This is a genomic window from Peribacillus sp. NPDC096622 (genome assembly GCF_044762665.1).
GTDB classification, from domain to species: Bacteria; Bacillota; Bacilli; order Bacillales; family DSM-1321; genus Peribacillus; species Peribacillus frigoritolerans_B.
Map to the genome: position 1 here is coordinate 230,686 of NZ_JBIWES010000002.1, position 57,671 is coordinate 288,356.

40 protein-coding genes and 1 pseudogene (2 of these 41 only partly in view) are annotated in these 57,671 nt (G+C 40.8%); 25 read left to right on the forward strand and 16 right to left on the reverse strand.

What is annotated here, in order from left to right:
• From ssb to ACIQYG_RS04575, 7 genes are all read left to right on the forward strand, one after another.
• A protein-coding gene (gene ssb / locus ACIQYG_RS04545; protein ID WP_402835759.1) for a single-stranded DNA-binding protein crosses the window boundary here: on the forward strand, positions 1-338 show its 3' portion. The gene continues 25 nt to the left of window position 1, outside the view; the window shows 338 of its 363 coding nt (coding positions 26-363); its start codon lies off the left edge, out of view; the stop codon is at positions 336-338.
• A 435-nt stretch (positions 339-773) separates the two neighbouring features.
• A complete protein-coding gene (locus ACIQYG_RS04550) occupies positions 774-1,778 on the forward strand; it encodes an ABC transporter ATP-binding protein (RefSeq protein WP_402835761.1) in 1,005 nt (334 codons plus the stop codon).
• Positions 1,759-2,727, forward strand: coding sequence for an ABC transporter ATP-binding protein (locus ACIQYG_RS04555; protein ID WP_402835762.1), 969 nt, complete (start codon positions 1,759-1,761; stop codon positions 2,725-2,727). The genes ACIQYG_RS04550 and ACIQYG_RS04555 overlap by 20 nt, the downstream gene beginning before the upstream one ends.
• A 42-nt stretch (positions 2,728-2,769) precedes the next feature.
• Entirely contained in the window at positions 2,770-4,386 is a 1,617-nt protein-coding gene (locus ACIQYG_RS04560) for an ABC transporter substrate-binding protein (protein WP_402835764.1), read from the forward strand.
• A 115-nt stretch (positions 4,387-4,501) separates the two neighbouring features.
• Positions 4,502-5,506, forward strand: coding sequence for an ABC transporter permease (locus ACIQYG_RS04565; RefSeq protein WP_402835766.1), 1,005 nt, complete (start codon positions 4,502-4,504; stop codon positions 5,504-5,506).
• A gap of 12 nt (positions 5,507-5,518) precedes the next feature.
• Complete coding sequence (locus tag ACIQYG_RS04570; RefSeq protein WP_402835768.1) at positions 5,519-6,421, forward strand: ABC transporter permease; 903 nt, start codon at positions 5,519-5,521, stop codon at positions 6,419-6,421.
• A gap of 207 nt (positions 6,422-6,628) precedes the next feature.
• Positions 6,629-10,366 carry a S8 family serine peptidase gene (locus tag ACIQYG_RS04575; RefSeq protein ID WP_402835770.1) on the forward strand — a complete coding sequence of 1,246 codons (3,738 nt, stop codon included), beginning with the start codon at positions 6,629-6,631 and terminating at the stop codon, positions 10,364-10,366.
• 441 nt (positions 10,367-10,807) lie between these two features.
• Here the strand turns inward: ACIQYG_RS04575 and ACIQYG_RS04580 are convergent, their stop codons facing one another.
• The gene (locus ACIQYG_RS04580; protein ID WP_402835772.1) at positions 10,808-11,059 is read right to left on the reverse strand and encodes a hypothetical protein; all 252 of its coding nucleotides are present in this window, start codon (positions 11,057-11,059) and stop codon (positions 10,808-10,810) included.
• A gap of 147 nt (positions 11,060-11,206) precedes the next feature.
• Complete coding sequence (locus ACIQYG_RS04585; protein WP_402835774.1) at positions 11,207-12,460, reverse strand: aminotransferase-like domain-containing protein; 1,254 nt, start codon at positions 12,458-12,460, stop codon at positions 11,207-11,209.
• A gap of 124 nt (positions 12,461-12,584) precedes the next feature.
• Between ACIQYG_RS04585 and ACIQYG_RS04590 the strand changes: the two genes are divergently transcribed.
• Positions 12,585-13,193 carry a LysE/ArgO family amino acid transporter gene (locus ACIQYG_RS04590; protein WP_402835776.1) on the forward strand — a complete coding sequence of 203 codons (609 nt, stop codon included), beginning with the start codon at positions 12,585-12,587 and terminating at the stop codon, positions 13,191-13,193.
• 160 nt (positions 13,194-13,353) lie between these two features.
• Here ACIQYG_RS04590 and ACIQYG_RS04595 read toward each other — a convergent pair whose 3' ends face one another.
• The 3 genes from ACIQYG_RS04595 to ACIQYG_RS04605 form a co-directional block, all read right to left on the reverse strand.
• Entirely contained in the window at positions 13,354-16,326 is a 2,973-nt protein-coding gene (locus ACIQYG_RS04595) for a DEAD/DEAH box helicase (protein WP_402835778.1), read from the reverse strand.
• Positions 16,319-17,944 carry a hypothetical protein gene (locus ACIQYG_RS04600; protein ID WP_402835780.1) on the reverse strand — a complete coding sequence of 542 codons (1,626 nt, stop codon included), beginning with the start codon at positions 17,942-17,944 and terminating at the stop codon, positions 16,319-16,321. The genes ACIQYG_RS04595 and ACIQYG_RS04600 overlap by 8 nt, the downstream gene beginning before the upstream one ends.
• 512 nt (positions 17,945-18,456) lie before the next feature.
• A complete protein-coding gene (locus tag ACIQYG_RS04605) occupies positions 18,457-19,350 on the reverse strand; it encodes a tetratricopeptide repeat protein (RefSeq protein ID WP_402835782.1) in 894 nt (297 codons plus the stop codon).
• Positions 19,351-19,898: 548 nt separating this feature from the next.
• On the opposite strand from ACIQYG_RS04605, the gene ACIQYG_RS04610 reads away from it, so the two are divergent.
• Positions 19,899-20,216, forward strand: coding sequence for a hypothetical protein (locus tag ACIQYG_RS04610; RefSeq protein WP_402835784.1), 318 nt, complete (start codon positions 19,899-19,901; stop codon positions 20,214-20,216).
• A 28-nt stretch (positions 20,217-20,244) separates the two neighbouring features.
• On the opposite strand, the gene ACIQYG_RS04615 is transcribed toward ACIQYG_RS04610, so the two are convergent.
• Positions 20,245-20,388, reverse strand: a complete 144-nt coding sequence (locus ACIQYG_RS04615; protein ID WP_402835785.1) for a hypothetical protein — start codon at positions 20,386-20,388, stop codon at positions 20,245-20,247.
• A gap of 471 nt (positions 20,389-20,859) precedes the next feature.
• Here ACIQYG_RS04615 and ACIQYG_RS04620 point away from each other — a divergent pair, with 471 nt between their 5' ends.
• From ACIQYG_RS04620 to ACIQYG_RS04630, 3 genes are all read left to right on the forward strand, one after another.
• The gene (locus tag ACIQYG_RS04620) at positions 20,860-22,296 is read left to right on the forward strand and encodes a hypothetical protein (protein WP_402835787.1); all 1,437 of its coding nucleotides are present in this window, start codon (positions 20,860-20,862) and stop codon (positions 22,294-22,296) included.
• Between the two features lie 149 nt (positions 22,297-22,445).
• Positions 22,446-24,452, forward strand: coding sequence for a penicillin-binding transpeptidase domain-containing protein (locus ACIQYG_RS04625; protein ID WP_402835789.1), 2,007 nt, complete (start codon positions 22,446-22,448; stop codon positions 24,450-24,452).
• Between the two features lie 324 nt (positions 24,453-24,776).
• Positions 24,777-26,846 (forward strand): SpoIID/LytB domain-containing protein, encoded by a 2,070-nt coding sequence (locus tag ACIQYG_RS04630; RefSeq protein WP_402835790.1) that lies wholly within the window; start codon positions 24,777-24,779, stop codon positions 26,844-26,846.
• A gap of 275 nt (positions 26,847-27,121) precedes the next feature.
• Here the strand turns inward: ACIQYG_RS04630 and ACIQYG_RS04635 are convergent, their stop codons facing one another.
• Complete coding sequence (locus tag ACIQYG_RS04635; RefSeq protein ID WP_402835791.1) at positions 27,122-28,546, reverse strand: alkaline phosphatase; 1,425 nt, start codon at positions 28,544-28,546, stop codon at positions 27,122-27,124.
• Positions 28,547-28,799: 253 nt separating this feature from the next.
• Between ACIQYG_RS04635 and secA the strand changes: the two genes are divergently transcribed.
• The 3 genes from secA (at position 28,800) to ACIQYG_RS04650 (ending at position 33,657) form a co-directional block, all read left to right on the forward strand.
• On the forward strand, positions 28,800-31,169 hold the full coding sequence (secA, locus tag ACIQYG_RS04640; RefSeq protein ID WP_402835793.1) for a preprotein translocase subunit SecA: 2,370 nt from the start codon (positions 28,800-28,802) through the stop codon (positions 31,167-31,169).
• Positions 31,166-31,627, forward strand: a complete 462-nt coding sequence (locus tag ACIQYG_RS04645) for an SLAP domain-containing protein (RefSeq protein ID WP_402835795.1) — start codon at positions 31,166-31,168, stop codon at positions 31,625-31,627. Before secA ends, ACIQYG_RS04645 begins: the two co-directional genes overlap by 4 nt.
• 242 nt (positions 31,628-31,869) lie before the next feature.
• Entirely contained in the window at positions 31,870-33,657 is a 1,788-nt protein-coding gene (locus ACIQYG_RS04650; protein WP_402835796.1) for an LTA synthase family protein, read from the forward strand.
• 20 nt (positions 33,658-33,677) lie between these two features.
• Here ACIQYG_RS04650 and ACIQYG_RS04655 read toward each other — a convergent pair whose 3' ends face one another.
• From ACIQYG_RS04655 to tagD, 4 genes are all read right to left on the reverse strand, one after another.
• The gene (locus ACIQYG_RS04655; RefSeq protein WP_402835798.1) at positions 33,678-34,604 is read right to left on the reverse strand and encodes an LCP family glycopolymer transferase; all 927 of its coding nucleotides are present in this window, start codon (positions 34,602-34,604) and stop codon (positions 33,678-33,680) included.
• Positions 34,605-34,883: 279 nt separating this feature from the next.
• Positions 34,884-35,924, reverse strand: coding sequence for a C40 family peptidase (locus ACIQYG_RS04660; protein WP_402835801.1), 1,041 nt, complete (start codon positions 35,922-35,924; stop codon positions 34,884-34,886).
• A 279-nt stretch (positions 35,925-36,203) separates the two neighbouring features.
• On the reverse strand, positions 36,204-37,367 hold the full coding sequence (locus ACIQYG_RS04665; RefSeq protein ID WP_402835804.1) for a CDP-glycerol glycerophosphotransferase family protein: 1,164 nt from the start codon (positions 37,365-37,367) through the stop codon (positions 36,204-36,206).
• On the reverse strand, positions 37,360-37,758 hold the full coding sequence (tagD, locus tag ACIQYG_RS04670) for a glycerol-3-phosphate cytidylyltransferase (RefSeq protein WP_057278149.1): 399 nt from the start codon (positions 37,756-37,758) through the stop codon (positions 37,360-37,362). Before tagD ends, ACIQYG_RS04665 begins: the two co-directional genes overlap by 8 nt.
• Before the next feature lie 916 nt (positions 37,759-38,674).
• On the opposite strand from tagD, the gene ACIQYG_RS04675 reads away from it, so the two are divergent.
• The 6 genes and pseudogenes from ACIQYG_RS04675 to tagH all read left to right on the forward strand — a co-directional run bounded on the left by ACIQYG_RS04675 (position 38,675) and on the right by tagH (position 46,592).
• The gene (locus ACIQYG_RS04675) at positions 38,675-42,004 is read left to right on the forward strand and encodes a CDP-glycerol glycerophosphotransferase family protein (RefSeq protein ID WP_402835807.1); all 3,330 of its coding nucleotides are present in this window, start codon (positions 38,675-38,677) and stop codon (positions 42,002-42,004) included.
• Positions 42,005-42,099: 95 nt separating this feature from the next.
• The gene (locus tag ACIQYG_RS04680; protein ID WP_402835809.1) at positions 42,100-43,179 is read left to right on the forward strand and encodes a glycosyltransferase family 2 protein; all 1,080 of its coding nucleotides are present in this window, start codon (positions 42,100-42,102) and stop codon (positions 43,177-43,179) included.
• 37 nt (positions 43,180-43,216) lie between these two features.
• On the forward strand, positions 43,217-43,633 hold the full coding sequence (locus ACIQYG_RS04685; protein WP_402835811.1) for a hypothetical protein: 417 nt from the start codon (positions 43,217-43,219) through the stop codon (positions 43,631-43,633).
• 137 nt (positions 43,634-43,770) lie between these two features.
• A pseudogene (locus ACIQYG_RS04690) lies at positions 43,771-44,976 on the forward strand (CDP-glycerol glycerophosphotransferase family protein); the annotation flags it as partial.
• Positions 44,977-44,979: 3 nt separating this feature from the next.
• The gene (locus tag ACIQYG_RS04695; protein WP_402835813.1) at positions 44,980-45,777 is read left to right on the forward strand and encodes an ABC transporter permease; all 798 of its coding nucleotides are present in this window, start codon (positions 44,980-44,982) and stop codon (positions 45,775-45,777) included.
• A gap of 17 nt (positions 45,778-45,794) precedes the next feature.
• Positions 45,795-46,592, forward strand: a complete 798-nt coding sequence (tagH, locus tag ACIQYG_RS04700; protein WP_034315705.1) for a teichoic acids export ABC transporter ATP-binding subunit TagH — start codon at positions 45,795-45,797, stop codon at positions 46,590-46,592.
• 37 nt (positions 46,593-46,629) lie between these two features.
• On the opposite strand, the gene ACIQYG_RS04705 is transcribed toward tagH, so the two are convergent.
• Genes ACIQYG_RS04705 through ACIQYG_RS04715 form a run of 3 tightly spaced genes read right to left on the reverse strand, consistent with a single transcriptional unit; the run spans position 46,630 to position 50,788 of the window.
• Positions 46,630-47,796 (reverse strand): glycosyltransferase family 4 protein, encoded by a 1,167-nt coding sequence (locus ACIQYG_RS04705; protein ID WP_402835816.1) that lies wholly within the window; start codon positions 47,794-47,796, stop codon positions 46,630-46,632.
• A gap of 30 nt (positions 47,797-47,826) precedes the next feature.
• The gene (murJ, locus tag ACIQYG_RS04710) at positions 47,827-49,353 is read right to left on the reverse strand and encodes a murein biosynthesis integral membrane protein MurJ (protein ID WP_402835818.1); all 1,527 of its coding nucleotides are present in this window, start codon (positions 49,351-49,353) and stop codon (positions 47,827-47,829) included.
• A gap of 4 nt (positions 49,354-49,357) precedes the next feature.
• Complete coding sequence (locus ACIQYG_RS04715; protein WP_402835820.1) at positions 49,358-50,788, reverse strand: O-antigen ligase family protein; 1,431 nt, start codon at positions 50,786-50,788, stop codon at positions 49,358-49,360.
• Between the two features lie 112 nt (positions 50,789-50,900).
• Between ACIQYG_RS04715 and ACIQYG_RS04720 the strand changes: the two genes are divergently transcribed.
• The 3 genes from ACIQYG_RS04720 (at position 50,901) to ACIQYG_RS04730 (ending at position 53,889) form a co-directional block, all read left to right on the forward strand.
• The gene (locus ACIQYG_RS04720; protein WP_402835822.1) at positions 50,901-51,644 is read left to right on the forward strand and encodes a WecB/TagA/CpsF family glycosyltransferase; all 744 of its coding nucleotides are present in this window, start codon (positions 50,901-50,903) and stop codon (positions 51,642-51,644) included.
• An 18-nt stretch (positions 51,645-51,662) separates the two neighbouring features.
• Positions 51,663-52,766: a glycosyltransferase family 4 protein gene (locus ACIQYG_RS04725; RefSeq protein ID WP_402835824.1), complete on the forward strand. Its 1,104-nt coding sequence runs from the start codon at positions 51,663-51,665 to the stop codon at positions 52,764-52,766.
• Between the two features lie 73 nt (positions 52,767-52,839).
• Entirely contained in the window at positions 52,840-53,889 is a 1,050-nt protein-coding gene (locus ACIQYG_RS04730) for a glycosyltransferase family 4 protein (protein WP_402835826.1), read from the forward strand.
• Positions 53,890-54,095: 206 nt separating this feature from the next.
• On the opposite strand, the gene ACIQYG_RS04735 is transcribed toward ACIQYG_RS04730, so the two are convergent.
• Positions 54,096-55,118 (reverse strand): LCP family protein, encoded by a 1,023-nt coding sequence (locus ACIQYG_RS04735; protein ID WP_402835828.1) that lies wholly within the window; start codon positions 55,116-55,118, stop codon positions 54,096-54,098.
• A 178-nt stretch (positions 55,119-55,296) separates the two neighbouring features.
• Positions 55,297-55,932, reverse strand: a complete 636-nt coding sequence (locus ACIQYG_RS04740) for a YigZ family protein (RefSeq protein ID WP_402835830.1) — start codon at positions 55,930-55,932, stop codon at positions 55,297-55,299.
• A gap of 616 nt (positions 55,933-56,548) precedes the next feature.
• On the opposite strand from ACIQYG_RS04740, the gene ACIQYG_RS04745 reads away from it, so the two are divergent.
• On the forward strand, positions 56,549-57,671 hold the 5' portion of the coding sequence (locus ACIQYG_RS04745; RefSeq protein WP_251426777.1) for a sensor histidine kinase. Its footprint extends 20 nt past the window's final position; the window shows 1,123 of its 1,143 coding nt (coding positions 1-1,123); its start codon is at positions 56,549-56,551; the stop codon falls past the right edge of the window.

Consider the following 57,671-nt stretch of genomic DNA (forward strand, 5'->3'; position numbering starts at 1 on the left):
GCAGGCTTACGAAGGATCCAGAATTAAGATACACACCCGATGGCAAGGCTGTTTCTAATATCACGTTGGCAGTCAATCGGAACTTCCGTAATACTGTCGGTAACTATGAGGCAGACTTTGTACAGTGTATCATATGGAAAAAGTCGGCTGAAAATACTGCTCAATATTGTAAAAAAGGTGCCATAATCGGCATAACTGGCAGAATACAAACAAGGAGATACGAAAATCAGGAGGCTAAATATGTATATGTAACTGAAGTGGTCGCCGAGAGGGTTCAATTCATCGGATCTAAACAAAATGATGTTAAGCCCAAGGATTTTGAACATATTGGTTTATAGTGTTACTCTAGCTTGCTTTAAGAAAGAATTGTTTTTAAGAAAATGTAAGATCTCAATTCGAAACACAAAAAAAGTATTTATATGACCATAATGAATAACCAATGCATAGAATTTCAGAAATTTTTAGTGAAACTTGGCAGTAGTATATAGAATTATTTTTCAGCCATTCATTCCCCAAAGCTAATATAGCTTTTTCTCCGCTTGAAACCCCGATTTACCCTCAAAAAAATCGAGTTATTTGATTTCCCCCTTGTAATGACTGCAAACAGATAAGCAGTCTTTTTTTTGTGCCAAAATGTGTGTAAATAGGGAAAAATAAAAAATAATTCTGTTAAATTAGAATTTTTAGAAAATATATTGTAATATTTTAATTTTGATGCAATAATAAACCCAATAATATAATTGGAAAAAAAGTTATATATAGGAAGTGATTTGATGGACGAACCAATTATTAAGGTTAATGGGCTTCGAACCAGTTTTCGTACGGACGATGGGGTGATCCCTGTCGTGAATTCAATCGATTTTCATGTCAATCCTGGTGAGGTTTTAGGGATTGTAGGAGAATCGGGATGCGGAAAAAGCGTAACTTCTCTGTCCATCATGGGTCTGGTTTCTTCACCGGCTGGTAAGGTGGAGGGGGAAATCCTTTTTAAAGGAGAAAACATCGCAAATGCCTCTGAAGCGAAAATGAGAAAAATTCGCGGGAACGATATAGCGATGATATTCCAGGAACCGATGACAAGCTTGAATCCCGTGTTCACTATTGGCGAGCAGTTGGTCGAGACGCTTCGGATACATAAAAAATGGAATAAAAAGCAGGCACGAAATAGAGCGGTGGAAATGTTGAAGCTGGTTGGGCTTGGCCGTGCCGAGGAATTGCTCAAAGAGTATCCGCATCAGCTTTCTGGCGGAATGAGGCAAAGGGTCATGATAGCAATGGCCATGATTTGCGAGCCGAAACTCCTTATAGCCGATGAACCGACAACGGCTTTGGATGTGACGATCCAGGCACAAATCCTGGAGTTAATGAAGAATTTAAATAAAGAAACAGACACGGCAATCATGATGATTACCCATGATCTGGGGGTAGTGGCCCAAATGTGTGAACGTGTCATTGTCATGTATGCCGGAAAGGTGATAGAGGAAGGAAATGTGCAAACGATTTTCCAAAACCCTAAGCATCCTTATACGGTCGGTTTACTTCAGTCGATTCCCGATATGCGAATAAAGAAAGAGCGCCTCTACTCGATACCGGGCAATGTGCCAAAACCTGGGACAAGCAACCTCGGGTGCCAGTTTGCTCCCCGGTGCTCCCATGCGATGGAGCAATGTATAAATGAGACCCCGTCTCTATTGGAATTCAATGAGGGTCAGCATGTTCGCTGCTGGCTGTATGAAGATGGGAAAGGAGCTGCCTTGCATGAATCAAACATTGGTTAAGGTAGAAAACCTAAAGAAGCATTTTCCGATTAAAGGAGGGGTTCTAGGAAAGACCATTGGAGAGGTCAAGGCAGTTGATGGTTTGTCTTTTTCCATTTATAAAGGGGAAACCTTGGGGCTTGTTGGTGAAAGCGGTTGCGGAAAGTCTACGACGGGAAGATTATTGCTTCGATTGCTTGAGCCGAGCGAGGGCAATGTTTATTTCGAAGGAAAGGACCTGACAGCTTTATCTTCAAGTGAAATGAGAAAGATGCGCCGTGAAATGCAGATGGTCTTCCAGGACCCATTCGCTTCCCTCAATCCCAGGCATACTATTGAAAAAATATTGGAAGAACCGCTCATCGTTCACGGGGTTAAAGATAAAAAGGCGCGAAAGGCCCGTGTACAGGAACTTCTTAAGGTTGTTGGCTTAAGCAGTTACCATGCTAAAAGGTATCCGCATCAATTCAGTGGGGGCCAGCGGCAGCGTATTGGCATTGCGAGGGCACTTGCAGTCAACCCTAAACTGATCATTGCCGATGAGCCGGTATCTGCACTGGATGTCTCGATTCAGGCACAGGTCTTGAATCTGTTGCAGGATTTGCAGGAAGATTTTGATTTGACCTACTTGTTCATTGCTCATGATCTTGGGGTGGTAAGGCATATCTCCGACCGTGTCGGTGTCATGTATCTTGGACATATAGTTGAATTGACGGAAAGTGAAGGACTTTATGAAAATCCGCTTCACCCATATACGCAGGCTTTATTATCAGCCGTGCCCATCCCTGATGTGGAATATAAGGGGGATAGGGTAATCCTGCAGGGGGATGTTCCAAGCCCATCAAACCCGCCCAGTGGCTGTCCATTCCATACGAGGTGTCCGAAGGCGATGGCAGAATGCAATACGGAAAAACCAATCCTGAGTGAACATAAACCTGGTCACTACGTTGCTTGTCATTTATACAATTGACACGACGTATACATAAATTCGCAAATAATAAGGGGGAAGAATATGAAGAAGACATTGGCATTATTGCTGACTGGTATCCTGGCTCTTTCGCTAGCGCTTGCGGGATGCTCCTCGTCCACATCAAAAGAGAAAGAAGATGGTAAAGGGGGATCGAGTGAAGCGAAGGGCGGCGTATTGATATACGGTAAAGGCGGAGACGCTGTCGGTCTTGACCCAGCTATCGTGACCGATGGGGAATCATTCATCGTCACACAGCAGATTTTTGAAACGCTTGTGAAATATGGGGAAGATGATACGGAAATCAAACCGGGTCTTGCAGAGTCATGGGAAGTGTCCGATGACGCAAAAACATATACATTCAAATTGAAAACCGGAATCAAGTTCCATGATGGTACGGATTTCAATGCAGATGCGGTAGTAAAAAACTTTCAACGTTGGGCACAAAGTAAGGATGAAGGTAAATTTGCGTACTATGCCTCCATGTTCGGAGGATTTGAAGGTGATGAAAGTCATGTTATCAAAGAAGTAAAAGCGGTTGATGCCAGCACGGTGGAATTCACTTTGAACCGTCCGCAGGCGCCGTTCCTGAAAAACCTTGCCATGCCTACATTTGCAATAGCCAGTCCTGATGGAATTGAAAAAGAGGGTGACGACTTCACTAAAAATCCATCTGGTACAGGTCCTTTCAAATTCAAATCATGGAAACCTGGCGATACGATTGAAGTGGTGAAAAACGATGACTATTGGCAAGATGGACTGCCGAAACTTGATGGAATCACGTTTAAGGTCATTAAAGATAACTCTGCGCGTCTAAATGCTGCAATCAAGGGGGAAATCGACCTGATGGACGGGTTGAACCCAAGTGATATCAGTAAGGTTACAGGAGATGAAAAACTGCAAATATTCGAACGTGCATCCATGAACGTCGGGTACTTTGCTTTCAATGTTGAGAAAGCTCCATTCGACAAGAAAGAAGTGCGTCAAGCCATCTCGCATTTGATCAACAAAAAGGAAATCATTGATAATTTTTATGAAGGCACGGCAGAGCCTGCCAAGAATCCTATGCCTCCATCCGTTTCTGGCTACAATGACAAAGTCGAAGACTATGATTATGATGTAGAAAAAGCGAAAGAATTGCTGAAAAAAGCTGGACTTGAAGACGGATTTAAAATGGATCTATGGGCAATGCCGGTACCGCGCCCATATATGCCGGATGGTCAGAAAGTGGCTGAAGCCATTCAAGCAAGCCTAAAACAAGTCGGCATCGAAGCGAATATCGTTTCGTACGAATGGGCTGCATATTTAGAAAAATTGCAGGCTGGTGAAGCCCAATCCTTCATGATGGGTTGGACAGGCGATAATGGAGATGCGGATAACTTCCTTTATACATTATTGGATAAAGATAATATCGGCTCCAACAACTATGCCCGTTACGCAAACGATGAAGTCCATAAACTGCTGATCGAAGCCCAGTCCACGGCAGATGAAGCCAAGCGTAATGAGTTGTATGGAAAAGCCCAGGAAATCATCCATGATGAAGCTCCATGGGTTCCGCTTGTACACTCTTTACCGCAGTTAGCCGGATCTAAGACGGTCAAAGGGTTTGTTCCACATCCAACTGGTTCACAATCCCTTGTTAATGTATCACTAGAAAATTAACCGTACGAACCGGGTAGTATGGAGTCTTGCATGCTTCCCGGTTTTGTTATGGAATGCATTTCAAAATGATCGAGGGCGCTTCGAAGGACCCTTATTTAAAAGGCGGGTGATTGTTTTGTTTTCCTATACCGTACGACGTTTAGGATCTCTCATTCCGGTGTTACTCGGAATGGCGTTTATTGTATTCATGATGATTCGGGCGATTCCTGGAAATCCAGCACAGGTGATTTTAGGGCAGCAAGCAACGGAAGAGGCAGTCGCTGCAATGACAAAGGAACTTGGCCTGGATAAACCTTGGTTCATTCAATTTTGGGATTACTTATCGGGCCTGTTAAAGGGGGACCTTGGTGTTTCGTTAAAAACGAATAGTCCGGTTTCTGAAGAAATTGGGCCATACTTAATGGCCACGATAGAACTGGCCTTGATTGCGATGATCATCGCCGTGGTCATAGGTGTGAATGCAGGGATAATATCAGCTTGGTTTCAAAACTCATGGTTTGATTATGTCGCCATGGTGGTTGCGTTGATTGGTTTGTCCATGCCTATTTTCTGGCTGGGATTAATGGAGCAATACATCATTTCAATTCAATGGGATTTACTTCCAACGACAGGGCGGGACAATATCAGGGATCCCGTTGAGGCCATAACCGGCCTGTATTTGATAGATACACTCATTGCTGGCAGGGTTGATCAGTTTTTCGAGGTGATCAAACATCTCATTTTGCCGGGGATGGCGCTTGCTACCATTCCGATGGCGATTATTGCAAGGATGACACGTTCATCCATGCTGGAAGTTATGAGATCTGATTTCATTCGTACGGCCCGTGCTAAAGGAATGAAAATGTTTTGGGTTGTTTACAAGCATTCATTTAAGAATGCGTTGATTCCAGTGGTGACGGTTATCGGTCTTCAGACAGGATTACTTTTAGGCGGCGCCATATTGACGGAAAACATTTTCGGATGGCCAGGTATCGGTACATATATTTATGATGCAATCCTATCTCGGGATTATCCGGTGATACAGTCCGGAATTCTCGTCATCGCCTTTTTGTTTGTCATGATCAATCTAGTTGTGGACTTGTTGTACGCAGCGATCGATCCTAGGATTAAGTATAAATAGGGAGGGAAACTCATGCCTGAAATAGCAACGAATACTTCGCCAATCCTTCCTCCAAAAGAGGCAGAGGAAAAAGTCATCTCTCCCTGGAAGGAAGGCTGGAAAAGCTTTAGGAAAAACAAGGTGGCCATTGTGGGTCTGGGGATTGTTTCATTTTTCATCTTAATCGCCATCTTCGCGCCCGTTATAGCACCTTATTCATTTGAGGGGCAAAAGCTAAGTGATAAACACTTGGCCCCGTCTGCGGAGCATTGGTTCGGAACGGATGAATTTGGCCGGGATATTTTGAGCAGGGTCATTTATGGTTCGCGCATTTCAATAGGGGTCGGCTTCTTATCTGTTGCCGGATCTGTCGTTGTTGGGTCTTTTTTGGGGATCATTGCCGGTTATTATGGCAGGTGGATAGATACGATCATATCGAGGATCTTTGATATTATTCTGGCCTTTCCAAGTATCTTGCTTGCCATTGCTGTCGTTGCCGTTTTGGGGCCCTCCCTTCGCAACGCACTTATTGCCATAGCCATCGTCAATGTCCCGATATTCGGCCGGCTTTTACGTTCACGGGTCTTAACGGTGAAAGAAGAGGAATATGTAACGGCTGCAAAGGCAATTGGAATGGGGGATGGCCGCATTCTCCTTCACCACGTCCTTCCGAATAGCCTTGCACCGATTATCGTTCAAGGTACCTTGGCGATTGCAACTGCCATCATTGAGTGTGCAGCACTCGGCTTTCTCGGTCTCGGTGCACAGCCGCCAGCACCAGAGTGGGGAAAAATGCTCGCCGATTCCAGGGCGTTCATCATTCAAGCCCCCTGGACGGTTCTCTTCCCTGGGCTTGCGATCATGCTTACCGTACTTGGCTTTAACCTAATGGGGGATGGGCTGCGCGATGCCTTGGATCCTAGAATGAAAAACTAGAAGTAAAGGGGTGATGTTAATTTAACATCACCATCTTTTTGTCGTTTAGCTTGTAAATCTATTAAAATATGAAAAATAATAAAAAAATACTAGTTCCAAATAGGAAAATAGTGACTATTACCTCTTAAAATCACCCCAAAAGTTGTGATACTTTTATACTCAGTAAGAATATTCCAAAAATTGCTTATTTTCGAGGAGGAAAGTTCATTGATTAAACGTAGCTTGTCCATTCTAGCAATCTTTCTATTAGTATTTACTGCAAGCGTTTCCGCAGCCAAGCTCCCAGATCCCCCGACTGGCTCGGGCGGTGCAGGTAAGAAGAATCAGGAAAGTATTGTAAAGCTGAAGAAAAATGACTTGGGGAAGAAATACAAAAGCAATGAGAAGGTCAGGGTCATCGTAGAGATGAAGGAAGCCCCGGCAATTGAAACGGCTTCGAAAGAAGGGAAACTTTTTAAACAGTTATCAAAAAATAAGAAACAACAATTAAAGTCCGAAAAGCTAGCTACTCAGAAGAAATTGAAAAAAAAGGTGAAAGAGAAAAAAATAGCTTTCAAGGAACTTGAAAGTTTTACGACAGTCGTCAATGGATTCAGCGGTGAACTTCAGTATGGTGAAATCAAAAAGGTGGAAGCCATGCCTGAAGTTGCTGAAGTACATATAGCGAATGAATATGAACGTCCTGCAGAAAAACCCGAGATGTTATATAGCAAAGAACTTGTCCAAGCCCAGGAAGCATGGCGGGAATATGGATATAAAGGGGAAGGGATGGTCGTCGGGATTATTGATACTGGAATCGACCCATCTCACCGTGATATGGTCCTTAGCGACGAGAATCAGGCCGAACTGACTGAAAGTGAAATTAGCGGGATGAAGGAATCTAGCCATCTGTTAGGCAATTATTATACGGCGAAGGTTCCTTATGGATACAATTACATGGATGAAAATGAAGAAATCCTTGACCTTGGTGAAGCGGCTTCCATGCATGGAATGCATGTAGCAGGCACCGCTGGAGCCAATGGAGATGAAGAGAATGGCGGCATTAAAGGGGTTGCTCCTGAAGCCCAGCTTCTTGCCCTAAAGGTCTTCGGGAATGATCCCGACATGCAGACAACATGGGGTGATATATATATTAAGGCGATTGACGATGCCATCATTCTTGGGGCCGATGTACTGAATATGAGTCTTGGCTCCACTGCAGGCTTTGTATCGGCAGAAGATCCGGAGCAGCAGGCGGTATCCAGAGCTGTTGATAATGGGATCCTCATGTCGATTTCAGCAGGAAACTCGGCACACTTTGGAAATGGATTTGCAAACCCATCAGCCTCGAACCCGGATATTGGCGTTTCAGGTTCACCTGGACTTGCTTACGATTCTGTACAAGTGGCATCGGTGGAGAATAACTATATGGATTTGGATGCAGCGACTTATGAAATAAACGGTCAAGCAGGAAAAGCCCCGTTCATGTCGGCTTCAAGCGTACATCCCAATGCTTTGAAGGATAAAACACATGACTTGGTTGCTGCCGGTCTTGGGACGCCAGAGGAGCTTTCCAAAGTGGATGTTAAAGGCAAGTTCGCCCTCATCGAGCGCGGCACGCTTTCTTTTATAGAAAAGGCGCAAAATGCCCAGGCAGCAGGAGCGACAGGTGTCATTATTTACAATAATGCTGACGGATATATTTCCATGGCTACAGATCCAAGCATCACCATTCCTCAGCTGTTCATGTTGAAATCGGATGGTTCAAAGCTGAAAGCGGCCTTAACAGATGGCGAAAAGGTTATGATTACCTTTAATGGCGATAAAACAAAAGCTGTAAATCCGGAAGCAGGGAAAATGAGCTCATTCAGTTCATGGGGAGTGGCACCGAACTTGGATTTCAAACCAGAAATCACCGCTCCGGGCGGACAAATTTATTCGACGCTGAACAACGATGAATATGGAATGATGAGCGGTACTTCTATGGCGGCACCACATGTTTCCGGCGGCTCGGCACTTGTTCTTGAAAGAGTGGATAAAGATTTTAAATTAGAAGGATCAGCCCGGGCTAAATTAGCCAAGAACCTGATGATGAATACTTCAAAACCATTAACGGATCAGGGTGTCGTCAATAAGGCCCTTGACTGGGAAAACCCATACTCGCCTCGCAGGCAGGGAGCCGGGGTCATGCAGCTGCAATCCGCATTGTCCACACCTGCAGTCGTGACCGAGGCATTCACGAAAGAAGCGAAGGTTGCCATGAAGGAGATCGGCAATAAGTTCGCCTTTACTTTAAAGGTTGAAAACTTCAGCAATAAAGCAGTCAAGTATGATGTAAAAGGAAATATCCAAACAGACTATTCAATCCAGGGACAACTGGGCTATTCCGCTAACGAGCTGGAAGCACAGGAAATTAAGAACGCTTCGATTAAAATCAATAATAAAAATACAAATAAGATTACCGTTCCTGCAAAAAAATCGGTTACATTCGAAGTGAAAGTGGACATATCCGATGCAAAGGTACTTGGCGATGACCTACAGACTCTTGTAGACATTGACAAGGTTTTTCCAAATGGCTATTTTGTTGAAGGGTTCATTTCATTGACGGATCCAGCCGATACGAATCCGGAACTGAATGTACCGTATGTAGGATTTAAAGGGGAGTGGGACAAAGCACCGATCCTGGATGGCACTAAATATGACAAAGAGTCTTTCTATGGCATGGCAGGAGGAGTATCGACAGCAGGTGAAGATTTCACTTATCTTGGCTATGACCCTGCGGGGAAAACATTCAATGGCAAAAATATTGCGATTTCTCCAAATGGTGATGGTGCACAGGATGATTTCGTGCCTGTCCTATCATTCTTAAGGAATGCGAAAAAGGTAGAATACAATATATTAAATGGTGAAAACAAAACAGTCCGGAAACTTCGCATAGAGAATAATGTACGCAAGGACTATTATGATGGCGGACTAGGGACAGCATACACCTTGGATCCGGCCCGTAAATGGGATGGTAAAATCAATAATGCACTCGGTAAGGATGGGGTCTATTATTTTGAAATCAAAGCGATGATAGATTACGAGGGTGCAAAATGGCAGACGGTTAAAATGCCTATCAAAATCGATACGGTAAAGCCGACAGTCAAGATTTCGAAAAAAGGCAATGTATTGACCATTCAAGGTAAGGATAATTTGAATGGTTCAGGGCTTGCTTATTACGATGTACAAGTCGATGGAGCATCCATCATGGAAGAGCCGCTCCCGGCGAATGCTAAACAATTCACCCTACCTGATGTAAAAGGGGAAAAGGTTCAGGTTGTGGCTATCGACTATGCAGGTAATGAAAAAACGGCTGAAACCGAATTAGCCAGTGATTCGGCTCCAATCGATAATCATGCACCAGCTGTAAAGATCAAGAGTCCTGAAGCCTTAAGCGTGAACAATAAAAATAAAATCAAAATAACAGGAGAAATTGAAGAAGCGTCGGAAATAAAGGAATTTAAAATCGACAATAAAACGGTACCTGCAACGTATAACAAAACGAATAATAAATATGAATTCTCATATGAGAAAAAATTCGATGATGGTGTCCAAAGCTTCACGGTTAAAGCGACTGATAAATGGGATAACACGGTTTCCTTTAAACGGACGATTATGGTCGATGCAACAAAGCCAGGTTTAAAAGTTAAAGGCGTACCGGAAACTGTGAGGTTCAAAGGCAAGAATCCAAAAGTGGACGTGACGGTAGAGGATAATTTCGATGAAATCCGCCTTTACCTGAACGGAAGTGAAATATTCTATCATGAATTCAAGGAACCATACAAAATGCGTTCCTATAAGAAAAAGATAGATGATTTGGAACTGCCGCTTAAAACAGGCAACAACAAGATTGAATTTAAGGTGACCGATCTTGCAGGAAATGAATCGAAGAAATCCTTTAACATCAATAAAGCAAAAAAATAACGAAAGGCAGCCCTCTTATCCAAGGGGGCTGCAGTCTTTTTCTTTGATGTTTTCACCGTGCTAATATGGAAATCTATTAGTGAGGAAGTATTTTCATTATCCGGCAGGTATATGGGGCGGGATAAAAGAATTAGGTATAAAGAACCTAATAAAAGGAGGGTATCTATGAATTATAAGAAGAAATCCAGCAATAAAGTAAGTAGTCTTTGAATTACAGTGAAATTCGAAAGGAGAGGAAGCGAAAGGTCATTTCTTACGAAACCGAGTTTCTTTGATGCACTTCAGCACGTCCATTCTCCCTTTGAAAAGGATCCCCGCTCAGATTCACCCTATCAGGATTTTCCTCTATGTCAGGAGGTAACCCTTTCTTTTTTTGAAAGAGGTGCTAAAACATCTATCAATTATGACCCCCACCAAGAAAAAATCATCATTGAGGAAAGTTCAGGGACATATCAGCCGAATAAGGGGGAGGCGCTTACTGCAATCCTCGAACATATCATGATCAATCATGGCCATCACCATTCTTTTTTCATCATCAAGCAAAAAGAGCGGAATGTAAAAATGAAAGCTGCTAATCCGTGATATGGATGGAGCTGCCAAGGCAGCTCCATTGATGTTTCGCCATGAGTGTTTCCTATCCTTCAGGATTTCAAACCAACCGCCGAATGATCTTTGAAAGGGATTGGATGGCATAAGCTAATTGTTCCTCCGAGGCGTATGAATATGAAAGCCGTAAATGTGTTTGGTTATTTGGTTCGTATATGTATCCCGGATTAAGAAGTATGTTTTCCTTTATCGCTTGCTTGAAAAGGTTTGGATTCACGATGGATTTACATAATTTTAACCATATATAAAATCCACCTTGAGGTATTTGCCATTCAGCCAGTCCCTTAAAATATTGATGAGAAGAGTTATTGTAAAGTGCCTGCGTTCTATCAACCTATGCCTTAGCCACTCTAAATGCTTTGAATATTGACCATTTGCTAACCATTCAGCCACAAGGTGCTGGGAAAGTGCACTGGAACCGTAATCCATTTGCATTTTAATGTCCGCTAAACGTTCAATCACAGTTATTGGGCCAGCAATCCATCCGATACGCAATCCTGGGCTTAATGTTTTGGACATGCTGCCAATGTGCAATACAAGGCCATCTGCATCAAGGGATTTTAATGGCGGCGGTGGTTCCTTATCAAACCACAAATCACTATATACGTCATCTTCAATAATCGGGATCTGTTCTTTTTTGCATAGTGATAGGAGGTTAAGTCTTTCTTCTTTTGACCATGTAGTATTCGTTGGATTGTTAAACGTTGGGACAGTATAAAACAGTGACGCTTTTTTCCTTCCATTGATGCGCTTTATTTGTGTCGGGATACTTTCACGATCTTGTATTGATAAACCTACTAAGTGCATGCCCGCAGATTGAAAAGGGTGGACGGAATTTAAATAGGAAGGGGATTCATGTAAAATCATCGATCCCTTTTGAAGTAAACCAACTGAAATCAACTGGAGTGCCTGAAGCCCGCCAGAAACGATCATGAGGGAGCTGGGGCTTGCGTTGATCCCTTTTGTTTCTAAATAAACACTTATACATTGGCGAAGTCTCTTATCACCCTTGGGTTCGGAATAACCTAATGAGTGCGCATCAAAAGAAGTGGATCGCAACGTCTTTTCGATTTGTTTTGTAGGCAATAGAGCTGGAGATAGTTCGCCAGTGCCTAATCTGATGATGGCAGTGTCCGTTTCATGCTGATTGATGTCCTGAATCGTTTTTAAATTAGGTTCATGAAGGCCATTTCGAACATAGCTTTTCCAGTCAGGCTGTTTGCTGGAGACGAGCACATTCCATGTATTGTTTGAAACGAATGTGCCGGACCCAACCTTGGTTTCCAATAATCCGTCAGCAATCAACTCATCTATGGCTATGATGATGGTACTTCGGTTTACGCCAAATGAGTCGGCCAATGAGCGTTGTGATGGAAGCTTAGTACCAACTGGCCATTCCCCCCGTGTAATTTGTTGTTTGATCCAATCTACTATTTGTTGGTGAAGTGATTGGCCGGAAGACCGGTTTGGTCTCCATTCGATAAACATACGCAAACCATTCCTTTCATGTTCTATTTTCATTATAAGTTGGTTGGTTTGAAGGCCAACCAATTGGATGGTCAATTCCTTTGTTTTATTCATTATACTGAATATGAAGGAAGGGGGTATTCGTATGGGGCCATTTTTTCATGGATTATTATTGGCATTAGGGCTGATACTTCCATTGGGAGTGCAAAATGTATTCATTTTTAATCAAGGAGCAATCCAACCTACAATAAAAAAAGCATTGCCAGCAACGATCACGGCTGCAATTTGTGATACAGTGCTCATTTTGTTAGCTATTTTAGGTGTTTCGTTGATTGTCATGCAATATGACTGGTTGCGCCTTACATTAATCATAATTGGAGTTATATTTTTATTGTATATGGGCTTTCAGATTTGGTTTGCCAAATCAAACTCACAGTCAGGTGCCCAATCCATGCAGATGTCGACCAAAAAGCAAATTGTATTTGCTCTATCCGTATCATTACTGAATCCGCATGCGATCTTGGATACGATAGGTGTAATCGGTTCGAGCTCACTTGTTTATTCAGGAAAAGATAAAATGATTTTCACCATGACGTGCATCATTGTGTCATGGTGCTGGTTCCACGGATTATGTCTTGCGGGACGATTGCTGAAAAAGGTTGATACATCTGGAAAATTCCTTGTCATATTAAATAAAATTTCTGCAATCATCATTTGGATCACAGCTCTCTATATGGTGAAATCGCTTTTTTGAATAAGATAAACGTATTCGAGCCAGACCATGCCAGGTATTCAAGAGTTTAAAAGTTACAGGACGCTTATGTGTAAAAAAAAGGAATGCATATCATATATGCATTCCCCCTTTTTTTCGTTATAAGTTAACAACCTGCCCTCAATCATATCGTGAAATCGGGTTATTGAAGAGCGACCAGGTCCTTGATTTCCTCTGTGGAAAGTTCGGTGATCCAGTTGTCACTGCTGATGATCTCGTCGTTCAGGGCTTGCTTTTTATCAAGCATCTGGTCGATCTTTTCTTCCAGGGTCCCTGTGCAGATTAGCTTATGGACGTGAACGAAACGTTGTTGGCCAATTCGGTAAGCACGGTCGGTGGCTTGATTCTCAACGGCTGGATTCCACCAGCGATCATAGTGAATCACGTGGTTTGCTTCCGTAAGATTAAGACCCGTTCCGCCTGCTTTCAACGAGAGTATGAATATAGGGAAATCCCCATCTTGGAATCGGGTGATCATTTCATCACGCTGCTTCTTGTTCGCACTCCCGTTCAGGAATGGCACTTCAAAGCCATATCGTTTTTCCAGCAATTCCTTAATCATATTGCCCATCCCGATATATTGTGTGAAAATGAGACAGCTTTCATCCTGTTCGCGGACCGCATCGATAAGCTCGGTCAGCTTCTCGAGTTTGCCTGATCGGTTAGGTGCCTTCATGATATTTTCCTTTTCCGTCTCTTTTAAGTAAAGAGCGGGATGATTGCAAAGTTGCTTTAGCTTATTCAGCATCTGAAGGATGATGCCTTTTCTTTCGAAGGCAGACAGTTGTTCGATATCAGTGAATGTATCTTTAATCAGTTGTTCATACAGCGATGCTTGCTCGGTGGTAAGCGGTACGAATTCCTTTTGTTCTTGCTTATCCGGAAGATTAAGGGCGACTTCTTTATCGCGCTTTGTACGGCGAAGCAAAAATGGCTGTATCAAACGCTGCAATTCCTTGATTTTATCCTTCTGTTCATCACGCTCAATGGTCGCCACATATTTTTCCTGAAACTGACCTAGCGTTCCGAGATAACCCTTGTTGATGAAGTCGAAAATCGCCCATAGCTCACTTAAACGGTTTTCCATCGGCGTACCCGATAAGGCGATATGATGTCTGCCATTTAGCTTTCGGACAGCTTTGGATTGCTTCGTTTGGGCATTCTTGATGTTTTGTGCTTCATCAAGAATAACGCTGCTCCAATGGATGGAGGTCAGTTCAGCCACATCTTGGTGGGTCAGTCCATATGATGTTAAAACAATATCATGATCGGCTGCCAGTTTAGTGAATGCTTCACCTTTAGCACGATTCGATCCGTAGTGAAGGTGAACTTTAAGTGAAGGTGCGAATTTTTCCAATTCCTTTTGCCAGTTGCCAAGGACCGATGTCGGGCAGACGATGAGCGCCGATTGTACAGAGACGGATTCGGGGGAAGTGGCAATGACCTCAGCCTCATCACTGCTCTCAACACCGCTATCCTCTTCGACGATGATCGGTTCACTCTTTTGTTCGTCCCTGAGAGCAGCGGGCAGCTCTTTACCGGCTCCTTCTTTGCCTTTCACATGAAGTAGGTAGGCAATCATCTGGACTGTTTTTCCAAGTCCCATATCGTCGGCTAGACAAGCACCAAAACCATGCTCCCTTAAAAAAAGGAGCCAGCTCATGCCCAGTTTTTGATAGGGGCGTAAATCTCCTTGAAGTGCATTAGGGACGGGCAGGATGGATATGTTTTTGGTTTCCCGGAGCCTTCCCACCATTTTACGGAGCTCCTGGTTCAATTCAAATTGAATCCGGAGCATTTCATCGTTTTCAGAATCGTCATCGCCATCTTCATTTACGCCATTCAACAGTTCCTGCTGCAGCAAGTCAGTCAGTTGGATGCCTTTTTCATTGGCTGTTTCCATCAGCTCCTGAATTTGTTTAATGAAAGCTGGGTCAAGCTTGACCCATTGGCCGCGGATGAAGACAAGCCGCCTTTTTTCATTGACGAGCTCCTCGAACTCCGCCTCAGTGAGCTCTTTGCCATTCAATGAGAACCGCCAATCAAAGTCCATTAAAGCTTTTAACCCCACATAAGACGGGCCGCGGTTCGATTGGCTCTTCACTTTCGCCTTGACCTTCAATGAGGATTCCTTCAAGGCAAGCCACCACGATGGAAGGAGAATTTCGACGCCAAGAAACAGGAGCTTTTCGCTTGCATCGGTCAAGAACTCCCATGCATCCGTTTCCGAAATCTCCCTTTTCAGACGGCCATTCTCCCCAAGCCATGGCACGACGAGTTGCCAGCGTTTCGTAGCACGCACCACATCACTTGCATACTTGTTCCAGCCGCGCGGCAGTTTTTTTCCTGTATATGTTTCAATGATATTTTCATCCCTTTTGGAACGAAGGGTAACATCGAGTATCCAAGGCCCATTGCCCTCAGGAGGCTCAGTTAAACGGAGACCTATAGTGAATGGTTTGGGATCGGGCAGGGTACCGAGCCATTCCTGCCAGCTGTCTTTGTCAAAAAAGGCCTGTAATTCTTCGGGAGAAAGTCGTGTATCCTTTAATGCCCCGACGGCTTCACTCCATTTATGCTGCATGGGTGAATAGTTTTTTAAATACATGTTAGCGGCACCGTTATACCACTTTTCGATAAAAGTACGGTTGGTTTCCAGTTCAGGTTGAGGAAGATCCAAAGATATTTCTTCTTCCCAAAAGGAAGGAACGAATTCCTCTTCCACTTCTTCCGGCAGTTTCCAGCCGATGGAATCCAATTGAAGATTAGTGAAATCCGGTACGGGGATTCCAGCTTCAATGGATTCATGAAGAACGGGCGCTGCTGACAGGCAGAGGGAGGATATCTCGGACCATTCCCATTCTATGAAGGAGTTAAAGCTTTCCCTCGCAAAAAAGTTGAGAAGTCCCCAAGCGTCAAGAATGAATACTTGATTTCCATCCACTATATCCGTAGTCATTTTTGTACCATAAAAGCTTGCGTCATCCCAGTTGAATAACAGCCTCCGTATATAATTCGTGGTTAGGAAGGTATTCTCTTCATTGACGACACCAAGGGCGTAAGTTCCGTTTTCGAGAGCGGCTATTTTGATTTTTAATTTCCCTGGATTAAACATCGATAAGCTTACCCCTTTTTAGTTCTTCTTGGAAAGCGCGAAGCCGTTTGGTCGAATCCGCTACATAAAGTATATAACGTTCGAATACGTCTTCCTTTTTGCTCTTTTTATAGATGGTGCGCATCCTTTTCAAATAACGGACAGCTTGCTTATAAGCAGGCCGGTTTTTCAAAGAAACTTTTTCCTGGACCGCATGATAATAAAGGGGCAGGATTAGTTCCGGTTCTTTTGAGACCACTTCTTTGATGGATTCACTGCTGATTAAGTCAATGCTGATTTCTGAGTAAATATGCATCTCCACCCATTTTTTATATTGTCCTTGTTCAAAAAGGAAATTTGCATAGTTCCAATAGCTGTGCGGTAGGGTGGCCCTGTAAAATTTCTCAAGCAAATCGGTCCGTTTTAATTTATAACAGCAACTGTTAATTAAAGTCGTAAAGGTCCGGACGAAATCTACCCGTTTATAATAATCGGATAAACCGGCAAGGAACTCCTGGACATTATTATTGATGAATTCAATGAAAGGGATGGTCCGTGCCCGGTTGTCAGATTCAGCAAGGAGATTCAGCCAATAAAAAATGTATGGACAGGCATCTTTCTTCAATTCATGAAGAAGCTCAATCGCTTGTTTATCATGGTTCTCCAAAAGGGATAGGTGAATGGCTGCCAGGGTATAGGACGTCCTCTCAGTCGTGCCCATATACTTCTCGGGAAGTTCTTTATTGATTCGTTCCAGTTCCTCTTTACGCCATGAGGAGTTAGAGAATAAGTAACTCCATATCTCCCGGTAGAGGTCGATCTTTTCGTATTCGAGGCCTTCTCCTCCATCCAGTAGTTTAGCTACATCTTCCTTGATGCTGAAAACGAAGGGATCAAAAGCGAAGGGCCGCGCTTGCCTGCTGAGCGGCTGTACCGTTTCATGCAGCTCTTCTGCCAGGTCGACGGCAAGTGCATAAAAGACCCTGATCGTTTGCGTCTCACTTTTATGCAACTGAATCATTCTCAGTGTTTGCTGCATCGTGCAAAATTGCGTAACGAAATGATAAAGTAATTTCCATTCCCTTTCCATTGGAGCTTTTGAGCTAAGGCGTTTAAAGTAAGTTTGAATATGATTTTCAATCATATAAGTAGCCTCGCCTATATGGGGCTCGACTTGTTCCGCAAAGGCCTCATTCACGAATTGCTTCCATGATGGATAGCTTTTATCTAAGATGATGGATTTCCCCGCCGACTGTTTAAGTAATTCACTTGCCGGTTTCACTTGCTGCAGTGCTTGGGTAGTTGAGATGTTTTTTGGTGCTTTCCAATCGCCCAGCCATTCGGAAACGCTAGCGTGTTCAGAATATGCAGAAAAGAAAACGGCCATTTGATGCCGGCAAATGAACCTTGAATCACATGTACAGCTTCCATCCTGTGGGGAGAGCAGATTCAGCCTGGCCTTATATCGTGTCTCTTCCTGTACCTCAGCCGCAATCGTATCCACCGCTTCTTCTTTAATATCAACGAGCCCCTGACGGTATAACTGGAGCCCTTGATTCACTACATCCGAATCTTCCGGATCCCCGGCCTCCAAAAATTCCGCCAGCCGCTCCCCAACTAACAACAACTCCCGCTCCATACTCTCCTCCTTCAGGGACTAGCCCTATTTACCAAATTTATATTTTTGTATGATCATGAACCATCGTTCTTTAACTTATCGAAATCCCGACTCGGCTTATTCTTGGGCCGTTTATCGAATGCCGGACTATGGCCGTTCTCTTTACGTTCAAATCCATTTAATCGAACAAACGATCACTGCTTCTTGCCGTACATTCATAGAAACCCTGTAAAAGTCAATATCGTCAAAAATCCGCTTGAATATAAGCGGTTCGGATATAAACAGGAATAACGGGCATTCACGTTAACCATGCCTGGAATCCTTCATCCTCATTCCTCTTTACAAAGCTAAGTGATGAGGGGCCGGAACCCTTTTTAAAAGTGCGTTTTTTGAAGCATCTCTTTATTATACTTCATTTTGGCTTGGAATTTAAAATGTAGAATAGAGGTTTTGAAAATGATGAGTGTGGGATTATACATATTCTTGGGTAATGGGAAGAGCCATTCCCGTGGGAATGGCTTTAAAATATAGAATTAGTTTATTTTCATTTCATTCTTCCAACTGTCCAACTTTTTGTTGATGAATGTAACAAAGGCATGATTTTTTTGTAAATTGAATAGAAACGCTGACTTTTCCAAGTACTCTTTTGCCTCTTCAAAGTTACCTACGAGTTCCAAATTATACCCTAAATGGTAATGTAAATCCGCTAAAGCATATAATTGATCATGTTCGAGGCACCACTTTATGGCATCTTGGCAGCAGGCAATGGACTCTTCGTATCGACCCAGGCGTGTTAACACTCTGCCGAAATTATAGGATAGGCGTGTCTTAAGCGTTTTATCCGTCAAAAAGGGCAGGGCTTTCAAGTGATCTAAAGCTTTCCGTAACAAGGCGAATGCATTTTCGTACTGTTCTTCGGCTACATACATTACACCAAGGCTGCTTAAGATTTCAAGCTCCCGTTCCGAATAAATTTTGTCTGTCGTATGGGTAATGGCTATGGCCTGATTAATGAATTCGATGGCTGTATCTAAATCTTTATTTTTTTCATATTCGTATATTCCCTTGTGCCAAAGAATCAATTGATGATTCTTTTTATTCTGAAGAAAGAGGGGACTGTTTTCCTCAGCCTTTACAATTTGCTGCATCTCCTCATAATTTCGGGTTCTTCTGGCTATTTTTAATTGATAAATCACTTCTTCCACGTAATCCAGCCTAGGGGTCATTCCAATATCGAAAAAATAGTTTACATCAACGCCTAACCGTTGGGAAATTAAATAGAGAGTGGATGCATATGGATAGACATCGCCCTTTTCAATCTTACTGATCTGTGCTTGTGTACAAATACCGGTTGCCAACTCTTCCTGGGAAAGCCCGATTTGTTTACGTAGCTCTTTGATCTTTTGTCCAACTGCAAAAAAATCCATTTTGATTCTCCTTAAAATATGCCTAGAGTTATATTTTGTTATGAAAAATCGGTGTAAGCGGTATGTACAGGTCCTGAACGGTTTAAATAGATTCTTTAGTCGAAATATATGGTTTTAAGAAGTGTGGTTAAATATAACTATAGAATTAATTTCTATTTTAACCAATATTTTTTTAAAAGAAAAGGAGGAATGACCTATGAAAAAAAGTACTAAAGCATTAGTCGTATCTTTTCTTATCATCGCTGCTTTCGTTATTGTCCCAAGCGAATTACCAGGCCTTTACGCAGAACTTCCAGGTTTATATAAATAAGTAAATGAAGCTTCTTATTACTGATTCAAGCATCTTCAATTGAAGATGTTTTTTTTATTATTATTTTCAAATGATTATTCTTTTACGCATATTCCTATAGTTATAATTATCTATGAATGGGGAGTGTAAGGTCCATTTGGTAGGTGTGGAAGAAACGCGAGGGTAGTTTGGAACGCCTATTTCCGTTTAATGACTTTGTTATAGTGTAAATAACAAAACGGAGAGAGGTGTAAGGTTAATGATTGATATTAATATGAAAGTTCAACCCTCTTTTTACGATGATGAATGTGCCATTGTGTTTTCTTTTTATTTTGATAAGGCAACAAGGAATATTGGTGAAGCTGTGGTGTACACATGCCAAAAATCAGATGAAAAAGAATACAGCCAAGATCATATAGATACAGATGTACAAGAAAAAATCGCTTATATTAAAGAGTTTTCCATTGTAGATGAGTATCAGGCTACCTCAATGAAGAAAATTCAACATTTTTTGAATGTAATCGGTATCAAAAAATGTGTGAAGCACAACCTTCAGGGAAATGAAATCGCATTTTAAACGATAAAAACTCATGACATCCCACATGTCATGAGTTTTTATCGTTTAAATGAGAGTTTTGAGCATTCATTTTCTTTTTGATGAAATCGCTCATTTGTTTCCTTTCACTTGGTTTAGCGTTATTTGTTCTTTCAAAAAATTTAAAGTGTTGTTTATTTCTATCGGATTTCATGATGTCTCTCCTTTGCATTTTTTTATTTACCCATTTTTTTTAAATTAAAACGTGATTTCCTCATAAAGGGATAAAAATATTTAAAAAAAAGATCAAGTAATATTCCTAGAGTTATATTTTCATCTGTCAATCCCTGCAAATAAGGATTAAATGGATAATAATAAGTGGTAAAGACTGAATATGGAGAAATTTCGTGTTTTATCATACTTGAAAAAAATGCTAAAATGGTTCGAATATCGGATTTTTCATTAGAAACATCAGTTTCTAGTACCCTAAAGTGAAGAGGGTTGAAGAACTCTTTTCGATGGCCCCCGAGCACTTGCTTGGGGGATCTTTTTGTATTTGGATAATTTGCCCACTTTATTTCTATATTATGTTTCGTTTTGTTTGTATATACATGGGTAAATATAAGAAAGAAGATGAATTAAACCTGTGTGTGTTTATCGCAGTTTAATCGGAGGAATATATTTTATGGATGTGAAAGTGAAGAATGATCCCACGAAGCGAACTTTCCAGCAGTTCATTTTTCCATTTACGCTTGAAGGAAAAATGATTGAAAAGTTTGTGGAAAGATTGCTTAAGGACAATTTCGTTTTTTTGAACTTGAAAGATATGGAACAACAAAATCAATTTTACGGTGGACATAAAGTTTCACACCGTAAATTGGAAAAGTATTTCATGCCATACATCGAACCGATTTTATTTCCGGGTAATGCAAAACAGAAGGAAGGCTTACGGCGTTTCACGAAAAAACTGGATATTGATTGTACCTTCGAATCACCCTATCTAAATACCCCATTTATTATTAACTCTATAGATATCTTCATATGTCCATTTCATATTGGCATGATGAATCTTCGTGTTACTTTACCTGAAGGGCTTTCACATAATGATGTGCTCTATTTTGGCGATACATTCCGAATCCTCGAACCGATTGCTGATGATGAAGAAAAAACGAAAGTTGGCTGCCGGGAAAATCAGTATGAACATGTGAAGGATTTCATCTTCAATGAACTGTTGCCGCCAATTGAGGAATATATGGATGAAGAACAAGCGGATCCGACCTATTTTGGCAGTTTGCCCTTTTTCATCGATGAAAGAATGTATGTGATCAGTTATACGGCATTCCCTGAGAATCGTGATATTTCTAAAAATGATTTATTCCGGATCAGTGAGCTGAACGGGTATGACAATGATGGTGAGCCGTATATAGGCGCATTAAACCCTGATTATATAGAAAAGTATTATCAAGAAAGGGTTTATGACAGGTGGGGCAAGGAGACTTATTATGTAACTAGCATGTATCATTTCGCGTGTGTAACGAAAGCGACAGGTAAACTGGAACAGGAACTGGCAAGTGAAATGTACGGCCAGCATTTTTATACATTGTTGCTTTTCTTCTATTATAAGATCGTACTGCTTAAATTGGCTCATGAACATTCCCAGATAGATGTGGAAAAAGATCAATCGGATACAGAACAGCTGATTTTCATGATCACTGAGTTTTCTGCAAAGTACTTATTCACTGAAGTGAATAGTATGGCAATCGGTAAAGAGCTTTTCAAAAAAACGGATGAAGCCTTCAGGATTGCCCCTCTCTACAGAGAAGTGAAGGAAACACTTTCCTACCTTTATCAAAATCAGGATAAATTGGCTGGGAAAAGAAGTAATTATCTTTTACAAATACTAACGATTTATACGGTGGTTTCCGGGATATTCGGAATGAATCTATATATTGAAGATTGGAAAGGGAAATTACCATGGAAAGCGTATATGGATTACTCCTTATACGAATGGGTAGCTGTCATTGTAACGACAAGCGGTCTCATCATTTCGGGCATCCTGGGCTTTATCTTCCTGAAAAAATGGCTGCAAGAGAAAAAAAGCCGAAAAAAAAGAATGCTTTAAAGTCCTGTACACGATGTACGGGACTTTTGTTTTAGAAAAAACATGGTTAATTAGAAAAATAAAGAAATTCGGTATGCGAAATCCCCCATTCCCCTAATATTTTGCTAAACTATAGGTATATCATTCTAACTATTCATTAGGAGGAAATCATGAAGAAACTAGCTTTAGTTTCCAGCTTATTGTTGATGAGCGTATTGTTCCTGGCCGGATGCTCGGATGAGCCAAGTCCGGAAGATCGCTTTGCGGCATACACGAAGCTTTGGAATAAACAAGATTTTGCGAAAATGTACGATTATCTGTCACCTGAGACAAAGAAAGAAATCAGTGCGGATGAATTTGAGAAGCGTTATGAAAAAATCTATACGGGCATTGAAGCCGACCAATTAAAGGTGGACTATAAACAGCCAAAAGAAGAAAAAGACCATAAAGATGGAGAAAAGGTAAGCCTTTCATATACCGTTGATATGTCCACTATGGCGGGTGCTGTCAGCTCTGACCATAAAGCGACACTTGTCAAGGAAGGGGAAGGCGAGAAAGAAAATTGGTACATCAAGTGGGATGAAAGCTACATATTCCCTCAATTGGAAGCCGGTGAGAAGGTATCGGTTGAATCGTATCCAGCCATTCGGGGGGAAATTGTCGATCGAAATGAACGCGGCCTTGCCATGAATGGAACGGTAGCGGAAGTGGGAATCGTGCCGGAGAAAATGGCCAACGAATCCGAAACGGTTAAAAAGGTCGCTGGAATCCTCAATATGTCCACCGACGAAGTGAATCAGAAATTAAAACAAACATGGGTAAAGCCAAGCTATTTCGTGCCCATCAAGAAAATGTCAAATGATAATACCGCAACTTTGGAAAAGCTATTGAGCATTGCAGGGGTATCTGTCAATAATACGGAAGAGCGTATATATCCGTATAAAGAGGCTACTGCCCATCTAATCGGATATGTCGGTGAGGCATCAGCCGAGGATCTGGAGAAATTAAAAGGAAAAGGATATACCGCAAGTGATGTTATTGGCAAGCGAGGTCTTGAGGAAGTGTTGGAAGCGCGGCTTAAAGGCAAGCCTGGCGGTAAAATCTTCATTAAAACCGAAGATGGCGAAGAAAAAGTGATTGCTGAAAAGCCTGCTGAAGAGGGAGAAACAATTACATTGACCATCGACGCCGAGCTTCAAAAGGATATCTTCAAGCAATATAAAAACGAAGCCGGATCGGCATCGGCAATTGACCCGAAGACAGGCGAAACGCTTGCACTTGTTTCAAGTCCGTCATTCGATCCTAATAAATATATTTTCGGAATAACGAAAGCGGAACAAAAAGCGCTTGAAGAAGACCCGAAAAAGCCACTTCTGAACCGCTTCAGTTCGACGTTTGCACCTGGTTCAACCATAAAGGCCATCACTGCGGCGATCGCTTTGAAAAATGGTGTGGATCCGAAAGAGTCGATCAATATCCAAGGGAAAACGTGGGCCAAATCGACATGGAAAGATCATTCCATTACAAGGGTTTCAGACCCTGGTGTTCCAATCGATATGGATAAGGCATTAATTTATTCAGACAATATTTACTTTGCCCAAAAAGCTCTCGGGCTTGGAAAGGAAAAATTCACAAATGGACTCAAGGCTTTCGGATTTGATGAGTCTTTGAATTATGATTATCCGATCAAAGCATCGAGCATCGGCAAGATCGACAGTGAGGGACGATTGGCAGATGCAGGTTATGGTCAAGCGCAAGTTCAAATGAGCACGCTCCATCTCGCCATGACCTATTCAGCCTTCTTGAATGAAGGAAACATCCCGGCACCTTTCTTAATAACAGGAGATAAAATGGAAAAGAAAATATGGAAAGAAAATGCGATATCGGCAGACCAGGCAAATCAGGTCACCAAGATGCTGACACAAGTAGTGGAGCATCCTAAGGGAAGCGGACATGGAATAGCTGATCTTGGCATCAAAATCGCTGCCAAAACGGGAACTGCTGAAATCAAGGCATCCAAAAATGCTGACGGAACAGAAAATGGCTGGTTTGTTGCCATGGACACAGAAGACCCGGAACTTCTCATGGCATGGATGATGGAAGATGTAAAAGGACGAGGCGGCAGCCATGTCGTTGTCGATCATATGAAACCGGTGTTGAAGAAGTATTTGAAGTAAGAAAAAAGTCACCCAACAGGACTGGGCAAGTATTTAACATTAAAAAGCAGGACATTGGTTTCTTCCATGTCCTGCTTTTATTTTGGTTGAGGATTCCAATTTGTTACGACAATGAAGCTGGATTTGAAGGATAATGGGGCGTACATACAGAATGTAAAAAGGGAGTTCAGAAACTTGCAAGTATACCCGGCACCCTAATGTAGTCCTGAAATCATGGTTTCTGCAGCAGTGACATCATCCAGGCCGTTATGTTACCAGATGCCGATGGATTGAACAGGATAAAGACTTGAAGGATAAATAGACTAGGAGTGAGGATGAAAAGGAATGAGAAGTTTAAAGTATTTGTTTATTTCTTTCTTTATCATTTTTCTTGCATTTCCTTCTCATGAAGCAACGGCAGCAGAAGAGAATATAACGATGGAAGTGAAACTGAAGAATTATTTGGGGAATAGAACCAGCGTCAAAATAACGGCAACCGGTGACTACCGTAAATCAGGGGGAGAGTTATTCATTAAGGCGGGGGAAAATCTGACTTTGAAAGTGGAGTCGGATAAACTTGCCGTATACAAAGGTTTTAAGAAAACGGGATCTTATGGTTCCTTTAAGATAATACCAGTTAAACGTGATGCATCATTGTCCATTAATGGCCGTCCGTATCAGGGCTCATTTTCATTTACAGTGGAGGACGGTTACATCCGGCCAATCAATACTGTTTACATGGAAGATTATCTAAAGGGCGTCGTCCCTCTGGAGATGCCTGCACTATGGCATGCCGAGGCCTTAAAAGCACAGGCGGTTGCCGCCCGGACTTATGCACTTCGCCATCAATCCACAATAATTGATGATACGGTTTCTTACCAAGTATATGGCGGGGCTGCCGGTCACTATCGAACTAATTCAGCCATTGAACAGACAAAGGGCATGGTAATCAAGCATGATGGCGAAATAATCGAAGCATTCTTTTCCTCAAGCAATGGAGGAATGACCGAATCGAATTCAAATGTTTGGTCAAGTGGCAACCCCCTTGCATATTTATCTATAAAAGAAGATTTCTTTGATCCGAAAACCAGTTGGGAGATAACGCTGGACAAGCAGCAAATCGACCTTTCAAAAATGGATTTATCTAAACCGGAAGAATGGTGGACAAGTGTAGAGGAAAAAGATAAAACGGTTGTGCCGAAGCTTAAGGTTTGGCTGAAGAATAATGGATATGCGCAGAAAGATATTAAAATAACGGAGATTCCCTTGTTAACATTTTCAGATGAAAAAACGGGAGGCCGTGTAACGAAAGGTTCCATCCAATTGAATTTCTATGTAAGGGGTCTCGTTGATGACAGGGGGAAGCTTTTGCAGCAAACGGTTAAGCTTACTAATGTAGCGGCTTCCAAAATCAGGGGCATGGTTGGGCAAGAGGTGATGAAAAGCTATCTGGTTGACCATTCATCCTCCGGTGACTCCAAAATTTCTATTAAAGGGTCAGGATATGGGCATGGTGTCGGGCTAAGTCAGTTTGGGGCGAAAAACAGAGCGGAAGCAGGGCAATCCTATCAAGATATTTTGGGGTTTTATTATCCTGATACAACTATAGAAAAGGAATATGGACCAGGTGCTGGATCTAAAACGGATCTTGTCGTAAAGGCGGAACCGAATACAGTAAGCATGAAAGGGAAAACGGATTATTTAAGTGATGAGGTTGGAATCACATACTCCCTAAAAGAAGATGCTGTGGTAACACTCACGATTAAAGATAATAAAGGTAAATCCTTAGCTACCCCAGTCCATGACCAACCAATGAAAAAGGGTACCCATTCAGCAACCTGGAACACAAAAGCGGTAAGTAACGGTACATATGAAGCAGAAATATCAGCAATGGACCGAAGCGGGAATGAAAGTATGGAAACAATGCCGATTAAGATCAGTAAAGATACGTCGGCACCGAAAATCACCGATATCAATACAGCGGGCGACTATAGTACCGAGAAAGCGAACATAACGTATACAATTAATGAAAACACTAATGTAACAGTGAAAATTAAGAACAGTAAAGGTAAGGTTGTTGGCATCCTTTCTGAAAGCCAGTTCAATAAAGGCAGGCAATCCGCAACATGGGATTTCAAAAATATGTCCAACGGGATATATACGGTGACAATCTCAGCTAAGGATAAGAGTGACAATCAGAAAACCATTTCAACGAAAATCTCGATTAGGAAGACGACGGGAATAGTGACAGCAAGCGAATTATATATTAAAGAAAACAGAAATGCATCTTCTGAAACGGTTGGGAATCTATACAGGGATCAATCCATAACGATCTTGGCCCAACAAGATGAGTGGTACAAAGTGAAAAAGGGAAGCCAAATTGGGTATGTATTAAAAAAACATGTAAAAAAATGAATGAGCAGGACGTCAATCATGGCGTCTTTTTTTGCTCTTTTTTATTATGGTATTCATCAAACTCACTAGTGAAAAGTGCGAATTCAGAGTGAAATTCGGAACTCACGAGTAAATGCCCCAAATTCACGAGTAAAAGGCGGAAACTCACGAGTAAATGCCCCAAACTCACGAGTAAAGCCCCCAAACCTCGCCATAACTTGAGTTAACGGACCTCAATAAAAATGAAAACCGAAAAAAATCCAGTTAATGAGAATCTTAAAAGAGGAATGATGTATTCATTCCTCTTTTGTTTTATGCTGACCGGGTGTGAACGGAACACCGGCGGCCTTTGTAATGATTTTTGAGATATCGGTATTTTCAATGACTCCATCAAAGGCTTCACTGCCTGGACCCGAGGCGAAAACGGGGATCATATTGGCTGTGTGCCCTCCTGTGGAACTGGCCGCCCGTGTGCTTCGATCAGCTACGCCCGCCTTATGGTGCCTGGCGATGGTGCTTCCGATTTCCCAATCTATTTGATGCTGCGGATAAACTAGCGTTTTATTCTTTCTTACGTTATCGATGAATTGATCGACTTCCTGATCCGTAAGGGATATATGTGCATACTTTTTGAATGTGGAAACGACACTTTCTGGATTGATTTCATTATTTTTATCGAATGTTAGCTGTTTCGACATATATTCAGATGAAACCCTGATTTTTTTCAATGCAGTGATATCCATTGTTTCAGAAGCGGAGGTCCCCATTGTTTCGTGGTCTGCAAGAACCACGATCAACGTATCATTTCGATTTTTTGCCCAATTTACAACCTCTTTCACGGTTTGGTCAAATTCGATCGTTTCTTTCCATATTCCAGTGATGTCGGCTGCATGCTCCATATGGTCAATACGCGCACCTTCTGCCATCAAGAAAAATCCCTTATCACCCCGGGATAAAATATCCAAAGCTTTGGATGTCATTTCGGGCAAGGATGGCTCTTGAGAATGTAATACTTCTTTATCCAGTTTAAAATTCATATAGGTAGGGTGAAATAATCCTAAAAGTTTTTCCGGTTCATTAATGGAACTAAGTTCTTCTTTAGTCGTCGTAATCCCATAGCCAGCTTGTTTAAATTTAGCGATTAAATCCTCGCCATTCTGCTTCTCCGCCTCGAAATAACTGGCACCTCCGCCGAGAATGACGTCGATTCGTTTATCAAAGAGCTGCCTTGCGATATTTGCGCCACCTGTCCAGCGGTTAGGCACACTTGCACCAAAGGCAGCGGGTGTGGCATCGACTACCGTATTGGTTGAGATGATCCCGACTTTTTTTCCTTCGTTCTGAAAAGCGTCCAATACACTATCCACCTCGGAACCATTGGCATCGACACCGATTGATTCATTGTTGGTTTTTATACCAGTGGCAATCGCTGACCCTCCTGCTGCCGAGTCAGTGACGTAATTATTGGCGGAATACGTGCGCATCAGGGCAACATGCTCCAGTTTTTCCAAATGCAGTACACCTGTCTTTCCATATTCCAATTGCCGGGCAATTTCTATTGCCCCTAACCCCATGCCGTCGCCAATCAGCAATATGACATTCTTGGGGGTGTTTTGTGTTTCTGCTTGAATAGGGGAACTCATGCAAATAAAGCAAATTATAAGAACCAATAATCCAAAACGATGCGGCTGTGCAAGTTTATGTCTGGATGTCTTATTCATCTGTAATCCTCCATTGGGTGAAAGTCTTTCTATTATTTGTTTAAATGGATAAAAAAACCCCTCCCTTATATTCAGGATGGAGCTAATCTTTTTAGCGCTGTTAGCGGCATCCAGTCGGTTTTTGCGTAATTTATCTTTCAAAAAAAGAAAGAATTTCTATATAATTACAATGTGAGTGATAATTTAAACAGTAAATACTTAACTGATATAATTTCACTAAAGTTCAATTGAGATAATAGGAGAGAAAACCCTTATGCTATCCAGTATGAAAAAGTTCTTCAAAGAAGGTTCTAAAGACTTGAAGAGAATTTATAAGTTGGTAGAAGAAGTGAATAGGCTAGAGGGTAAATATGAAAGATATTCTGATCTGGAATTAAGCGGAATGAAGGATAGGTTTAAAAGCATATTGGATGCTGGTGATAATATATTGGATATACAAGCCGAAGCTTTTGCGGTCGTGAGGGAGGCTTCCAAGCGAGTATTGAATCTTAGGCACCATGATGTTCAGCTTGCAGGCGGTTTTGTCTTGATTGAAGGGGGCATTGCACAAATGAATACGGGCGAGGGGAAGACACTTGTCTCTACTTTGCCTAGCTATTTACATGCACTGTACGGAAATGGTGTGCATATTATAACGGCCAATGAATATTTGGCCAAACGTGATAAAGAGTTAATGGGACAGATTCATGAATTTCTAGGATTGTCGGTTGGTTTGAACATTTCCCAAATGGGACCTTCCGAGAAACGTGAAGCGTATGCGGCAGATATCACGTATGGGACGGCAACAGAGTTCGGTTTTGATTATTTGCGGGATAATCTGGTTTATCGAAGGGAAGACAAGGTTCAAAGAGGACACCGATTTGCCATTATCGATGAGATTGACAGCATCTTGATTGATGAAGCAAGGACACCATTAATCATTGCGGGCAGGGCAAGCGACGGAACCGAGCTTCACCGGATCACGGCGCAAATGATGAAGACATTTATAGAAAAGGATGATTACGGGATTTTCATCGAGTCAAGGTCCGCCTTTTTCACGGATCAAGGTGCTTCCAAGATTGAAGAGGCCTTTGGTATCGACAATCTGTATGGAATGGAACATCAAGAGTTATTACATAATGTTACACAGGCGCTAAAAGCCCATGCAATCATGAAAATGGATGTGGACTACATTGTCATCGATGGAAAGATTGCAATCATCGATAAATTCACAGGCAGGGTGATGGAAGGGCGAAGCTTCAGTGATGGGCTTCATCAAGCAATTGAGGCAAAAGAGGGATTGGAGATTTCCGAAGAGAATGAAACACAGGCTATGATTTCCGTCCAAAATTATTTTCGATTATATCATTCAATGTCTGGGATGACAGGGAGTGCCATACCATCAAAGTCTGAGTTCCAGGAAATATATCAGCTCCCCGTCATTGAAATCCCAACTAATGTGCCTATTATTCGAGTTGATGAGGTTGATTTGATTTATAAAGATGAAACCAGCAAAATCAACAAAATCGTCACGGAAGTAAAACGGATTCATGAAGGAGGCAGACCTATCCTGATCGGGACGATCTCCATTGAGCAATCTGAAAAAATTTCGGTTCATCTGGACAATCGGAAAATTAAACATCAAATCCTTAATGCAAAGACTGAAGAGGATGAAGCGGAAATCATTGCGAATGCTGGGCAAAAAAATCAAGTGATGCTGGCTACGAACATGGCTGGGAGAGGAACGGATATATTACTTGGGAATGGTGTCAAGGAATTGGGCGGCCTTCATATTATCGGTACGGAGCGACACGAAAGCCGTCGGATCGATATGCAGCTAAGAGGACGTTCCGGCCGGCAGGGTGATCCTGGTTCAACACAATTCATCATTTCTTTGGAAGATGATTTGTTTGATTTTTATGATGAAGAAGAAATCGGACGTTATATCAAGAAAATCAAAACGGATGAAAATGGGTTGGTGCTGAGCCCTGCACCCGATAAATTCGTTAAAATGGTTCAGGAAACGGTAGAGCAGATGCATCAATCAAGCCGATACCATTTATTGAAGTTAGAGCATGCATTAAATGAGCAGAGTAAAATCATCTATGCCATGAGGGATCGGATTCTGGATGTGGAGCCTGTTCGGATGTCGGACATTTTACTTGAATACATAGAAAAGTACATTACTCGGCTCACTTACCGTGAACATTTAGCGGAGCCTGATTCCTCTGCCTTTATGGAAGAGCTATCCCTTGTTTTCCTGTCATTAGGTTGGCAGGCAAGTGATTTGCAGGATATAGAAGGTCAAATTCAAGGAAAGGCGTTGGAGGCTTTAGGTGAATTGGAATCGAGACTGGTGATCTTTCAAGACGATGCAGAATGGGGAAATCAGTTGCGCGCATTCATGCTGCAGCACATCGATACAAATTGGATGAACCATTTAGATGAAATGAACAGTATGAAGGAAGGCATTGGTTTAAGCGGATATGGTCAGCAGGACCCATATACGTTGTTTGAAAAAGCAGCTCTCAGTCAATTCAACCTTCTATTAAGTAAAATTGAGGCGGAGATAAGCATCCGTTTTATGGACTATATTAAAAGCAATCAGGAAGATGCAGCTTCTTTGGAGGGTGAGGAACGATGAGTTTATGGGGAAAAAGGGATAATGCAGCTTCAGATGTATATAAGTTAACAGATCAGGATGACACCGTTCATACTGTGCTGATGTTTCATAAGGGGTGGGATATTTCCAAGCAAGAGGAATATGTATATAAATTCCACCATCAAAGGCTGCCTGCATTAAAACCGAACCAAATTTCTATATCCGGCATGAAGCTGACTAGGGTGGAAGATGATGTAATCATAGAGGCTTTTCTACGAAATTCAATAGAGAAAGCTGTCAGGTTTGATATCGTGGATTTACTTTTAGTTGATGGTGATGGAAAAATACTGGCAAAAAAGACATTCGATTTCACAGAGCTTGGTGAGATACCAGCACTTTCAAGCATGCCATGGCGTTTCTTATTCGAGGAAGGAGATATTTTGGCCGAATCAATCCCTGATGAAGGTTGGAAGATTGCTTTTGAATGGAAGAGAAAGTAGGAAAACAACCGCATGATCTTGCGGCAATCTGCAGCTTTTTGCCGGAGTGCCAAAGCAAAGCCGTCATCCTTTTAGTGATGAAGGCTTTTTGTTTATAAGGGAAGTCATTAGTGCTAAATATTTATGCCGTTTTCTGTGTGCAATTTCTCATAAATGGCAACGCTAAGTAATATTTATAAGTAATCTTCCGCAATCAGGCTTAACGAAGGCTTGGTAATAATGAAGAGGAAAGTGGCAGGAGCATGAAGAATAACCTGAATCAACGATTGAAGGAGAGGCTATTTGAATTATTGTCATTCTCAATCGTGGCCATACTTTTCATTTATACGAATGATAGGATGGGTAACGATCTTTCTATTGGAATAATTACGATAATCATCGGTGTTGCCGGTTTTATTGTTTATCTGAAGGAATGGATTTCGAATGGAATCGTAAAGGGCACCATTTTTTCAGTTTTCCTTCTTTCGATCATGGCCTTTTTCCTTGGGGACATCTGGTTTTATCGTTATTATTCGACACCTATAACATCCTATATGTGGATGCAAAAAAGCAACCTGAATGGGCTTGGTGAAAGTATATTCAGTATGATGGAAATGAAGGATGCGATCTTTCTTCTGACAGGCATTCCAATTGCTGAGTCATTTGTGAAGAAAAAATACCCCCTCAAGCATATGGCACTTGTGCCGGCCGTAATATTCCTGATGATAGCAGGATTAAAACCGATCAAGAATATCTTTATCGACAAAGTGGATATAACCATGCGTTATGAGGCGAATACCTTCTTGCGAAACTGGGGTCCCATCGGTCATCATGCATTGGATACGTATGCCTATTTTACCGACTTGGGAAGGCATGGAATGTCTTCGGAAGAAACGAAGGCAGTTTCTGAACACTTCAATAGAAAGAAAAGAAAGGAAAATGCCCATTCTGGATCCTTGGAGGGGAAGAATCTCATTATCATCCAGGTGGAATCTTTACAGGCGTTTCCGCTCTTTCAAACCAGTGCCGGGCAGGAGGTCACGCCATTCATGAATGAACTGGCGAAAGGGGGATTGTATTTCCCGCGTGTATACCCGCAGACGGTATTTGGAAATTCATCTGATGGTGAGCTTATCGTGAATACCGGACTATTTCCTTTAAAGCAAGGTGCGACCTTTTTTCGGTTCCCTTATAATGATTTTCCTGGTCTTGCCACGGAATTAAAGAAGTCGGATTATCAAAGTTTTGCTTTCCACGGAGATGAAGAAGACTTTTGGAATAGGCAGCATGCATATCCCTCGCTAGGTTTTGATGACTATCTTTCCATAGAGGATATGCAGCAGGATGAGATGATTTCGATGGGCTTGGGAGACCGCAGTTTTTTCAACCAAAGCTATGATTTCTTAAAAGATAAACAAAACCCCTATTACGCTTTTTTCGTTACTTTGACCAGCCATGTACCTTTTTCACTGCCGAAGGAACAGATAACATTGAAGTCTGAAGTTGGAAAAGAGAATAGTTACCTGACTAAATATTTTGAAGCGATTCATTATACAGATTCAGCAATCGGGGATTTCGTGAAGAAGTTGAAGGACGGCGGGAAGTTGAAAGACAGCGTGATTGTCATTTACGGAGATCATGATGGGCTATTTTTAAAAGATAAACACGAGGTTGAAGCGTATTACGGTAGTAGAATTAGCGATGAAGAGTGGATTGAAAAATATATGCCCATTCCCGTGATCATTTATCAGGAGGGTATGAAAGGGAGAACGATTGATAAGGTAGCGGGCCAAATCGATATTCTGCCCACTCTATATGATCTGTTCAATATAAAGAGTACTTCATACTTTGGAGAGAGCATGCTGGATGGCGAAGAGGGTGATGCCTTGATATTAAAAGGGGATTATGGTTCTCAAATGAAAATAAATGGGGAAGGGAAGGTCGAAGGATTTTCACCAGAAGACCAAAAGGAGATTGATCTGAGTGATCAAGTGATACGTTCCGATTACTTTAAACAAAGTGAGAAAAAGGTAAATAAGGAGGATGACTGATAAAAGCCATCCTCCTTCCATTATAATCCCAAATGTGTTTTAACACGATTTTGGGCTTCAAGCTTCGTATCTTCTGGAACGATGTTATACCAAACGCCATCTACCCGATGATTGTCACCTTCAAGTGTATATTGTTCAATATTTTTGAGGGATGATTTGTAGTTATTTTGAATGCTCAACATTTCATTGAAACTTAAATTGGTTTCCACGTTTTTACCTAAAGCTTCGAATATATCGTCATAATTGGTAAGTGTTGATAGGCTTGCCCCTTTTTTCATGACAGCTTGGATAACTTGGCGTTGCCGCATTTGCCGTCCATAATCCCCGCGGGGATCTTCTTTACGGATTCGGGAATAAATCAAGGCCTCTTTACCATTTAAGTCGATTGTGCCTTTGTCGAAGGTATATCCTTTATAGGCAAGGTCCATATCATTATCGACCGTGACACCACCAACGGCATTCACAATATCCTGAAAACCTTCCATATTCATTTTGACGTAATAGTCAATCGGAATATCCAAATAGGACTCCACTGTATTTATCGACATGGCGACACCGCCATATGCATAGGCATGGTTCATTTTATCATTTATACCTTTACCAACGATCTCTGTACGCGTATCTCTCGGTAAACTCAATAACTCAATCGATTCTTTTTTAGGATTAACGGTCATGACAATCATCGTATCTGATCGACCTGAGTCATTTTTTCTTTCATCCACACCAAGAATCAGTAATGAAAATGGATCTTGGCTTTTGAACTTGATGTCCTCTACACGCTTATCCGTTTTATGGGCTGTACCCTGCATAGTGCTAATCGCACCGGCTAATGATTGATAAACTGAAGCGCCATAAACACCTGCGCCAATGAAAAGGATAAGAAGGGTGAAGCCGATTATTTTAAACGTTTTGCGTTTCTTTTTCTTCTTTTTATGTTCGGATCTCATTTAATATTCCTCCCTTAACCATCCCACAAAATGGAAGGTGTGAAAAAGTACCTAGTCGGTATTTTTAACTATACCTTTTTTTTGTCAAAAATAGAATAGTTTCTTTTTGTAGTTAGAGTGCATATTTACCTTTTTTCATCCAAAAAAACGAAGGATTCTAAATTCCTTCGTTTGCACATCATTCGATTGTTTCAAAAATTGTATAGCTAGAGATAAATAAGCTATGAATCTGTTAACATAAAATTGCCAGACTTTAAGAGAAAGTCTGGCAAGTAAATCTTATAAACTTCTATAACCGATGATTTTACTTTTGAAATAAGAGTTTGAGGTAGTACTGATCGTTACTCCCTTACTTGATGAGGCATGAATGAATTCCCCGCCGCCCAAGTAGATTCCCATATGGCTTATGACTGATTTATTGGAACCCGTTGCAAAGAAGATAAGATCGCCGCTTTTCGGTGAAGTGACTTTTTTACCCATATCATAGTATGTGGACGATGAAAGCCTTGGAACATCATACCCAGCCTTCTTGAATGTATAGTAAATGAAACCGCTGCAATCGAAACCTGATGGGGAGGAACCCGCCCACGAATATGGTGTACCAATTAATTTCTTTGCTTCGGAAACGAGCTTGGCCACTTTGTTCCCCGAACTTGGGGCATCCACTTTTCCGCCATCGTTTTTATCTGCAGGGGCAGTGCTAGCCGATTTACTTAATTTCAGTTTTTGACCCACTCTGATTAAATCGGATTTTAACGAGTTGATTGATTTAAGCTGGGCCACAGTCAAGTTCGTTTTTCTGGAGATCTTGGAAAGGGTATCACCTTTTACCACAATGTATGTAGACGAATTGGCTGGGGTCTGTGTACCATTGGATGGTTTGGAGCTGCCGGGTAAATCAATGGTAGTGGTGGTGGTTGATTTGGATACGATAAGTTTGTTTCCTGCATAAATCCTATCGGATTTTAAGTTATTCAGTTTCATCAATTCAGCAAGTGTGAGGTTATGCTTGTTTGCTATCCTGGTTAAGGTATCACCTGAAACGATGGTATATGTGGTTTTCTTTGTTTTATTCACGGAAACTGAAGAAGCATTTGATGTTGTTTTGGAGTTGGGTGTAATTAATTTTTGATTGATTCTCAAAAAGTCCGATTTTAAGTTATTAAGCCGTTTTAAGTCTTTTACCGTCGTATTATGCTTCTGGGCGATTTTACTTAAGTTATCACCGCTTTTAACTGTATATGTACCGGCAAGGGCAGGAGAAACAAAAGTCGAAGATAAAATGGCTAATGTCGAAAATGCGACAACACTTTTTTTCACTATTTTCCACCTCAAATATGTCTTTTTCCCTATTCTAACAAAATAAATGGGTTTAAACATATTACATTTTTGTTACAAGGGGAAAATAGTATTATTTTACTGGTTTATATTGGTGGTGTTTGAGTGTTGAAATCTACAATATTTTCTATATTATGAGTCTTTTTTCACATTGTGGAGTCTTGCGTTTTCATTTGTCATTCCCTGTAAAAATACCTCTGTTTATGGATTGTAAATTTCCATAAAAAAGAAAACCCACTTCGTTTTACGAAGTGGGTGGTTTTATTTAAAAAGGAAATCAACTAAATTCCTGCTTGAATTTCCCGTGGAGTATTCATTCCATTTTTGGTTAAAGGATGCGATCTTCATTAATGAATGATCGGCGGTACGGATTTTCCTTAAGAGATCTTCTGTGGTAGATACCACGGGTCCGGGCATGGAAGAGGAGTAATCCTCCCAGAATCCCCGTTCCTGCACATACTTTTCTAAATCATATGCAAAGAATATCATGGGTCTTTCCAAGAAAGAGAATTCAAATGGAATCGATGAGTAATCGGTTATTAAAAGATCCGTACTGATCAGCAGTTGATTAACGTGAAAATCACTATCGACAGGGTAAATGAATCCCGGGAATTTATCTTGTAAATCATGCTCCGCTTTTACAGCTGGATGTAATTTTAGTAATAACGCATAATTTTCGCCCTTAAGTTCCCTGTAGAGCAATTCCAAATCAAGTGCAATCTCTCCATTGTTCAAACCGTCATTACGAAATGTAGGGGCATATAATATGATTTTCTTATGCTCAAGCTCTGGATACTTGGCCAGCAAAGCATTACGGGCAGTTCTTTTTGATTCATCATTAAAAAAGAAATCGGTCCGAGGTATCCCGGTCCTTAGGATATGGGATGCCGGCAGTTGAAAACTTTCTTGATAAATCTCGGCCATTCTCTCCGAACCTGCAGTAACGTAATCAAATTTATTATATACCTCAAAAAATCTTTTCCTTGCACCGGCTGAACGGTTTTTAATGGAAGGATCTTTTGCTCCGAATCGCTTAACGGCACCTGCCGCATGCCACACTTGGACACAGGTCACTTGCTTTTTGAATGCAATGGCTGAAAGAAAGCCAAAATAATTATCGATGATAATCCATTTTGATGTAGCCAGATGATAAATCGATCGGATCATGGCACTGATATTTTTTGATTCAAACGGAAGGACGATGGTTTCCCCATCGTCCTTAACTTGTATAGAACTGCTTGATTTCATTAAAAATACCTTTTGAACGGAAATGTCCTGCTTGTCCATTTCATCTGCGATATATTGGCAATTGTCCCCGAATGATGTGACAAAGGTCGTTTTGTCATATAAAGGGAAAAGTTTAAAGATAGAGAATAAAACTTTGAAACAAAAAAGATAAATCCCTATCGCGAATTCTTTAGCCATTAGTAACTTGTAGAAGGTCATCTTTAATTTGGGAAGTCGAAATGCCGATTGTTCTTGGAAGGTAGACCACTTCACAAACTTCGGATAATTCATCGAATTGGCCTTTCCAGTCATCACCCATTACAAAGATATCCACACCTTCACGAACGATGTCTTCCCTCTTTTGTTCCCAATTGTCTTCAGGTATGACTTCATCCACATAGCGAATTGATTCAAGGATCATTTTTCTGTTTTCAAAGCTGTGATAAGCTTTTTTATCTTTTAAAGCATTGAATTCATCCGTTGAAATGGCAACGATCAGATAATCCCCTAAATCTTTAGCGCGTTTTAATAGATTGATATGCCCCCAATGAAGCAAATCAAAGGTTCCGTATGTGATTACTTTCTTCATTTTTATTCCTCCTTTAAGACTCTTAAACTGTTATTCAATCAATTAATATATATTTGGTCTAATAGAATATGAAATGGAACAATAAAACAGGCAACTAGCATTTCAATTCTGCTTGATGTTTTTCTATATTTTTAGGCAATGACATTCTCTAACTAATTATAACTTAATAGCTTTACAAATAAACCACAATTTTTTTACAAATAAACCACATTTTTTTACATTGATGATTATTGTAAATATTGATTTTTAAGTTAAAATTAAATGTTGACTAATTTGTATGACACTAAAGGGCATAATAAAGTGTCTATAATTGTAAGGATTTATACTGAATGGTATTTAAAAATAATTTTCCTCACATTAATGAATGAAGACAGATTTCATTGTCCTTGCTGCAATCAGAAAAGCCACACACAATTTTACCACGTTTAGGAGAGAACAACTAGAGGAGCTTTATGAATCCCTGTTTTCTAATAGTGAATGTGAAGCGGAAGAATCGCATAAAGGAAAGAGGATGGGTCATCTACAGGCCCTAAATCTATCGCTTAACATTTTATGGTTCCAATTAATGAAGGGCAAGGATAAACAGTTGGCCTGTTTTGAAAGCGTTCACTTTGATTATTAAGAAGACTTCTTTGTAATTAAAAGATATGTTTTTGCTATTCCCTTTCCATTCTGGCAACATGGAAGGACATGCATATGATTTTTACGGTTTTTTAGTTTTAGTATGTTCGTTTTCGACAATGAATCAACCCGATATTGTCTTTTTTTGTTCATAAGAAGACTCAAAGGGAATATATGGGTGACCCCTCTGTCTGTTTAATGATATTGAGGAAAAACCGAAAAAAGTTTATGATTTTAAAGTACAATGAATGATTCATTTTTATTTAAATAAATAATTTGTTATAGGTGGTCTAAAATGATTAAAAAGCTTCTTGGAAAAGGGAAAGCAAAAAAAACTCCTAAAATTAAGCTAAAACAAGTTCTGACCATTGCGCAAGAGGAAAATATGCTATTGATAAAAGGAGAATTTTCAATAGAACATTATTGCGCAAAAGAACTATGGCTATATTCTAGGGAAAACGAAGATCAAAAAATAAAAATAGCTGAATCAGTGAGCTCATCTAAATTTGAGTTTAAAGTAGATATGAAAGATTTAATGCGGAAATTAGCAGATGATGAACCGACTGTTTATGACTGTTATATAAAGGTAGCCGTTCCGGTTGAAAAGCTGAGCAAAAAAACAATACTTAATATCGAACATAAAGCTGAATATGTAGAAGTGAACGAACAGGTTCATATTGAATTTCCAATTCGTCTGGGGCGTTTTCAGGAGACATACACGAACAATTTAAGTATTTGCACCTATGAAGATAAACAAAGTATATTCTCGATTACCAATAAAGGGAATATATCTCTTTACTTCAATAAAGTCCCTAAAGTTCAGATTAAGTCTCAAATCGAAAAAATCAAAAACAATTCGAAAACCATGCAAGTTAATGGTCAAATCTTCACCAAGCATTCCGCGATCATAAAAGGCGAGGGCCTAGTTAGAGGAAGACAAAGTGGCAAAGAATATCAGGCAAATATATCTTTTATTCATAATAAGGAAATGAATATTAAGAAATTTGGACTGAATCGTTATATCTATGATTTGAAATTGGATTTAGAACAATTAGTCAGTGCGGATTTGGAAGATGATGTATATGACATTTACATGAAATTACATTTACATGATCAGGAAGAGCCGAAAATGGTACGCGTCGGAAGACCAACCACCAGAACTAAATTATTTACAAAAAAGACCGATGTCAGCTCGAATAATGTAGTTGCCATCGTCAATCCATATTATACCTTTAAAGCATCCAATTTATCTTTGGAAGTGTTTAACTTCTCTACAGAAAGTTATCGATATTTAAAAAAGATGATGGGGTGGAGGCGTTTTCTGGCTTTATTTAAAAAGAAAAAGGATGTTTGGCTAATTGGTGAAAGAACTTATAAAGCCCAGGATACCGGATATCACTTTTTTAAATATATGAGGGAAAACCACCCTGAAAAAGAAGTGTATTATGTAATAGAAGAAAATTCCGTGGAAGCCAAGAACGTCGAGCCCTTTGGAAATATACTTTATTTCAAGTCAAAGGATCATATTAAAAAAACAATGGAATCGACACGTATCATTTCATCACATCATCCGGATTATTTATATCCATTAAGAACATCTGAATTTAAAAATCGTGTTAAGGGAGTTAAGGTATTTCTTCAACATGGTGTTATGGGCACTAAGAATATGGTGGCAAACTACGGCAAAAATGCAGCCTCCGGTTTTAGTACGGATGTTTTTCTAGTTAGTTCAGACTTCGAAAAGGATATGATTGTAACGGATTTTGGGTACAACGAAAAGGAAGTATTCACAACCGGGCTTTCTAGGTTCGACTCACTGTTTAAGGATGATGTTTTAACAAAGCGGCAATTATTGATCATTCCAACATGGCGGGATTGGATTACATCCGATGAAATATTTTTGGAAAGTGAGTATTTTGAAAGGTATCAGAACTTGGTGAATCACCCGGTGTTACATGAGTTATCTAAAAATAATGGGTTTGAAATCATTTTTTGCCTTCACCCCAATATGCAGAAATTCACGTCTTATTTTAAAGATGCCCCAGTTCGGGTGATTAGTCAGGGTGAAGTGGATGTCCAAAGATTAATTAAAGAAAGCGCGATTATGATCACGGACTATTCAAGTGTTGCTTTTGACTTTAGTTTCCTGCATAAACCGGTTATATACTATCAATTTGATAGAGATCGTTTCATAGGGAAAAGACCGTCACATTTGGATTTGGATAACGATCTTCCGGGTGAAATCGTTGATGAATTGGATGGATTGTTAGGTGTATTAGCCGAATACGCCAACACTGATTTTGTCATGAAGAAAAAGTATATCGATAAGGCCAACCGTTTTATTAAATATCGCGATGTCCATTCTAATTCAAGGATATTCGAAGTGATTCAACATGCAGAGAAAGATCAGAATTCACTTATTAAATTATATAACCACCCGATATCAAAACTCATCATGAATCGATTTAGGAAAAGTGAAAAGTATTTCCCTGTCATGAAAAAAGTTTATAAGATCATGTCCAGGATCATACCGGTTGACCGGAACCTTATTCTTTTTGAAAGTGGGATAGGGAAGCAATTCTCCGATAGTCCCAAGTATATTTATGAAGAACTGGTCAAAAGGGATAATAAATATAAAAAAGTTTGGGTGTATAATGGTAATTTGCCGATAAAAGGCAAAAATACGAAGCTGATCAAACGTCTAAGCCCGGAATACTATTATTATTTAGCCAAAGCAGGTTATTGGATAAATAATCAAAACTTCCCTACCTATTTAAGCAAAAGGAAGGAAACGACATATATTCAGACTTGGCATGGTACCCCTTTGAAAAAAATGCTGTTTGATATAGACAATATTCAAGGAAGAGACGAGGGGTACTTGAATCGGGTGCATGGTGCAACGAGAACTTGGGACTATTTAATATCACCAAGTCCATACGCATCCAAAGCCTTCAGGAGTGCTTTCAAATATGAAGGGGAAATACTGGAAACGGGATATCCAAGAAATGATTTGTTTTACAAGGAAGATGCTTCAATAATTGCCAACTCTGTGATGGAAAAACTGAAGATACCGAAAGGGAAAAAAGTCATCTTATATGCTCCTACATTCCGGGATAATCAAACTTCGAAAAACAATAAATTCATTTTCGAGCTGAAATTTGATTTGGAAAGAATGAAGGAAGAACTAGGGGATGAATATATCCTTTTGTTAAGGATGCATGTTGTTATAAGTAATAATCTCAGCATTCCAAGCGAATTCGAGGATTTCGTGATAAATGTATCCAATTATTCGGATATCCAGGAACTTTACCTGATTTCTGATATATTGATTACGGATTATTCTTCCGTAATGTTCGATTTTGCTAATACTGCCCGGCCGATTTTATACTACACGTATGACTTGGAAGATTACAGAGATAACATCCGTGGATTCTATATGGACTTTGAAAAGGAAGCACCAGGTCCATTTTTAAAAACGACTGAGGAGATTATCGATACTATTACCAATATTGATGAAATAAACATGCAATACAAAGAGAGATATGGTTTATTTAGAGAGAAGTATTGTGGAATAGAGGATGGTAAAGCTACACAGAGAATCGTGGATAAATTTTTTAATGATTGATTCCTTAAATAAAGGGTATTGTGCTTTTAAGTAACTGGTAACTGGCTGCCTGATAGAAACACCTATGTTACCTCTACTTAAAAGGAGGGAATCGTATGAATTTCTTGGTACGTCAAAAAGCGAGGGAACTTTTAAAGAGCGGTAATATTTCAATAAAAAATAATCCTGTAGGCTTAAGGAATAAATTTTTAGGAAAAGTAAAAAAAGTCACTGTAGTCACTGCTGCTTATAATGCTGAAAAATTCATCAGAAAAACGATTGAATCAGTAATAAACCAAACCATGGGTATAGATCAGATTGAATATATCATTATTGATGATTGTTCGACTGATGCTACCAATAAAATCATTCAGGAGTATACAGCTAAATATAAAAATATCTGTTCAGTTACTCTTCAAGAAAATAATGGGTCACCTGGGACCCCCAGAAACATTGGAATAGAATTGGGAACATCCAAATATATAACTTTTTTAGACGCGGATGACTGGCTTGCCCATGATGGACTGGAAAGCCTCTATAACATCCTGGAGGAAACCGGTGATGATTATGTTGTGGGCAAAACGGTAAAAGTCGAATCTGAGGCAGATAGTGTCATGGGTGAGTTTGCTTCCATTAAAGAAAGAAGAAGCATCACCCCAATGGATATTCCGCACTTTTTTTATCATATGGGTCCAACGGCCAGGATGATGAATCTGCCTATGGTTAAAGAAAATGAAATTGGTTTTCCGAATATGAAATTCGGTGAAGATAAATGGTTTTTTACTGATGTTTTCTTTAAAGTCAGAGCAGTATCAACTACTAAAAAACCTATTTATTATGTCAATAGGACTTCAGAAAATCCCTCTTCTTTAACACGTGTTACGAATGTGCTGGAAAAAAGAAAAGCGGATATTGACATAATAAAGTATATTCAATCCAAGGACATTGCCATTGAATTGAAAAAGGCGGCCCTTAACCGGATTTATGAGTACGATATTGTCAAAACGTTCGACAGCCAAACTTTTGTGAAATCCAAGAATAAAGAAGATTTTATAGAAATGTTAAGGGAAGCTGTCGAAACTGCGAAAAACTTGTCATATGACTTTAAGAATGAATTTAAGGTGCCTATTTATAAATTAGCTCTTGAATTATTCATGGGGGATCGCATTGGGGATTTCGTAAAGTTATTTGAATAGTTAAAGCGGGATTCCAATAAAAAGTATCATATTAAAGATGGTTTACAATGAACTTCCATTTCTGGAAGATGAATATCGCTTTGTCAGGATACCGATGCTTGCCCGTGCAATGGATTCTTTCATCATGGATAATGTCTACCACCAAAGTTTTGAGATTTATGGTGATGATATAGACAACATAGATTCTGTATTGATACGTGATCGAAAAAGAATTGACAATGAAATCAATTGCGAAGTTCAAATAGAAGGTAATAGAGGTCAGTTTACTGTTTCTTTAGATGAAATTGATAAAATGGAAATGTCATTATTTACTGTGTTCATTCGCTACAATGATTATCAATTGGTGAATATTAAAAGGATCCTGAAAAATAAGATGACGTATAATAAGAAAAATGTGGAGTTTTATACAACAGTGGCAAATAATTTGGGACTGGCAATAAAGTCTTTGGAGTAGCTGTTAAAAGTACGCCAAAAATAAGCTCTCCCTTTTATTCGGTGAGCTTATTTTTAGTTCGAAATTAGCATGGTTCAATTATCATTAATCAATAAAAAGGGAGATCGGATATGTCAAATGAAAATGTACAAACCTCAAAGAGACCTTCCTTTCTATCGCTAGTTAAAAATAAGGCTAAAGCAATTATTTTAAGAGGATATAAAATGGCTTTTTCATTGGCGGGCACAGTGTTGCCAGTGGACCAGAAGCTAGTCATTTTTGAGAGCTTTTTGGGCAAGCAGTATAGCTGTAATCCCCGGGCGATTTACGAATACTTGCAGAGTAACCATCCTGAATATAAAATGTACTGGAGCGTAGATAAAAGATATGCAGCTCTTTTCGAAGAGGCAGGCATTCCATATCTCGATCGTTTTTCTTTCAGTTGGCTGCTCAAAATGACAAGGGCCCGTTATTGGGTGACGAACAGCAGGCTCCCGCTTTGGATTCCGAAGCCGAAGCACACAATCTATTTGCAAACCTGGCATGGTACCCCATTAAAGAAACTTGCAGCGGATATGAATGAAGTTCATATGCCTGGAACAACGACGGATAAATATAAAGAAAATTTCCATGCCGAATCAAGTAAATGGGATTATTTAATTTCACCGAACGCTTATTCAAGTGAAATCTTTGCCCGGGCCTTCAATGTCGATGCCTCTAAAATTCTGGAAACGGGTTATCCTCGTAATGATATACTTTACAACGGGAATAATCGTGATACAATCGACTCATTGAAACAGAAGTTGGGTATACCAATAGAGAAAAAGATCGTTTTATATGCCCCAACTTGGAGGGATGATGAGTTTTATAGCAAGGGAAAATATAAGTTTGAAATAAAACTGGATCTGGATCGAATGAAACGGGAATTGGGGAACGAGTATGTCATTTTGCTCCGTCTTCATTACTTGGTTTCTGAGAACTTGGATTTATCGGCGTTTCAAGGATTCGCCTATGATTTATCCAGTTACGAAGATATTAGTCATTTGTATCTTATTTCGGATTTATTAATAACCGATTATTCATCCGTATTCTTTGATTACGCAAATTTACAGCGTCCGATGCTTTTCTATGTATATGATATTGAAAATTACAGGGACAAGCTTCGCGGGTTTTACTTTGATTTCGAAAAGAATGCACCAGGTTTGTTAGTCAAAACATCTGATGCGGTCATTGATAGTATCAAGACGATGAAATATGAAAATACCAATGATATCAATCATTTTCACGAGCGGTTTTGTGCACTCGAGGATGGCCAGGCTTCACGCCGTGTCGTAGAAAAAGTGTTTTTAGGAAGGTCTGTGTAATTTATGAGTTCAGCTTTGACCGTTTTAAAAGAACAAATCAAACATTTTTATTTGGTAAGGCGTTTATCTGTTTATGAGATGAAAAGTGCCAACAGCAGTAACTACCTGGGAATCCTATGGGAAATCATCAATCCGATGATACAGATTGCGATTTATTGGTTTGTATTTGGATTTATCATCTTAAATCGCGGGGAAAATTTCCTTCCGTGGCTGATGGCAGGGATCGTTGTCTGGTTCTTTGTGAACCCGGCCATAACCCAAACGTCGAAATCCGTCTATTCCCGAATGAATATGGTATCCAAGATGAGCTTTCCGATGAGTGTCATTCCATCGTATGTCATCTTTGCTAAGTTGTATCAGCATCTCATGCTGCTGGGAGTCATCATCATCCTATTAGGGTTTACAGGTTACCTCCCTACAGTCTACATCTTGCAACTGCCGTATTATGTTGCAGCGACGGTCTTGCTGTTATTTTCATTAGGTTTAATCACTTCAACATTATCAACCATCATTCGTGACGTTCATAATATAATCGTGTCCTTAATGAAAGTCATGTTTTATTTAACACCAATCCTTTGGGTATTGGATGCAAAGGAACACCCTACCATAGTCAACATCATGAAGCTGAATCCGCTATATTATATTGTAGAAGGGTATCGAGCTTCGTTGTTGGGGGAATCATGGTATCTGATAGCGCATTGGGAATATACCCTTTATTTCTGGGCAGTCGTTATCATCTTATTTTTGATAGGTTCCTCGCTGCATGTCAGGTTCAGAGATCGCTTTGTTGACTTTAAGTAAACTGGAAGTGAGAAAAGTTGGAAAAATCGGTAATTGTCAAAGATATAACGAAAAAATATAAATTATATAATAAAAACTCGGAAAAATTATTGGATCTCCTTTTGCCCAAAAGCTATGGGGAAGAGTACTTCGCTCTGAGGAATGTTAGTTTTGAAGCAGAAAAGGGCGATGTAATAGGATTTGTCGGGGTCAACGGATCAGGTAAATCCACATTGTCCAATATTATTGCAGGCATTGTCCCGCCCACGGACGGAAATGTCCAAACTAACGGGAAAACGGCCTTGATTGCCGTTTCATCGGGCCTGAATAATCAGTTGACGGGCAGAGAAAACATCGAACTGAAAATGCTGATGCTCGGATTCGATAAAAATCGGATCAAAGAACTTGAGCCCGAGATCATTGAGTTTTCGGAACTTGGTAAGTTCATTGACCAACCGGTGAAATCCTACTCAAGCGGCATGAAGTCCAGGCTTGGTTTTTCCATTTCCGTGCATATCGATCCAGATATCCTGATTATTGATGAAGCCTTATCAGTCGGGGATAAAAACTTTGCTGAGAAGTGTTTAGAGAAAATGAACGAATTTAAGGCAAAGGGCAAAACGATGTTCTTTGTCAGCCATTCAATCGGTCAGATGAAGAAATTTTGCCAAAAGGCATTATGGCTTGAATATGGAGAGTTAAAGGCATACGGTGCCATGAAGGAAGTAATGCCGCAATATGAGGCATTCTTAAAAGAATATAACGCCATGTCTAAACAAGAACAGAAAAAATACCGTGAAGAGCAAATGAAAAGGCGTAGTTCCGCACTGGTATGAAAGTGAAAAGCAGACCCGGGCTTCGGGTCTGCTTTTTTTAGTTAATCACTTCAACATAAGCTTTCTCAAACCGCTCGGCAGCTGAAAGGTGGGAGTATTCGTTTTCCATTTTATATCTTGCTTTCGCAGCTAACTTTGTTGCATATTCAGGGGCATTAAGCAGAATGGAGATGGCTTGTGAAAGTGCTTCTTCATTTTTTTCCTCTACTAACAGGCCATCTTCTCCATCAATGAGAATCTCCTTTAAACCTCCGATTGCGCTTGCAATGACGGGTGAGCGGCAACTCATCGCTTCTAAAGCGGAAATGGAAGTCGCTTCTTCCACCCCGTGGGAATGAACGCTTGGGATGAGTACGATGTCCGATGCTTCATAGAGGTTATGCATTTTCTCGAACGGCACTGAACCCAGGAAAAGTACGGAATCGGATATTTTGAGCCTGGCTGCGGTTTCTTCAAGCCGGCTTCGCTGTTCTCCTGTACCTGCATAGACCAATACCGTTTCACGATGGTTTTCCAGCACCTCCGGCAGGGCAAGGAGCGGGTAGATGACACCGTTCTTTTCCGTCATTCTTCTCGGAACGAAAAGCATCTTCTTATGTAGGGGTATTTGAAAGTCCAGGCGAGTTTGCTCCCGCTTTGCCATCTCCGGTTTAAAAGCAGACACGTCAATGAAGTTCTTGATCGTATCAGCCTCTATATGTGCCAAATGATTTATATAGTCTTTGATCCTTTGATCGACCGTCACAACTTTTGCAGCGGACTGATAAGCTTTTCTTTCTAGCTCGCGAATGATCAAATCTTCTTCACTGTCCGGAAGAAGGGCGCCCCTGCTGACTGCCTCGAATGAATAATAACCATGGACGGTTTGCACCGTTGGTATCCCGGATTCGATGGAGGCAAGCGTTGCGAAAATGTCTTGAGCATTAATGACATCATAGTTCTTTTTCAAGGCATTAATAGATGAAGCCAATAATTTTTGGCGTTGACGGTCATTGAAAAGCTGGCCGCTCCCCTGTTTTACTTTATTTAATAAAAATCCTGGAGCCTGGGCGAGCATCTTCCTCTTGAAAGGTGGTAATTGAGAGAAAGATAATATGTCCACATTATGGCCCCGCGACATTAAACCCTTTTTTAACGTAGTGATATGGCTCGATAGCCCTCCTTCGTGAGGGTAGTTGAAAATCGTTGTGATTAAAATGTTCATATTGGCACTCCTTCTCCTTCTTCTAATGTATTACTTTGATGATCTGATCCTTTTCATCCCTTGCAGGCTGCTTACCTTAAAAAGAATGGATAATGCGAGATATAATCCGAATACCAGCAGCGAGATGATCACCAATTCCATGATGATGGGCAACGTTAGCGTAAGCGGATGGATCCAGAGAGCGATTCCGTAAATGATGGCCCCGATGATGGTAAGCTTGCCGCTTTCCTGAAAAACATCCAAGAAAGCTGCCTTGTCCGTTCTTTCTGTCTTCAGCCATAGGTAGCCGAAAAGGTAGAGAGATTGCAGGAGCATGGAAATCCCCGATGCTAGAGCAATTCCGCCGACGCCGAGATAACGTGACAGAACCCAGCTGAGCAGCACGTTAAGCAAAACGGCAATCAGGCAGGAATACATGGCCGCTTTCGTTTTCTTCAAGGCGTAGAAGGCGTTCATCAAATAATCCCTCAGTGCAAAGAACGGGAGGCAAGCTGAATAAAAGAGGAATGCCCTATAAGTCATATCAGTTGCTGAAGCATCGAAAGCCCCGCGTTGGAAAGCGAGAGTGATTAAACTGTTTCCGCTGATTAACATGACGACCATGAACGGAATCGCTAAAAATAACAGCGATTTCAACCCTTTTAAGGTCAAATTAAGGAAAGATTGATAGCCTATAAGCGCGCGCTCGACGATTGAAGGGTACAATACGGTAATCAGCGGCGTGAGGACAATGCTCAATGGCAGCCACAGCAGGCGATTCGCATAGTTCAGGGCCGATACGCTTCCGGTTTCGAGCGAAGTCGCGATAATCCGATCGACGACACTATTCAACTGGATCGCCAAAGCGGCGATAATGATTGGATAAAAGGTGAACAGTGTTTGTGCGATCTGCCTTTTATGAGGCAGGAAAGAGACGATGGGCCGGATTCCGTATTTCTTCAATGATGGGTATTGGATAAGGAACTGGCTTGCTGCACCAAACACAAACCCCCAAGCCAATCCTTCAATGCCAAAGGGAGCCGCGAACAATACGGTGGCTGCTATAATGACCGTGTTTTGTGCAGTTGAAGTGAGTGCCGGCAGAATAAAACGCTTATTCGCATTCAGGACCCCCGTCGCCATGTATGAAAGCGTGAAAAATAGTAAACTTGGCAGCATGATCCGGGTCAGTGACTCCGTCAGGGCAAGCTCTGAATCGGAGAAACCCGGGGCTGTCAACATGACGAGCGGCTTTATGAAAATCATGCAGGCAATGGTCAGGACTCCGGCAACCAGCATAAAGAAAGAACCTAAAACACTGATGAATTCATCCGCTTTCTTTGGGTTATCCGCTTTCTTTTCCAAGTAAATAGGAATGACGCCGGCCTGAAGACCGCTGCCGAGAGCCGTAAAAAGAATGGTTGGTATGAGACTTGCCACGAAAAAAACATCCGCCATGGATGATGCCCCGAAATAGGCGGCAATAATCGATTCCCGCCCGAATCCGAGGACTTTTCCAATGGCTGCTATAATGGTGACGAGCCCGACCGATTTAATGACATTTGAAAGAGTAGGCATATTTTCAATCCTTTAAAATGATGTCCTTCTGTAAACAGAATCCCAAACAACTATAAAATATCAGCGTAAACGTTTTATCTTCGAGAATATTGTAGAAAAGTCCTGCTAATAATGCAGCCAACATCAGGCAGATGGTGAACGCAGCTAAAGTGCCTTTTCCCGATTTCAGGATTTTCCTGCAGGTGAAAAAGATGAATGCAAGAACCGCAAGGAAGCCTAGGACACCAGTTTGGACCAGAACCTGGATATATTGATTATCGGTATACATCCTTTCACCAATTTGGTATTCCTGATAGATTGGTGAGGAAAAGGAAAGTGTGGCAGAATCTCCGAAGGTTCCTAGCCCGGTGCCGATTATCGGGTGATCTTTGAAAATTTCAATTCCCTTGATTAGGACATATAATCGGCCCCATTCCGTACTTTGGTGCAGAGTCTTATCAGAGAACATTTCTGAAAAGCGATTGGAGAGGGCATGTTCGTGTTCGGAAGAAGGGGTGCTGCCGATTACCACATTTTCCATCGGAATCGATGCGGATACCTCCACTTTACTTGATGCAAATAAAACTGGGTAATAAATAAGAAGCAAGCCGAGACAAAATGCTCCTGCAGCATATTTGAGAAATGGTTTATTTCTAGTCCAAATCATAAAGACAAGCGCAGCGAACCCGAATGCAATCATCGTGCCCCGTGAATAGGTAAGCAGTAACGTTCCGGAAAGCAGGATGGCTGCCAGAAAGACGATCCATTTATATTTTTTCAGTGACTGAAATAGAAAGAAACTAAGGAATAACTGGATGCTTAAGAATAAGGCAAATACATTAGGATTGGCAGGTGCCCCATAAATCCTCATCCGGTTTGTTGGAGAAAGATTCCACATTTCCCATGCGTGGGGAAGCAGGATCGTACGTGAAAAGATTTTCTCCACTATGCCATGCAGGCAAAGTAAGATTGTGAATATTAGGATTACCTTCAAAAAGCGAAAGATATCCTTTCTTTCTAGATTTAATTCACCGATAATGTAAAGAAGCAAGAATGTAATAAGCAATGCACGGAGTTCAAATAAGATGGAGAGGATTCCCACTCCGTTAATGAGTGCAGCACCGGCACCAATTAAACAAAACAACCAAAATGGCGCAGTAAAATGATATTTCGAAAATGGCCATTCGTTCTTTTTGAGACTTTCAATAAGCAAAGAAATGAATAAGGTGAGGATGATCAGGTCACCTGTATAGTTTAAGCCGCTATTCAGTTCCGTCAATATGGGACGGGCAGGGAAATAAATGAATAGAATTAATAACAGGTTTTTTTTATTTATACCGATAAAAACGAGCATCAACGCCGTTGCCATGTAACCGGCGATAGGGTGAGGCACTGCCGATGGGACGAGCAGGCACAGAAATAGAATGGGTAACGATTGTTTTTCTATAAACTTCAATTGATTAACCACCTTTGAATCAAAAATCACGTTCTATGATGTGTATGAAAAAATTTCTTGAATAATACCCCACCCTTTAGATGTATAGTACATATGAAAGGCTGAAGTGAAAATGACAGAGAAGTTTGTTGAGATACTATCGATACCATTCATTGATAGCAATATGGATGAATTCATGAATGGAATGATCTATCCAAGATTGATGAATCAGGAAAAAACGTTTGTCGTTACGGCAAATCCGGAAATAGTTGAGTATGCAAATGAACATCAGGATTATAAAGACATCATTATATCGGCTGATTACATCACTCCGGATGGCGTTGGTATTATTATGGCCTCTAAATGGCTAAATCAACCTTTACAAGAGCGGATTACAGGATTCGACTTGATGAATGAATTATTTCGGGTCGCTGATGAAAAAGCGCTGAAGGTATATCTGCTTGGAGCGGAGGAAAACGTGATTGAAGCAGCGGCCCTGAAAGTAAAAAAATTATATCCGGGTCTCGAGTTGGTGGGATACAACCATGGTTACATTGATATCAAGGATGATACCCTGCCTAAGTCGATAGCGGAACTTGAACCTGACATCATATTGACTGCATTAGGATTCCCTAGGCAGGAGAAATGGGTTTCCAGACACTATGCGTTATTCAATAAAGGGTTATTCATGGGAGTAGGGGGAAGCTTTGATGTCCTTGCGGGAAAGGTGAACCGTGCCCCGGTTTTCTGGCAAAAAATGCGTCTTGAATGGTTGTACCGACTGATCCAGCAACCTTCACGGTGGAAACGGATGCTTGCGCTGCCAAGATTCGTTTTAAAGGTTAGGCGGTTAAGGAAAACGGTGCAGCGTTCCTGAACATAAGGAGTGGACTGGATGAGAATCTTGCACTTAAACGCTGGTAATGAAACCGGCGGCGGTATGTTTCATATTATGTCCTTACTGAACCAATTGAATAAAGAGGAGTGTTTGCTTGGTGTATTTGAAAAGGGTGAACTATACCGGCGGGCCATGTCCTCCGGGATACAAACTGAACTTTTCAAGCAACATTCCAAATATGACCTTTCAATTTTGAAACCTTTAAGGGACTTTATCTGTCTAAATAATATAGACATCATCCATACACATGGTCCGCGGGCGAATATATATGGTGCTTTTATAAAGCGCCTCATTAAATGCCCATGGCTTCTTACTGTTCACAGTTCGCCTCATCATGATTTTTTAGGGCAGGGCGTAAAAGGAAAATTGTTTACGGGCCTTCATGTAAGGTCATTTCAATATGCCGATCATATACTGGCGGTTTCCGACCGCTTTAAGCAGGACTTGATTGACCAAGGAATCCATTCGACCAAAATAACAAAGATCCTGAATGGAATTGACTTTGAAAAGGAACTGCCTTTCCCGTTTCAAAGAGAAGATTTCGGGTTCGGGAAAGATGATTTCATCATCATCATGCCTGCAAGGCTTGAACCGGTGAAAGGTCATGAATTTGCTTTTGCGGCACTAAGTGAAGTGGTATCGGAATTCCCCCATGTGAAGCTGATCCTTGCAGGGGACGGGAGCAGGAGATCCGCTCTGGAAGGGATGGTCTCGGAAAAGGGATTATCCGATCACGTGTACTTTTTGGGGTATCGTGAAGATTTAGATCGAATCTACCCGTTGGGGGACATCACATTACTGACTTCCTTAAGCGAAAGTTTTCCGCTCGTTTTACTTGAAGGAGCAAGATCGGGCCTTCCGGCAATCACTAGTGATGTCGGAGGTGTACAGGAATTGATTCCCGATCGGAGCAAGGGCTGGATCACGGATATCGGCAATGTCGAACAGCTGAAACTGGCCATCTGCAATGCTTTGGAATTGAAAAAATCCGGGGACTTGACAAAGATAGGGATGGATTTACAAAAATTTGCAAAAAACAACTTTTCTATAGAGATTTTAGCCAATAACGTATATAATGTTTATTTGAGGATGAAAAATTAAAATAAGCATTTATATATAGGTTTTCTTATAGATCGTAACGGGTATTAGATTTTTAGTTGAATTGAGGTGGTTCTTGATGTTAGGGGCCTTGTTGGTAGCCTTTTTATTATCCATTTTTTTGACTCCTTTTGTCGGAAAGCTGGCCTTTAAATTAGGAGCTACCGATAAACCGAATGAGCGAAAAGTGCATAGTAAAATTATGCCGCGCATGGGCGGTTTAGCTATATTTTTGAGTTTTTTCATTACCTTCTTGCTTTTCATGGATGATTTTGGGCAGCAGCTGCCCCTTCTGGTGGGAGCCCTTGTCATCATATTGATCGGGATGGCTGATGATATTTTTGAATTAAGGGCAGCACCCAAATTCCTGGGCCAGGTTTTGGCGGCCCTCATTATCGTATTATGGGGCGGTCTTGAAGTGGAATTCATCAATTTGCCGTTCTTTACCGATACACTTGAATTTGGTGTTTTAAGTATACCAATCACCATTTTGTGGATCGTCAGCATCATTAATGCAATCAACCTGATAGACGGACTGGATGGCCTTGCAGGCGGTGTCTCAACGATCGCATTAGTGACAATTGCAACTATGGCCCTTATTAAAGGGGACCTATTTGTTGCCATGGTCGCATTGATCGTGATTGGAAGCACCCTTGGCTTCTTGAAATATAACTTTCATCCGGCAAAGATTTTCATGGGAGATACAGGCGCATTATTTTTAGGTTACATCATTGCCGTTCTGTCCCTGCAAGGGTTTAAAAACGTTACGATGATTTCATTGATCGTACCGATCATCATTTTGGGTGTTCCCATTTCGGATACATTTTTCGCGATTATCCGCAGGGTCGTTAATAAACAGCCGATTTCGGCTGCTGATAAATCCCATTTACATCACTGTTTGATAAACTTGGGATTCACTCATAAGCAGACTGTCTTGCTCATTTACGCTTTAGCTGCTTGCTTTGGCTTAGTGGCAATAATCTTTCAATTTGCAACGGTGTGGGGGGCTTTGTTTCTTGTAACGGGACTTCTCCTGATCATAGAGATTTTTGTGGAGAAAATTGGTTTGGTCAATTCAAACTACCAGCCGTTGCTCAAGATGCTCAACTTTAAAAACAAGCCATGATCATTTTGGAATAGATTACTAGATTCGCTAGTTTTATTGGAAAGCCACCAATCGTTTGAAGTAACGGTTGGTGGCTTTTTTGCTGCTAACTACTAAAAGGGGCTAGATCATATTAGAGCCATTCTTGCAGCAGCATGTGACTTCATATAAGAAATGGTAAGGAATGCATCAAAAAACCCCCACTCATGACGAGTGGGGGTTTCACTTTATTCTTGTATTTGTGATTGAACTGCTTCAGTTTGATTGCCTTCAGCTGGTCCCAGGTTCAAGTGGGATTGAAGCAACAGCTTAGTATTCGCTAATGATGTTTCGTTCAGCTGATAATAATAGGTTCCGTTAATGGTAGAATCCTGACCTTCAAGTTTGATGGTTTCAAGATTGATGCCTTTATCGGTAGTCACATATTTTATGAAACCTCTCATTTGCGAGAATTGAAGGTTCGTTGTCATATTGTCGCCGACAGCTTCCATTACGTCTGTATATTTCGTTAGTGATCCAGCAGAGGTTGCTTTGGCGATGATGGCTTTCAGGACTTCTTGCTGACGCTCACCACGTTGGATATCACTGTCCTTTTTACGTGTCCGTGCAAACGCTAATGCTTCTTCACCATCAACGGTCTGTAATCCTTCTTCAAGATGGATGGCATTCTTTTTGTCATGTGAATCGATTTCATACATTTCATAAGGGACGTCGACTTCGATGCCATCCAATGAATCTACGACATCGATGAAAGCATTGAAGTTCATGCGAACATAATAATCGACAGGGACATCGAGTAACTCCTCTACGGTGTCCATCGTCGCTTTCGGTCCGCCGGCTGCATGGGCCGCGTTGATTTTGGTGGTTACGCCCTTGGCTGGTACGTACACATATGAATCACGCGGAATGCTTAATAGTTTTATAGACTTTTGATCTTTATTGAATGTGGCCAGCATTAAAGCATCCGAGCGGGAATTTCCTTTTAAGTCACGGTCCTTGCTATCATCGATCCCTATGAAGAGGATCGAGAAATTATCTTCGAGCGGGTCGATCGCTGCACTTCGCTTTGCTGATGCTTCCACAGGGTCATAGGAATCATTGAATACATTCTGGGCTTTCATATACAGGGTTGCAGCATACGTAGAAGCTCCCAGACCAAGTACCAGCAGGGGAACAAGCAATAACCAAAGCCTCTTTCGCCTTTTTTTCTTTGTTTTTTTAATTTTATAAACACGCCTAGTAGTAGACATCTTTTTCTTCTCCTTTTAAATAACGAACATCAGACATATATCGCTATTTTTCGAATCCTGCAGTTTATATTTCGTCATATATTACACCTAATTTTACAATGATTTAATAATTTCGTAAAATAAATATTTCTTTTCAATTATATTACAGCATAAAAATGGAAAAATATGCAGGAGTATATCAGGAGAATGCCTCTTCCAAATAAAGCATTTCTTCTTCGGTGATATGGCCTTGACCATTTGTCAGCTCTGTAATCCAAGCGTTATATGTCTCTTTTTGTGTTTCCTCAACATATACAAGGATATTGACCTGATCAAGGTATTGGATTTCCTTTATTTGATAAATGGAAGACCGCAATTCGTTTTCCAATTTTCCAAGCCAGGTATAGTCGACGGTTGTCGAAATGACCCGCATTAGTTTCCTAATGACCACACCAGTGGTATTTATCCCTTCTGATGTCGCTTTGCTGTAAGCGCGAATGAGACCTCCAGCACCAAGTTTGATGCCGCCAAAATACCGAGTGACCACAACAGCGGTGTCTTTCAGTTCTTTTTTCTTAAGCACTTCCAGGATAGGGACGCCTGCCGTTCCGCTTGGTTCCCCATCGTCGAGGGCCTTTTGAATTTGATTTTGTTCCCCGATCATATAAGCTGAACAATTATGTGTAGCATCTTTGTGCTTTTTCTTGATTTCCTGGATAAAGGCCTGTGCGGCATCTTCGGTTTCGACTCGGGCGATATGGGAAATAAAACGGGATTTTTCAATGACGATTTCATGTTCGCCGCGACCTGCCACCGTTAAATATTGAGTGAGCATTTCTATTCCACCTTCGTGCTTCCTATTAGTTGATTTATTATAAGGCTTTGCGGAAAAAGTGGCAATGACGATTCATTTACATACTGCATGTGTAAAGAAACTTTAATATAAGATAAAGCTGTACGTGTTATAATTAATTTCATTGCCTGTTATTGTTATTAGCTGGCCATATATGCTTAAAAGAATAACATTGTAGGAAAAAAATGAGTTCTGTGCCATTATCCTGGCTTTACCTTAACGTGTCCTCTCATTTCAAGGATTTTGCCATTTAATAAATGCATCTGTTTCATATGATAATCAATGGAGCGGAATATCCCATTTGATTGAAAAGGATATTTTGTATCAGGATAATAGATATGGCTTTCTGCCTTTAATAGGCAGACTTAATGCCTGGATTATGAGATGTATAGTAAATATGTACATTTTATGGAAATCACAAAAGGAAATTAACGTATTTTTAATCTTTTTTTGGTACAATATGTTCATGAAGGTTACTTCATACAAAAGTTTCCTGAAATTTAACCATTCATGAAAAAGGGAAAGAACTTTTTTCCATATACATAGTCTTTAAGACAATAAATTGTTTAAGTCTTTTGATTTAAGTGGAGGGGTCTTAATGTCCATAAAAAAGGTTGATGCTAAAGCATTGGACAAGATCTTAGAAACAATGGTGAGCACTGTTAGTGAAAGTAAGGATGAAGTCTTTGATATCGGCGAACAATGCCGAAAGGATTTCGAGTCATTATCAAAAGAGCTTGATGATGTGAAAATCAGGGTTGCCATTGTGATAACCGACAGCGATGCACTGGATTCAAAAGCCAGGTTTGCTCGAAAAAGGCTTTCAGAAGTCAGTATGCACTTCAACCATTTTTCTGAAGAACAGGTGCGCGATGCATATGAAAGGGCACATAAGCTGCAAGTAGATTTACAAATTAACCGGCAATTGGAAAAAGAGCTCCGTAATCGCCGGGATGAGCTTGAGTTAAGGTTAAGGGGTTTGCAGCAGACAATCGATAAAGCGGTGCATCTCGTCTCGCAAATATCGGTAGTGCAGAATTATTTGACACAGGATCTTAAATTTGTGGGGGAAGCCCTTCAAGAAGCGAAACGCAAACAGGACTTCGGCCTGAAAATAATCGAAGCCCAGGAGCAGGAACGCAAAAAGCTCTCACGTGAAATTCATGATGGTCCGGCGCAAATGCTGGCAAACGTCATGATGCGCTCAGACCTGATAGAACGGGTGCAACGGGAGAGAGGGCCTGATGAAGCGTTAGTGGAAATCCGCAGTTTAAAGGTCATGGTAAGGAATGCTTTATATGAAGTGCGAAGAATCATCTATGACCTTCGTCCTATGGCGCTTGATGATTTAGGGCTTGTTCCTACCCTCAGAAAGTACCTGCAAACGACCGAAGACTATAATAATGGCGTGAATCTGAATTTCGTCAACCTTGGGCAGGTCAAAAGGCTCCCTTCCGATATGGAGGTCGCTTTATTCAGGCTGGTTCAAGAGGCTGTACAAAATTCATTGAAGCATGCGGACCCAAAACAGATTCAAGTAAAACTGTCCATTTCCAAGGAGATGGTGACCGTCGTCGTCAAAGATGATGGAAAGGGATTTGACTCTTCGATTCAAAAAGAAGGTTCATTTGGCTTGGTGGGAATGAGAGAAAGAGTCGAGCTGCTGGAAGGTGAAATGACGATCGATTCACAACCGGGGGCGGGCACTTTGGTATTTATCC

Excerpts from the sequence above, each read along its gene's own strand:
- ACIQYG_RS04555 (WP_402835762.1), top strand. The coding sequence starts at position 1,759 with ATGAATCAAACATTGGTTAAGGTAGAAAACCTAAAGAAGCATTTTCCG.
- ACIQYG_RS04650 (WP_402835796.1), top strand. The coding sequence starts at position 31,870 with ATGAAGAATAACCTGAATCAACGATTGAAGGAGAGGCTATTTGAATTA.
- ACIQYG_RS04580 (WP_402835772.1), bottom strand. The coding sequence starts at position 11,059 with ATGCCATCCAATCCCTTTCAAAGATCATTCGGCGGTTGGTTTGAAATC.
- ACIQYG_RS04720 (WP_402835822.1), top strand. The coding sequence starts at position 50,901 with ATGACAGAGAAGTTTGTTGAGATACTATCGATACCATTCATTGATAGC.
- ACIQYG_RS04610 (WP_402835784.1), top strand. The coding sequence starts at position 19,899 with ATGATTGATATTAATATGAAAGTTCAACCCTCTTTTTACGATGATGAA.
- ACIQYG_RS04645 (WP_402835795.1), top strand. The coding sequence starts at position 31,166 with ATGAGTTTATGGGGAAAAAGGGATAATGCAGCTTCAGATGTATATAAG.
- ACIQYG_RS04605 (WP_402835782.1), bottom strand. The coding sequence starts at position 19,350 with ATGGATTTTTTTGCAGTTGGACAAAAGATCAAAGAGCTACGTAAACAA.
- ACIQYG_RS04665 (WP_402835804.1), bottom strand. The coding sequence starts at position 37,367 with ATGGCTAAAGAATTCGCGATAGGGATTTATCTTTTTTGTTTCAAAGTT.
- ACIQYG_RS04550 (WP_402835761.1), top strand. The coding sequence starts at position 774 with ATGGACGAACCAATTATTAAGGTTAATGGGCTTCGAACCAGTTTTCGT.
- ACIQYG_RS04595 (WP_402835778.1), bottom strand. The coding sequence starts at position 16,326 with ATGTTTAATCCAGGGAAATTAAAAATCAAAATAGCCGCTCTCGAAAAC.
- ACIQYG_RS04685 (WP_402835811.1), top strand. The coding sequence starts at position 43,217 with ATGGTTTACAATGAACTTCCATTTCTGGAAGATGAATATCGCTTTGTC.
- ACIQYG_RS04585 (WP_402835774.1), bottom strand. The coding sequence starts at position 12,460 with ATGTTTATCGAATGGAGACCAAACCGGTCTTCCGGCCAATCACTTCAC.
- ACIQYG_RS04655 (WP_402835798.1), bottom strand. The coding sequence starts at position 34,604 with ATGAGATCCGAACATAAAAAGAAGAAAAAGAAACGCAAAACGTTTAAA.
- ACIQYG_RS04705 (WP_402835816.1), bottom strand. The coding sequence starts at position 47,796 with ATGAACATTTTAATCACAACGATTTTCAACTACCCTCACGAAGGAGGG.
- ACIQYG_RS04675 (WP_402835807.1), top strand. The coding sequence starts at position 38,675 with ATGATTAAAAAGCTTCTTGGAAAAGGGAAAGCAAAAAAAACTCCTAAA.
- ACIQYG_RS04560 (WP_402835764.1), top strand. The coding sequence starts at position 2,770 with ATGAAGAAGACATTGGCATTATTGCTGACTGGTATCCTGGCTCTTTCG.
- ACIQYG_RS04620 (WP_402835787.1), top strand. The coding sequence starts at position 20,860 with ATGGATGTGAAAGTGAAGAATGATCCCACGAAGCGAACTTTCCAGCAG.
- ACIQYG_RS04740 (WP_402835830.1), bottom strand. The coding sequence starts at position 55,932 with ATGCTCACTCAATATTTAACGGTGGCAGGTCGCGGCGAACATGAAATC.
- ACIQYG_RS04630 (WP_402835790.1), top strand. The coding sequence starts at position 24,777 with ATGAGAAGTTTAAAGTATTTGTTTATTTCTTTCTTTATCATTTTTCTT.
- ACIQYG_RS04695 (WP_402835813.1), top strand. The coding sequence starts at position 44,980 with ATGAGTTCAGCTTTGACCGTTTTAAAAGAACAAATCAAACATTTTTAT.
- ACIQYG_RS04735 (WP_402835828.1), bottom strand. The coding sequence starts at position 55,118 with ATGTCTACTACTAGGCGTGTTTATAAAATTAAAAAAACAAAGAAAAAA.
- ACIQYG_RS04725 (WP_402835824.1), top strand. The coding sequence starts at position 51,663 with ATGAGAATCTTGCACTTAAACGCTGGTAATGAAACCGGCGGCGGTATG.
- ACIQYG_RS04635 (WP_402835791.1), bottom strand. The coding sequence starts at position 28,546 with ATGAATAAGACATCCAGACATAAACTTGCACAGCCGCATCGTTTTGGA.
- ACIQYG_RS04570 (WP_402835768.1), top strand. The coding sequence starts at position 5,519 with ATGCCTGAAATAGCAACGAATACTTCGCCAATCCTTCCTCCAAAAGAG.
- ACIQYG_RS04615 (WP_402835785.1), bottom strand. The coding sequence starts at position 20,388 with ATGAAATCCGATAGAAATAAACAACACTTTAAATTTTTTGAAAGAACA.
- tagD (WP_057278149.1), bottom strand. The coding sequence starts at position 37,758 with ATGAAGAAAGTAATCACATACGGAACCTTTGATTTGCTTCATTGGGGG.
- ACIQYG_RS04680 (WP_402835809.1), top strand. The coding sequence starts at position 42,100 with ATGAATTTCTTGGTACGTCAAAAAGCGAGGGAACTTTTAAAGAGCGGT.
- secA (WP_402835793.1), top strand. The coding sequence starts at position 28,800 with ATGCTATCCAGTATGAAAAAGTTCTTCAAAGAAGGTTCTAAAGACTTG.
- ACIQYG_RS04625 (WP_402835789.1), top strand. The coding sequence starts at position 22,446 with ATGAAGAAACTAGCTTTAGTTTCCAGCTTATTGTTGATGAGCGTATTG.
- ACIQYG_RS04590 (WP_402835776.1), top strand. The coding sequence starts at position 12,585 with ATGGGGCCATTTTTTCATGGATTATTATTGGCATTAGGGCTGATACTT.
- ACIQYG_RS04600 (WP_402835780.1), bottom strand. The coding sequence starts at position 17,944 with ATGGAGCGGGAGTTGTTGTTAGTTGGGGAGCGGCTGGCGGAATTTTTG.
- murJ (WP_402835818.1), bottom strand. The coding sequence starts at position 49,353 with ATGCCTACTCTTTCAAATGTCATTAAATCGGTCGGGCTCGTCACCATT.